General features: G+C 66.3%; 45 protein-coding genes and 1 pseudogene (1 of these 46 running past the window's edge). 15 read left to right on the top strand and 31 right to left on the bottom strand.

The features are described 5' to 3' along the window. The 5 genes from ARGLB_RS13945 to ARGLB_RS13925 all read left to right on the top strand — a co-directional run. Nucleotides 1-600, top strand: the 3' portion of a protein-coding gene (locus ARGLB_RS13945) for a hypothetical protein (RefSeq protein ID WP_245531540.1). It extends 78 nt beyond the left edge of the window; only the last 600 of its 678 coding nucleotides appear in the window; its start codon lies off the left edge, out of view; its stop codon occupies nt 598-600. Between the two features lie 170 nt (nt 601-770). After that, complete coding sequence (locus ARGLB_RS13940; protein ID WP_003803537.1) at nt 771-2,267, top strand: MFS transporter; 1,497 nt, start codon at nt 771-773, stop codon at nt 2,265-2,267. Between the two features lie 16 nt (nt 2,268-2,283). After that, nucleotides 2,284-3,861, top strand: a complete 1,578-nt coding sequence (locus ARGLB_RS13935; protein ID WP_003803535.1) for a GMC oxidoreductase — start codon at nt 2,284-2,286, stop codon at nt 3,859-3,861. A gap of 64 nt (nt 3,862-3,925) precedes the next feature. Then, nucleotides 3,926-4,888, top strand: a complete 963-nt coding sequence (locus ARGLB_RS13930) for a LysR family transcriptional regulator (protein ID WP_083839661.1) — start codon at nt 3,926-3,928, stop codon at nt 4,886-4,888. A 72-nt stretch (nt 4,889-4,960) separates the two neighbouring features. Next, complete coding sequence (locus tag ARGLB_RS13925; protein ID WP_003803531.1) at nt 4,961-5,743, top strand: SDR family NAD(P)-dependent oxidoreductase; 783 nt, start codon at nt 4,961-4,963, stop codon at nt 5,741-5,743. 91 nt (nt 5,744-5,834) lie between these two features. Here the strand turns inward: ARGLB_RS13925 and ARGLB_RS13920 are convergent, their stop codons facing one another. The 7 genes from ARGLB_RS13920 to ARGLB_RS13890 all read right to left on the bottom strand — a co-directional run bounded on the left by ARGLB_RS13920 (nt 5,835) and on the right by ARGLB_RS13890 (nt 12,938). Then, complete coding sequence (locus ARGLB_RS13920) at nt 5,835-6,611, bottom strand: SDR family NAD(P)-dependent oxidoreductase (RefSeq protein ID WP_003803529.1); 777 nt, start codon at nt 6,609-6,611, stop codon at nt 5,835-5,837. Nucleotide 6,612: 1 nt separating this feature from the next. After that, nucleotides 6,613-7,611: a fumarylacetoacetate hydrolase family protein gene (locus ARGLB_RS13915; RefSeq protein ID WP_003803526.1), complete on the bottom strand. Its 999-nt coding sequence runs from the start codon at nt 7,609-7,611 to the stop codon at nt 6,613-6,615. A 10-nt stretch (nt 7,612-7,621) separates the two neighbouring features. After that, nucleotides 7,622-8,695, bottom strand: coding sequence for an amidohydrolase family protein (locus ARGLB_RS13910; protein ID WP_003803525.1), 1,074 nt, complete (start codon nt 8,693-8,695; stop codon nt 7,622-7,624). Beyond that, nucleotides 8,692-9,816, bottom strand: coding sequence for an FAD-dependent monooxygenase (locus ARGLB_RS13905; RefSeq protein ID WP_003803522.1), 1,125 nt, complete (start codon nt 9,814-9,816; stop codon nt 8,692-8,694). Before ARGLB_RS13905 ends, ARGLB_RS13910 begins: the two co-directional genes overlap by 4 nt. A 96-nt stretch (nt 9,817-9,912) precedes the next feature. Then, the gene (locus ARGLB_RS13900; protein WP_003803519.1) at nt 9,913-10,953 is read right to left on the bottom strand and encodes a cyclase family protein; all 1,041 of its coding nucleotides are present in this window, start codon (nt 10,951-10,953) and stop codon (nt 9,913-9,915) included. Then, complete coding sequence (locus ARGLB_RS13895; RefSeq protein ID WP_003803518.1) at nt 10,950-11,912, bottom strand: fumarylacetoacetate hydrolase family protein; 963 nt, start codon at nt 11,910-11,912, stop codon at nt 10,950-10,952. The genes ARGLB_RS13900 and ARGLB_RS13895 overlap by 4 nt, the downstream gene beginning before the upstream one ends. Nucleotides 11,913-11,918: 6 nt before the next feature. Continuing rightward, a complete protein-coding gene (locus tag ARGLB_RS13890; protein ID WP_003803515.1) occupies nt 11,919-12,938 on the bottom strand; it encodes a VOC family protein in 1,020 nt (339 codons plus the stop codon). A 367-nt stretch (nt 12,939-13,305) separates the two neighbouring features. Between ARGLB_RS13890 and ARGLB_RS13885 the strand changes: the two genes are divergently transcribed. Then, nucleotides 13,306-14,583, top strand: a complete 1,278-nt coding sequence (locus ARGLB_RS13885; RefSeq protein ID WP_003803513.1) for a flavin-containing monooxygenase — start codon at nt 13,306-13,308, stop codon at nt 14,581-14,583. A gap of 209 nt (nt 14,584-14,792) precedes the next feature. On the opposite strand, the gene ARGLB_RS13880 is transcribed toward ARGLB_RS13885, so the two are convergent. Genes ARGLB_RS13880 through ARGLB_RS13865 form a run of 4 tightly spaced genes read right to left on the bottom strand, consistent with a single transcriptional unit; the run spans nt 14,793 to nt 18,500 of the window. Next, complete coding sequence (locus ARGLB_RS13880; RefSeq protein WP_003803510.1) at nt 14,793-16,211, bottom strand: aspartate ammonia-lyase; 1,419 nt, start codon at nt 16,209-16,211, stop codon at nt 14,793-14,795. A gap of 39 nt (nt 16,212-16,250) precedes the next feature. Continuing rightward, nucleotides 16,251-17,420, bottom strand: coding sequence for a M20 family metallopeptidase (locus ARGLB_RS13875; protein WP_003803508.1), 1,170 nt, complete (start codon nt 17,418-17,420; stop codon nt 16,251-16,253). Beyond that, nucleotides 17,410-18,081, bottom strand: a complete 672-nt coding sequence (locus ARGLB_RS13870) for a DUF1028 domain-containing protein (RefSeq protein ID WP_003803506.1) — start codon at nt 18,079-18,081, stop codon at nt 17,410-17,412. The genes ARGLB_RS13875 and ARGLB_RS13870 overlap by 11 nt, the downstream gene beginning before the upstream one ends. Further along, complete coding sequence (locus ARGLB_RS13865) at nt 18,078-18,500, bottom strand: RidA family protein (RefSeq protein WP_003803504.1); 423 nt, start codon at nt 18,498-18,500, stop codon at nt 18,078-18,080. The genes ARGLB_RS13870 and ARGLB_RS13865 overlap by 4 nt, the downstream gene beginning before the upstream one ends. A gap of 134 nt (nt 18,501-18,634) precedes the next feature. On the opposite strand from ARGLB_RS13865, the gene ARGLB_RS13860 reads away from it, so the two are divergent. Continuing rightward, complete coding sequence (locus ARGLB_RS13860; protein WP_003803502.1) at nt 18,635-19,549, top strand: LysR substrate-binding domain-containing protein; 915 nt, start codon at nt 18,635-18,637, stop codon at nt 19,547-19,549. 216 nt (nt 19,550-19,765) lie between these two features. Beyond that, nucleotides 19,766-21,124 (top strand): MFS transporter, encoded by a 1,359-nt coding sequence (locus ARGLB_RS13855; RefSeq protein WP_003803500.1) that lies wholly within the window; start codon nt 19,766-19,768, stop codon nt 21,122-21,124. Between the two features lie 71 nt (nt 21,125-21,195). Here ARGLB_RS13855 and ARGLB_RS13850 read toward each other — a convergent pair whose 3' ends face one another. Beyond that, nucleotides 21,196-21,804: a TetR/AcrR family transcriptional regulator gene (locus ARGLB_RS13850; protein ID WP_003803497.1), complete on the bottom strand. Its 609-nt coding sequence runs from the start codon at nt 21,802-21,804 to the stop codon at nt 21,196-21,198. A 105-nt stretch (nt 21,805-21,909) separates the two neighbouring features. Beyond that, a complete protein-coding gene (locus ARGLB_RS13845; RefSeq protein WP_003803495.1) occupies nt 21,910-23,964 on the bottom strand; it encodes a primary-amine oxidase in 2,055 nt (684 codons plus the stop codon). 119 nt (nt 23,965-24,083) lie between these two features. Here ARGLB_RS13845 and ARGLB_RS13840 point away from each other — a divergent pair, with 119 nt between their 5' ends. The 5 genes from ARGLB_RS13840 to ARGLB_RS13820 all read left to right on the top strand — a co-directional run bounded on the left by ARGLB_RS13840 (nt 24,084) and on the right by ARGLB_RS13820 (nt 30,855). Further along, complete coding sequence (locus ARGLB_RS13840; protein WP_003803494.1) at nt 24,084-24,566, top strand: hypothetical protein; 483 nt, start codon at nt 24,084-24,086, stop codon at nt 24,564-24,566. Nucleotides 24,567-24,610: 44 nt separating this feature from the next. Next, complete coding sequence (locus ARGLB_RS13835) at nt 24,611-26,107, top strand: aldehyde dehydrogenase family protein (RefSeq protein ID WP_003803492.1); 1,497 nt, start codon at nt 24,611-24,613, stop codon at nt 26,105-26,107. 110 nt (nt 26,108-26,217) lie between these two features. Continuing rightward, nucleotides 26,218-27,639 (top strand): purine-cytosine permease family protein, encoded by a 1,422-nt coding sequence (locus ARGLB_RS13830; RefSeq protein ID WP_003803491.1) that lies wholly within the window; start codon nt 26,218-26,220, stop codon nt 27,637-27,639. A 4-nt stretch (nt 27,640-27,643) separates the two neighbouring features. After that, nucleotides 27,644-29,317: an amidohydrolase gene (locus ARGLB_RS13825; RefSeq protein WP_003803487.1), complete on the top strand. Its 1,674-nt coding sequence runs from the start codon at nt 27,644-27,646 to the stop codon at nt 29,315-29,317. A 29-nt stretch (nt 29,318-29,346) separates the two neighbouring features. Beyond that, nucleotides 29,347-30,855 (top strand): APC family permease, encoded by a 1,509-nt coding sequence (locus ARGLB_RS13820; RefSeq protein ID WP_003803485.1) that lies wholly within the window; start codon nt 29,347-29,349, stop codon nt 30,853-30,855. 170 nt (nt 30,856-31,025) lie between these two features. Here the strand turns inward: ARGLB_RS13820 and ARGLB_RS13815 are convergent, their stop codons facing one another. From ARGLB_RS13815 to ARGLB_RS23630, 5 genes are all read right to left on the bottom strand, one after another. After that, nucleotides 31,026-31,985: a 2-hydroxyacid dehydrogenase gene (locus ARGLB_RS13815; RefSeq protein WP_003803483.1), complete on the bottom strand. Its 960-nt coding sequence runs from the start codon at nt 31,983-31,985 to the stop codon at nt 31,026-31,028. Continuing rightward, nucleotides 31,982-33,181, bottom strand: coding sequence for a pyridoxal phosphate-dependent aminotransferase (locus ARGLB_RS13810; RefSeq protein ID WP_003803482.1), 1,200 nt, complete (start codon nt 33,179-33,181; stop codon nt 31,982-31,984). The genes ARGLB_RS13815 and ARGLB_RS13810 overlap by 4 nt, the downstream gene beginning before the upstream one ends. Before the next feature lie 322 nt (nt 33,182-33,503). Continuing rightward, nucleotides 33,504-33,638, bottom strand: coding sequence for a hypothetical protein (locus ARGLB_RS24305; RefSeq protein ID WP_280959911.1), 135 nt, complete (start codon nt 33,636-33,638; stop codon nt 33,504-33,506). A 93-nt stretch (nt 33,639-33,731) separates the two neighbouring features. Next, a complete protein-coding gene (locus ARGLB_RS13805) occupies nt 33,732-34,007 on the bottom strand; it encodes a hypothetical protein (protein WP_003803480.1) in 276 nt (91 codons plus the stop codon). Nucleotides 34,008-34,619: 612 nt separating this feature from the next. After that, a complete protein-coding gene (locus tag ARGLB_RS23630; protein ID WP_175304995.1) occupies nt 34,620-34,763 on the bottom strand; it encodes a hypothetical protein in 144 nt (47 codons plus the stop codon). Nucleotides 34,764-34,881: 118 nt separating this feature from the next. Here ARGLB_RS23630 and ARGLB_RS22485 point away from each other — a divergent pair, with 118 nt between their 5' ends. After that, nucleotides 34,882-36,369: a GntR family transcriptional regulator gene (locus ARGLB_RS22485; RefSeq protein WP_003803478.1), complete on the top strand. Its 1,488-nt coding sequence runs from the start codon at nt 34,882-34,884 to the stop codon at nt 36,367-36,369. A gap of 54 nt (nt 36,370-36,423) precedes the next feature. Here ARGLB_RS22485 and ARGLB_RS13795 read toward each other — a convergent pair whose 3' ends face one another. The 4 genes from ARGLB_RS13795 to speB all read right to left on the bottom strand — a co-directional run bounded on the left by ARGLB_RS13795 (nt 36,424) and on the right by speB (nt 41,874). After that, nucleotides 36,424-37,719, bottom strand: a complete 1,296-nt coding sequence (locus tag ARGLB_RS13795) for a D-arabinono-1,4-lactone oxidase (RefSeq protein WP_003803476.1) — start codon at nt 37,717-37,719, stop codon at nt 36,424-36,426. Nucleotides 37,720-37,747: 28 nt separating this feature from the next. Beyond that, on the bottom strand, nt 37,748-39,271 hold the full coding sequence (locus ARGLB_RS13790) for an aldehyde dehydrogenase family protein (protein ID WP_003803473.1): 1,524 nt from the start codon (nt 39,269-39,271) through the stop codon (nt 37,748-37,750). Between the two features lie 144 nt (nt 39,272-39,415). Continuing rightward, nucleotides 39,416-40,873: a purine-cytosine permease family protein gene (locus ARGLB_RS13785; protein ID WP_003803471.1), complete on the bottom strand. Its 1,458-nt coding sequence runs from the start codon at nt 40,871-40,873 to the stop codon at nt 39,416-39,418. Continuing rightward, nucleotides 40,870-41,874: an agmatinase gene (gene speB, locus ARGLB_RS13780; RefSeq protein ID WP_043419188.1), complete on the bottom strand. Its 1,005-nt coding sequence runs from the start codon at nt 41,872-41,874 to the stop codon at nt 40,870-40,872. Before speB ends, ARGLB_RS13785 begins: the two co-directional genes overlap by 4 nt. A gap of 225 nt (nt 41,875-42,099) precedes the next feature. Between speB and ARGLB_RS13775 the strand changes: the two genes are divergently transcribed. Continuing rightward, nucleotides 42,100-43,641: a PucR family transcriptional regulator gene (locus ARGLB_RS13775; RefSeq protein WP_003803468.1), complete on the top strand. Its 1,542-nt coding sequence runs from the start codon at nt 42,100-42,102 to the stop codon at nt 43,639-43,641. A gap of 54 nt (nt 43,642-43,695) precedes the next feature. Here ARGLB_RS13775 and ARGLB_RS22850 read toward each other — a convergent pair whose 3' ends face one another. The 9 genes and pseudogenes from ARGLB_RS22850 to ARGLB_RS13730 all read right to left on the bottom strand — a co-directional run bounded on the left by ARGLB_RS22850 (nt 43,696) and on the right by ARGLB_RS13730 (nt 57,553). Beyond that, complete coding sequence (locus ARGLB_RS22850; RefSeq protein ID WP_003803466.1) at nt 43,696-44,031, bottom strand: YidH family protein; 336 nt, start codon at nt 44,029-44,031, stop codon at nt 43,696-43,698. A gap of 29 nt (nt 44,032-44,060) precedes the next feature. After that, nucleotides 44,061-44,357 (bottom strand): annotated as a pseudogene (locus tag ARGLB_RS13765) (formylglycine-generating enzyme family protein); the annotation flags it as partial. A 69-nt stretch (nt 44,358-44,426) separates the two neighbouring features. Next, a complete protein-coding gene (locus ARGLB_RS13760) occupies nt 44,427-44,750 on the bottom strand; it encodes a hypothetical protein (protein WP_003803463.1) in 324 nt (107 codons plus the stop codon). A 177-nt stretch (nt 44,751-44,927) separates the two neighbouring features. Next, entirely contained in the window at nt 44,928-45,365 is a 438-nt protein-coding gene (locus tag ARGLB_RS13755) for a CBS domain-containing protein (RefSeq protein WP_003803461.1), read from the bottom strand. Nucleotides 45,366-45,540: 175 nt separating this feature from the next. Continuing rightward, the gene (locus tag ARGLB_RS13750; RefSeq protein WP_003803459.1) at nt 45,541-46,782 is read right to left on the bottom strand and encodes an NAD(P)/FAD-dependent oxidoreductase; all 1,242 of its coding nucleotides are present in this window, start codon (nt 46,780-46,782) and stop codon (nt 45,541-45,543) included. 125 nt (nt 46,783-46,907) lie between these two features. Continuing rightward, nucleotides 46,908-48,890: a serine/threonine-protein kinase gene (locus tag ARGLB_RS13745; RefSeq protein WP_003803458.1), complete on the bottom strand. Its 1,983-nt coding sequence runs from the start codon at nt 48,888-48,890 to the stop codon at nt 46,908-46,910. 84 nt (nt 48,891-48,974) lie between these two features. Next, nucleotides 48,975-53,294 (bottom strand): type VII secretion EssC family protein, encoded by a 4,320-nt coding sequence (locus ARGLB_RS13740; RefSeq protein WP_003803456.1) that lies wholly within the window; start codon nt 53,292-53,294, stop codon nt 48,975-48,977. Between the two features lie 60 nt (nt 53,295-53,354). Then, entirely contained in the window at nt 53,355-54,698 is a 1,344-nt protein-coding gene (locus ARGLB_RS13735; protein ID WP_003803455.1) for a type 1 periplasmic-binding domain-containing protein, read from the bottom strand. Further along, entirely contained in the window at nt 54,695-57,553 is a 2,859-nt protein-coding gene (locus tag ARGLB_RS13730; RefSeq protein ID WP_003803453.1) for a Tim44 domain-containing protein, read from the bottom strand. Before ARGLB_RS13730 ends, ARGLB_RS13735 begins: the two co-directional genes overlap by 4 nt. Between the last annotated feature and the right edge of the window lie 118 nt (nt 57,554-57,671).

Genomic DNA, 57,671 nt, shown 5'->3' with positions numbered 1-57,671 from the left:
CCCACGATGCTTCCGCGGGAAGCCGTTGAGCCTGGCCGGTGGCCCCCGGGCATGCAGGTGATCGTTGAGCGCCCCCGCCTTCGTCCCGATGTCGTTAGTGACGCGGTGCGGGCAAGGCGGGGCAGTCCGGCCCGCATGGTTACTGTTGAGTGTGCCGCTCCCTCGGTGGGCCTTGACGACGCCATCCTTGACGGATGCGGATGGGCGCGTTCCCTGATCGGGGGACCGCTGTCGTTCCGGGCGGGCATTGCCACGGCCCAGGGCAGCAGGATCGCGCTACTGGATTCGGGCGGCGATGACGGCTCAATCCCTGCCACTTTGATGGCGACTCCCGTCGGGGGCTTTCATGGCGGAGGCCTGCTCCAGGTGCTGGCCCTCGGTGAGGTGCGAACCGAGGTCACCGTGGACCAGCCCGCCGGGCTGAACCGGGTGGAGACCGTCACAGAGGAAGGGACGTTACGGCACCCGGAACGCTACGAATCCTCAGCGCGCCTCGCGCTCCGCCGGGCCATGGAGGCCTGCTCGTCAGGCGAACCGGCAGCTGACCTGCACGAGCTGTTCCAGGACATGGCGCTGACCTGGGCCCTGCTCGATGCATAACCTCAACCCCTCTGCATGTCGAATCCGGACGCTCTTATGTTGTTTTTCGACTTAAGTCGGCTACAATGGGTAGCGGCGCCGGGGTTCTTTCCGGACCCGTTCTCCGTCGTGATGCTGCGCCGGAGGCACATCCCGTCGCGTCGACGGCCCGATCGTTCGGGTAGATCACTATGCCACTTTCGTCTCTGAGACTCCGTCTCCTTGTAATCTCCCTGCTCTCGGTCTCCTTCCTGGGGGCCCTGGACCATACGGTGGTGTCCACTTCCCTGGCCACCATCGCCGGTGAACTGGGCGCACTGACGCTGATGAGCTGGGTTGTCGTGGGCTACACCCTCGCCAGCACCGTGCTGCTGCCGGTGCTCGGCAAACTCGGGGACGTCCTGGGAGCGCGCCGGATCTTCCTGGGCTCGCTCGTGATGTTCCTGGCCGCATCCCTGGCCTGCGGCTTCGCCATGGACATGACGTGGCTGATCGCCGCGCGCGTCCTGCAGGGCATGAGCTCCGCGGGCCTGCAATTGATGTCCCAGACCATCATTGCCCGCGTAACCACCCAACGTGAACGGCCGCGCTACATGGCCATCATCGGCGCAGCTTTCCCCATCGCCATCCTGGTGGGCCCCGTTCTCGGCGGCGCCATCACCGATTACTGGGGCTGGCAGTGGGTCTTCTGGATCAACCTCCCGGTGGGCGCGGCGGCCCTGGGCCTCGCGCTCATCGCCGTCCCGCACCTGGAACCCGGCCCCATGCCCCGCCACTTCGACGTTGCCGGGGCGGCTGCCTTCACCGGCGCACTGGTGGCACTCGTACTCGCCGTCACGTGGGCCGCCGAACTGACCGCAGGCCCTGCCACCGGTGCCGCGCTTGCGGTCAGCATCGCCGGTTTCATTGCCTTCATCCATATCGAACGCCGCGCGCCCGAACCCATCGTTCCGCTCACCTTTTTCGCCAACCGGACCATTGCGGCGGGCACGGCGCTCTCGGCGATTATCGGCGTCGGCCTCTTCTCCATCACCGCCTACCTGCCCACGTACTTCCAGATGGCGTACCAGACCACCGCCACAGTGTCCGGGCTGGTGCCGATCGCCACCGTGTTCGGCATGCTCATCAGCAACCTGCTCACCGGATGGCTGGCCAGCCGGACCGGGCGGTACCGCATCTTCCCGATCCTGGGAACATCGATGGGCGCCGCCGGCCTTTTTGTGATGGCCGTGCTGCCGGGCGGGCTTCCGCTGTGGGCTCCCATGGTGGTGATGGCCGTGGTGGGGATGGGCACCGGAGCGTTCATGAGCCTGATTGTCGCCGTGGTCCAGGGAGCGGCCCCGCCCAGCCAGACCGGCACCATCACCGCCACCATCAACCTGGTGCGGCAGGTGGGGTCCACGGTAGCGACGGCGGTCATCGGCGGAGTGATCGGCTCCGGCGTCGCAGGCCTCCTGCCGGCTGGCCTGGACGCCTCTACCCTGACGCCGCAGCTGGTCCACGGGGCGGCGCCGGCCATCCAAGCCAGCGTCGCCCAGATCTACACCACAGTTTTCGCACCCATTTTCATCGCCCTGGCGGTTACCTACGCCGTGGGAATTGTCGCGGCCGTCCTGCTTCCGCAGGGGCACCTGTCCGAAGAACCCGTTCCCGCACCCCACGCACCTTCCGAATCATTCTCGGCCTGATTTCAGAGGAGACATCATGTCCAACCCCACCATCGCCATCGTCGGCAGCGGACCCATCGGCTCCACCTACGCCCGGCTGCTCGTGGAGCAGGTCCCGAACGCGCGGGTGCTGATGTTCGAGGCCGGACCGCAGCTCACCGGAATCGCCGGCGAGAGTGTCCGCAACATCCCGGACCCTGCCGAGAAAGCACGTGCACGGGAAATGTCCCAGGGGCCGCAGGCCGGCGCCTACCGGGAGTCGCTCGGCATCCCGGCAGCCACCGTCACCGAGGGCATGTTTACCGCCCGCCAAGGCACGCACCTCCTGGACTTCGGCGGCGCTGGCTCCGCGCACGCGCCGTCCTTCCCGGCCGCCGCTGCGGCCACCAACGTGGGCGGCCAGGGTGCGCACTGGACCTGCGCGACGCCGTCGCCCGCCTTCAGCGAAAAGGTCCCGTTCATTGCAGACGATGAATGGGACGGACTGATCGAGGAGGCCAAACAGCTGCTGCACGTCCACAGTGCCGCCTTCGCCGATTCTTCCGTGGGTGAGGCCATCCGGTCCCTCCTGGACGAAGAGTTCGGCGCGGAACTGCCGGACGGCTACGGGGTGGGGACTCTTCCGGTGGCCGGGGACCCGCAGCCTGACGGGTCCGTGCGCTGGGCAGGCGCCGACGTCGTCCTCGGCCCCCTGATCGATAAGGACAGCCCCCTCTCCAAGCAGTTCGAACTCCGCGACCTCACCCTGGTCCGCCGGGTGGAGCTGGACGGACATCGTGTCACAGGCGTCACCGTCGAGGACCTCCGCACCGGGAAGACGTCCTTTGTGGCAGCTGACATCGTTGTGGTGGCCGCCGATGCCTTCCGCTCCCCGCAGCTCCTGTGGGCGTCGGGTGTGCGGCCGAAGGCCCTGGGCCACTACCTGACCGAGCATCCGGTGGTCATCTCCACGGTGGCGCTCGACGCCGAAAAGATGCGCCGTTTCGCCACTGAGCAGGACCTCGACGCCGAACTGGCCCGGCGGGCGCAGAATCCGGCGGACCCGGTGGCGGCAGTGAACCGCATCCCTTTCTCCGAGCCGGAGCACCCCTTCTCCGTCCAGGTGATGTATTCGGAATCGACTCCGTTTCCCATGGAGCCGGGCACCCCGTACTCCGAGAACCGCTGGGGCTACGTCAACATGGGTTACGGCATGCGCAAGCACCCGCGCTACGAGGACGCCGTCACCTTTGACGACAACGAGCCGGACTACCGTGGCTTCCCGAACATGAGCATCGAATACGCGCTCACGGACCGGGAAAACGCCGAAATTGCCGAGGCCACCGAGCGGCTGCGCCGTGCCGGTAAGGCCCTTGGCGTCTTTGTTGCCGAGCCGCGGCTGATGCCCAACGGCTCCAGTCTGCACTACCAGGGCACCATGCGCATGGGCCAGACCAACGACGGCGCCTCGGTGGCTGACCCGTGGTCGCGGGTGTGGGGCTATGAGAACCTGGTGGTCGGTGGCAATGCGCTCATTCCGACGGCGACGGCCATGAACCCTACGCTGATGAGCGTTGCCATCGCGGTGCGCGGCGCCCGGAAGGTCGCCGCGGAGCTTGGTTCAGCGATCGTCTGAACCGACGGTGTTTAGGAACCGCCCAGCGGCAGGGCCGGACGCGAAGCACGGATAACCTGTGGGTATGAAGAACCTGGACCTCAACCTGCTGCCCCAGCTGCAGGTCCTGCTGGAACTGCGGAACATCTCCCGGGCGGCGGAGAGGCTCCGGCTCAGCCAGCCGGCAACCAGCGCGGCGATGGCCAGGCTTCGGCGCCATTTCGACGACGAACTCCTGGTGCGCAACGGCCGCACCTATGACCTGACGCCCTTTGCGCAGTCACTGGTCCCGCTGGTTGATGAAGCGGTGCTTCACATCCAGCGGGCCACGCGGGTGCGGTCCGGCTTCGACCCTGCCACTAGTGAGCGGGAGTTCGTTATTGCGGCTTCGGATTATGCGGCGGCGCTGATTGTGGGGCCGCTGCGCGGGATCCTGCGGGATGAGGCGCCGGGGGTTTCAGTGGATTTCGTTCCCACAGCGAAGTCCGGGATCCAGGGCCAGATGGCGGACTATTCGAAGATCGACCTGCTCGTCGGGCCCACGGGATACCAGATGCAGGGGGACAGCAAGCAGTTGTTCCGGGACAGCTTCGTGGCCGTGGCCGACACCGGAAATCCCCTTCTCCGGCAGCCCCGCCTCACCCTCGAGGACCTGACCGCGGTGCCCCACGCCGTCGGCTATTTCGGCGAGGGAATCAGCACCCCGGCGGACAAGCTGTTCGAGTCCCGGGGCCTTCAGCGCCGCGTGGCTGCCGTGGTGGCCGGGTTCCTTTCCCTGCCGCTCCTGGTTGAGGGAACCGACCTCCTGGCCCTGGTCCCGGGCATGCTGGCGGCACGGGCCCAGCGCGGCGCGGACATTGTGGTGCTGAGGTTCGCCGAAGGCGTTGAAGCGTCCCTGGTGGAGGCCATGTACTGGCACCCGTCCCAGGCGGAGGACCCGGCCAGCGTCTGGCTGCGGTCAGTGGTGCAACGCTCCTGCGCCCGGCTCCACCATCTCTTTCCCGTCGCCACCCACCCGGTGACTATCCACGCGCCGAATACCACCTAGACCCACAACGCCGTTCCCTGTCCGGCCCGTCCCTGCGAAAGTCGAAGAAACACGTCTTCGGAAGGGACCCCCATGCCTGACTCCAGCCAGCGCCTGGCCGGCAAAACCGCCGTTATCACCGGAACGGCCAGCGGCCAGGGCAGGGCGGCCGCGCTCGCCTTCGCCGAGGCAGGGGCAATGGTGGTGGGCTGCGACATGGACAACGCGGGCGCCGCCGCCACGGTTGCGGCGGTCACCGGGGCCGGGGGCCGGATGAGCAGCAGCCGGGTCGACCTCACAGACGAGGCCGCCGTGGCTGAGTGGGCTTCCGATGTCGCCGCCAGGTACGGCCAGATCCACATCCTCTACGCCAACGCTGCCGTCACCCGCTTCGCTCCGGTGGATCAGCTCACCTTTGCCGACTGGAAGTGGAATGTTGAACACGAGATGGATGTGGTGTTCCTGCCGGTCAAGTACTTCTGGCCGCAGCTGATCCAGGCGCAGGACTCCGCGATCGTGCTCGTGGGATCCACGGCGGGAGTCACCGGATCCATGACCAACGGCCGGCTGGCCCACACCGCCACCAAGGGCGCGGTGGTGGCCATGACGAAGCAGCTTGCGGCAGAAGGTGCTCCGCATGGACTGCGCGTTAACGCTGTCAGCCCTGGAATGATCCGCACCGCGGCCACCGAGGGCAACCTCCTCGCACCAGCGCACCCCATGCGGACCATCGCCGGCAGCATCCCGCTCGGCCGGATCGGTTCACCCGAAGAAGTCGCCAAGTGCGCGCTGTTCCTGGCCTCCGACGACGCCTCCTACGTCACCGGCGCCAACCTGATGGTCGACGGCGGCTGGTCGGCTGTGCTGCCGGGCTGACTCCCGCGGCAATCCCAACCAGGTAGCAGCAGATGTCGTTCTGAACCCTCAAAACGACATCTGGTGCTACCTACTTGGGGTGGTGAAGCGGTTAGCGCAGGGCGTCGGAGACGGCCTTCGCGCCGCCGTGGGCTGACTGGCCGCCGTCCACCGGGATCTCGGCGCCCGTCACGAAGGAGGACAGCGGGCTGAGGAGGAAGAGTACGACGCCGGATACCTCCTCCACGCTTCCGGTGCGCCCCAGAGGGGTCTCGCCCAGGGTTGCCTGACGGAACGCGGGCTTGGCGCTCGCCGTCATGGGTGTTTCGATGAACCCCGGGTGGACGGTGTTCACCCTTATCCCGCGCGGTCCCAGTTCCATCGCTGCCACCCGGGAGAGCCCGCGCAGGGCCCATTTGCTCGTGGTGTAGGCCACGGGATAGTGCGCCGTCAGGCCGGCGACAGAACCGACATTAACAATCGAAGCCCCGCTGCGCATTAGTGGCGCGAGCGCCTGGATCCCCAACAGGCTTCCCGCCACGTTGGTTTCGTAGACCCTTTGCAGGTCAGCCAGGGAAACCTCCAGCAAGCGGCTGCGCTGGGTAATGCCGGCATTGTTGACGAGCCCGTCCACCTGCCAGCCCTCGGATCGGATCCATGCAGCCAGCGTGGACCATCCGGATTCGTCACCCACGTCCAACTGCCGGTACACCAATGAGTGCGAGGCGGATGACGGCAAGGCCGCCAACTCTTCGGGCAGGTCCGCCGCCAGGTCCGTGGCGATAACACGCGCCCCGGCCTCCACCAGCAGGCGTGCCTCGGCAGTGCCCTGTCCCTGGCCTGCGCCGGTGATCACCACCGTCCGGCCATCGAGCCGAAGGGAAGCCACCCTAAACTCCCGACGTAACCGCAGCAGCAACCCGGCTGCGCGGGCGGGGCCGGGCCGGCACGCGGGTCACGGCCTCACGCCGCTCACCCACGGTGTTTTCGATGCTTCCGATTCCCCCTACCGTCATGCGTACCACGTCGCCGGTCTTGAGCGGCAGGGGAGTCTTTGAACCGTTGCGCCCCCAGAGCTCAGCGAGGCAGCCGCTGCCGCAGGTGCCGGAGCCCAGCACATCGCCGGGCCGCACCACGGAATCCTGCGAGGCGTAGGCCACCAGTTCCGCGAAGGGCCAGCCCATATTGGACAGCAGGTCCTGGCCTATCGTCTCTCCATTGACCTCAACAGCCATGGAGACCGGCAGGAACCCCTCGGCGTCGTGCAGGTCCTCGAACTCATCGGCAGTGACGATCCAGGGCCCCAGGGTGCTGGCGAAGTCCTTGCCCTTGCAGGGCCCCAGGCTGACTTTCATCTCGCGCCGCTGCAGGTCCCGCGCGGACCAGTCGTTGAGGACGGTGTAGCCGAAGATGTGCCGGTGCGCCTCGGCGGCAGTCAGGTTCCGGCCGTCGCTGCCGGGGACGCGTCCGACGACGGCGGCCACCTCCGTCTCAAAGTCGAGGTCCTCGCACCCCGCCGGAATACCGATCACCTTGCCGGTGCCGGTCACCGTGTGGGGGTTGGTGAAGTAGAAGGTGGGCGCCTCGTACCATTCGGGCACCACGCCGGCCACGCCGTCGATGCTCTTCCGCACGCCTTCGACGTGTTCCTCGAACGCCACAAAGTCGCGGATGGTGGCGGGCAGCAGCGGGGCCAGCAGCTGCACGTCCGCCAAGGGAACGGCAAGACCGGACCCGATGGTCTGGCGGGCAAGGCCCAGCGTTTCTTCGAGGCCGGCGTCCAGCAGCGTCTGGACGCCCTGGCCCGTGGGCAGGGCGTAGCAGCTTCCGCCGTCCACAAAGCCGGACTGCGTCCCGCCGTCGTAATTCCAACGAGCAATCTTGACCATGAAAAACGTCCTAAGCTGTGCGGCGGGCGGGGCGGATCGAAGCGGGTGTAATGCCGAGGGCAGCGGCGTTGCCGGCCAGCACCCGGGCCTCATCCTCCGCGGGAAGCCGCGCCTCGAGAACCTCGTCCACAGGGAGATCGGAGCCCATATCGAACGGGTAGTCGGAGCCCAGCAACACCTGCTCCGGGCCCGCGGCGGCCACGAGGGCCCGGAGTTCACCCGGGCTGTGGACCAGCGAATCGAAGTACAGCCTCTGCAGATATGACGACGGCGGCTGGGCGCAGCCGTGTGCGTCCGGCCGGACCCGCCAGGCGTGGTCGGAGCGGCCAAGGGTGGTGGGAAGATAGCCGCCGCCGTGCGCGGCCAGAACCTTCAGCTCCGGGTGCCGGTCCAGGACCCCGCTGAAGATCAGGTGCGACAGGGCCACCGCGTTTTCGGCCGGCTGGGAGACGGTGTTGGCGAGGTAGAAGCGGTCGAGCCTCTCATCCAGAGAGCAGCCGAAGGGGTGCAGGAACACCAGGGCGCCCAGCTCCTCGGCCCGCTCCCAGAACGGTTCCAGCCTGGGATCTGACAGTTCCACGGTGCCGCGCTCCGGGTCCTCCGGGGTGGCAGCGAACGAGCCAATCTCCACACCGAGCAGGCCGCATTCCAACACGGCGTGCTCCAGTGCTTCCACCGCCAGGGCGGGGTGCTGCAGCGGGACCAGGCCCAGGCCGTTGAGCCGCTCCGGCGCGCGGTCCACGAATGCCCGCACCGCCTGGTTGGCGGACTTCGCCACCTGCAGGGCGAGCTCTTCGCCGGCGAAGTAGTAGAAGTGCGACGGCGACGGCGAGACCAGCTGCACGTCCACGCCTTGGGCGTCCATGTCCGCCAGCCGGCGGTCCAGATCCGTCAGCTGCGGCCAGCGCTGCTTGATCATCCTGCCTGACGCGGCCATGGATTCCTGTCCGTTGCGCCGCACTTCCAGCGCCTGATGGGCGCCGAAGCCCTCGGGATCCGCCTCGGCCACGAACTGCTGCAGGGCCGGTAGCAGGATGTGGGCGTGGACGTCCACCGTACAGGCTTCGGCGGAATGGGGGCTCATGCGGGTTCCTTCAGCATGACGGCGAGCGAGTGCATCAGGCCCGGCACGTCGGCGTCGCGGACGCCGTCGAGCATCCACTGGCCCAACTGGACGGAGGCGTTGACCACTGCCTTGGCCCGGTCCAGGCGGCGGTCGGTAAATTCCTTCCAGAGGGTTTCGGTGACATCGTCGGCCTGGATCAGCAGTTCGGCCAGGACGGCGGCGTCCTCCAGGGCCATAGCAGCACCCTGGGCCACCGTCGGCGGGCAGCTGTGGGCGGCGTCGCCGATGATCACAGCGCGGCCGCGGTTCCAGGGGCCGTCCACCAGGTGGGTGGTGAACCACGTGTAGTTGATGCGGGCGCTGTGGTCCAGGTTGGCGCGGATCCCCTTCCACGGTCCGCCGTAGGCCGCAGCGAGTTCGGCCATGATCCGGGGGCCGTCCTCGTGCTTGCGCTCCTGCGCCCTCTCCACGAGGTAGGCGTAGATGGTGTCCGGGCCGGTGGGGCAATAGCCGGCGATGAAGCAGGGTCCGCCGTAGGTCAGGTCGGTGCGGACCACCTCCTCGGGCCGCTCCACGAAGGCACGCCAGATGCCCATGCCGGTGGGCTGGGGGTCGACGTCGATGCCCATGGCTTTGCGGACGGCGGAGTGCAGGCCGTCCGCGCCAATCAGGAGGTCGTAGGTGGCGGTACCGCCGCCGGTGGTGTTCACGGTGACAGAACCGCCGTCGTCCGTAATGCCGGTGACTGTCCTGCCGTAGCTGATGCGTGCACCCGCCTGTTCAGCCCGTTCGCGGAGGATGGCGGTGAGGTCCGGGCGGTACATACCCAGCGTGGCGGGAAGGTCCTCGCCGCCGGTACGGATGTCCTCGAGGACCGCGATGACGGTGCCGGCGGGGTCCGGGGCGCGCAGGCCCAGGGTGCTGAATCCGTAACCCTTCGCCTCGATCTGGTCCCAGACGCCGAGCTGGCGGAAGATCCGCAGGGCGTTGCCCTGCAGGGTGATCCCGGAGCCGAGGGCCTGCGGGGCGTCCGCCTTCTCGAGGATTTCGACGTGGATTCCGGCGTCGGCCAGGAGGATAGCGGCGGTCAGGCCCGCGGCTCCCGCCCCGACGATTCCGACGTTCTGTACTGCTGCCATCGCTGACTCCTTTGTATTGACGGCGTTACTGCTGGCGGTTTGTTGTACTGAAAGCTACCGGACTGTGCTTACCGGACTGTGCTTAGCGGACTGTGCTTACCGGACGGCGATCGGGTTGACCGGTGATCCGACCGCGCCGGTGATGGGGAGCGGGGCGGCGGTGAGCAGGAAATCGTACCTGCCGTCCGCTGCGCACGCCTCGCCCAGTCCGTCCGGGTTCCACATCTCGCCCAGGAACAGGCCGAGGTTGGGGATGGCGATCTGGTGGAGGGGCTGGAAGGCGCCGTCGAACTCGTTGGGCCGGACCTCGAAACCCCAGGTGTCCGTGGCGATCCCGGCGATTTCGCTGCGGTGCAGCCAGGGCGCGGTGCTGAAGGACAGTCCCGGGGCCGGGCCGCCGGCGTAGTCGCCCCAGCCGGTGCGGCGGACCCTGGTGTACTGTCCGGTGCGGATCACCACGATGTCGCCGCGGCCCACCCTTGAGCTGGCCCCTTGCAGTGCGATGGTCCGCTCGATGTGTTCGGGGGTGATGGCGAAACCGTCCGGTAGTTCGCCGTCGTTCCTCCCCAGTTCGGGGCCGAGCGCACGGCCGACATCGAGCAGGACGCCGCGGGTGACGATCTTGGCTGCGGCGGTTTCGATGCCGGTCACCAGGTCGCCTTCGGAGGTGACCACGTCGCCGGCGGCGCGGCCGTTCCAGGCTTTGCCCTGGTCGAAGATGTGGCCCAGGCCGTCCCATTGGGTGGAGCATTGCAGCGGCATGGCGATGACATCGTCCGCGCCGCCGAAGCCGTGCGGGAAGCCCTGGTTGCCGCGCTCGGCGTCCACCCCGGTGTCCGTCATGGTGTGGACCGGGTTGGTGCGGCGGCGCCAGCCCTTCTGCGGGCCGTTCGTGTCGAACGGCTGGGAGAGCGAGAACGCCTCACCGCTCTTCACCAGGGCAGCGGCTTCAACGCGCTTGCCCGCGTCGATGAAGTTCAGGGTCCCCAGGACGTCGTCCTGGCCCCAGCGGCCCCAGTTGTTGTGGGCCGCTGCCATGGTCCGGATGCTGCCCAGCGGATCCTCACGCCGGATCACCGGGGAATCAGCGGCTGATTCCCCGGTGCCGGTGTTTACAGCTGTGTCCTGGCTGGTCACGGGTTGCTGCCTTCAGTTGTGACTTCGTCCTTGCAGTGGATCAGCTGGGTGCCCAGGCCGGTGATGGTGCCTTCCATGACGTCCCCGTCCTGGAGCAGCCGGCCCCAGTGCTGGCCGTTGCCGGCGGGGCTGCCGGTGAGCACCAGGTCGCCCGGGCGCAGCGGCATGATCTGGGACGCTTCACTGACCAGCTTGGCCACGCCGAAGATCATGTCCTGCGTGGACTCGTCCTGCATGGCCTTGCCGTTGAGCTTCAGGGTCACCCGGACGTCCTGCGGGTCGCCGAAGAACTTGGCCGGCACCAGCAGCGGCCCGGTGGGCAGGAAGCCCGGGGCGTTCTTGGCGCGGTACCAGTCCGAACCGATCGCAGGCATGTCCTTGCGGAAAACGTATTCGCGGGTGGTGATGTCGTTGACCATGGTGTAGCCGAACACATAGTCCAGGGCTTCCTCGGGCGTGACCCGGAACGCCGTCTTTCCGATGACCGCCGCCAGCTCCAGCTCCCAGTCATGGGAATTGGAGTAGGAGGGCAGGGTGAGGTCGGCGGTGGCGGAGGCGATCGCCGTCGGGAGCCCGATGAAGAAGTACGGCGTGCCCTGGCCCGCCCGCTTGTCCATCATCGCGGCGGTCTTGGCGCGCACTTCTTCTTCGTCCTGGCCCGGTTCGCGGTGTGCGGCGGCGAGGTCGATCACGTGCTTGCGGTAGTTGGCGCCGGTTTGCAGGACCTGGACCGGCTCCACGGGGGCAAGGACCTGGACGTCGGCCAGCGCCAGGCCGGTGTCCTTGCCCGCTGAGGCGGCCAGCGCGTCCAGCTCGCCCTCGGTGGTGTCCCAGTGCTCGATCAGGGAATTGATGTCGCCGTCCAGCGGCAGGACCCGGCCGCCGGCCAGCAGGCCTGCCCGGGCCTTGGCGTCGCCGGTTTCCTGGAACCGGATGAGTGCGTATTGCGTTTCGGCCATGGCGGCTTAGCCCCTGCCCTGCTTGGCGTAGGGGTTCAGCAGGGCTTCCTTCATTTCCGGTGAAGCACCTTCCTCCGTGGCGGTGAAGCCCTCGGCCGGAGGGAACGACTCCGTCATGGAGTGCGGCATGGCGCCGTTCTTGTAGAAGTTGTTGGAACCTTCGGAAGGCTTCCAGGTGTTGGCTTCCCAGTCCGGGACGTAGTTGCGGTAGCCACCGGAGTTGAGTTCCACCCGCAGGCCCGACGGCTCGCGGAAATAGAGGAAGTTCTGCTCGCCGACGCCGTGGATGGAGGGGCCGTATTCCATGGGGGTGCCGTTTTCCATCATGACGTCAGCGGTGCGGAGCAGGTCCTCGGTGGTGTCCACCCAGAAGGCGATGTGGTTGACACGGCCGGGACGGTTGGAGGTGTCCAGGACCACGCCGAGGTCGTGGGACTTCTCGTTGGTGGTGAGAACGGAGAAGACGGTGATGGGGGCTTCGTCCAGGTCCACGAATGCCATGACGCGGAAGCCCAGGGCCTCGTTGTACCACTTGGCGAAGCCGCGGACATCCGAGGTGGCGACCGTGACGTGGTCCAGGAAACGGGGTGCGGCGGCGTGGCTGCTGCGGCGCTCCGGCCGGTCCGGATAAGTGGACTCGAAGCCGGGCTCGGCCACGAACTTCTCGACGTCGAAGAAGAGCCGCATGGGGTGGCCGTAAGGGCCGGTGAATTCATAGGCCTTGCCGTAGCCGTGGCCGCCGGGCGTCCAGGCGCCCTGCACGCCCGTTGCTTCGATGCGCTGGGCTGCGGCTTCCAGGGCTGCCTGTGAGTTGGTCCGCCAGGCCATCCGGCCCAAGGAGGCTTCGGGGCCTTCGGTGACGACCAGGCTGTAGCGGTAGTAGTCGCCCCAGCAGCGCAGGTAGACGTTGCCGTCCACCCGGTCGACGATGCGCATGCCGAACTTTTCCTCGTAGAACCGCGCCGAGGCGTCGACGTCCGGAGTGGTGATCTCGAGGTGGGCAAGATGGGAAAGAGGAGTTTCCACGTTGAAGTCCTTCTGGTTACTGGCTGCGGTCGGTTTGGTGTGCAGGTCCTGTAACTACTGTGAGCGATGCCATGTATCTGGAGAAGGGCAACTTTCCCATAGGAACTATCCACCATACGGATAGTCCGGCCGGGCCGATGCCCGCATAGCCTGGGAGTAAATGAACATCACAATTTCAGATGTGATTGCCCTGATTTATGAGCTATGCAGATGCACTTGCCGCAAGTGAAGATGGATCAACCGTCACTTATGAGGGCCGCAGCGGCCGCGATTCCAGCCGGAATTCCCAAAGACGGGATCGGCTGCGCGCGACGTTCAGGTGCGCGGAGGAGCGCTGTGGCAACTCTGCTGAAATTAGGAGATCGACATGATTAGCCAAGAGGTTGAGGTCCTCGTCGTGGGCGCGGGTCAAGCCGGGGTTGCGATGAGCGAGCATCTGAGCGAACGCGGGATATCGCATCTGGTCCTGGAACGGGACCGTATCGCCGAGCGCTGGCGCACCATGCGGTGGGACTCCCTGGTCGCGAACGGACCGGCCTGGCATGACCGCTTTCCGGGCCTGGAGTTCACCGACGTTGAGCCGGGCTCGTTTCCGTCAAAGGAGCAGGTAGCGGATTACTTCGTTGCCTATGCGGAGAAGATCGGTGCACCGATCCGCTGCGGCGTGGAGGTGACATCCGTGCGCAGGAAAGTCGGCGCACCCGGATTCCATGTTCAGACATCGGACGGGAACTTCGACGCACGCTACGTCGTGGCAGCAACGGGGCCGTTCCAGCGGCCGGTGATCCCCGCCGTCGTTCCCGACACTGCCGACCTCGTGCAGATCCATTCCAGCTCGTACCGGAACCCGGCGCAGCTTCCGGAAGGCGCCGTTCTCGTGGTCGGTGCAGGGTCTTCGGGCGTGCAGATTGCCGCCGAAATCCAGCGGTCGGGCCGGCAGGTCTTCCTCTCGGTCGGGCCGCACGACCGGCCCCCGCGGAGCTACCGCGGACGCGACTTCTGCTGGTGGCTCGGAGTGCTCGGCATGTGGGACGCTTCCACCCCCGCGGCCGGCGCGGAACACGTCACGATCGCGGTGAGCGGTGCCGACGGCGGCCACACCGTCGACTTCCGCGCCCTCGCCGGGAGCGGCATCAAGCTCGTCGGCCGGACGGAAGCGTTCCGGGACGGAACCATGCGCTTTGCCGAGGACCTCCGTACCAACATCGCGAACGGCGACGCTCACTATCTGGGCCTTCTCGACGAAGCTGACGCCTACGTCGAGCGCAACGGCCTTGATCTCCCTGAGGAGCCTGAAGCCCGCACCCTGCGGCCCGATCCGGACAGCGTCACGCACCCGATCCTCGAGCTCGAGCTCGCTGGCTCAGGTGTTGCCTCGATTGTCTGGGCCACCGGCTTCGCCGTCGACTACAGCTGGTTGCAGGTGGACGCGTTCGATGAGAAGGGCAGGCCACGTCACCAACGCGGAGTCTCTACTGAGCCTGGCGTCTACTTCCTCGGGCTGCCGTGGCAGTCACGCCGCGGCTCCAGCTTCATCTGGGGCGTATGGCACGACGCCAGGTACGTCGCTGACCAGATCGCCATCCAGCGGAGCTACCTGGCCCACAACGACCAGCACGCCCTGGTGGCGAGCGGAGCCATCTGACGCCACGGGCATTGGGCGAGCGAACACAGCGAACAGCGAAGGGGACCGTGCCACGGAGGCATGGTCCCCTTCGCTGTTGCTCTTGCAGCTGCTTCCTGCGGGGTGCCGGCGGAAAAGGATCCCATCGTAGGAGGCGGAAGCACGGAGAAAGGGCCCGGTGCGTGGAACATGATCCACGCACCGGGCCCTTAGCAAGCTGCCGCCCGGCGTCAGCCCAACCCGGCCAAGGCCCTCGCCGAAAGAGCATCCTCCACCTTCTGCTGGTCGAGCAGTCCACGCTCCATCACCAGGTCGGCAATGCCTCGACGGGAAGCAAGTGCCTCCTTGGCCAGCTCGGCCGCGGCGGCGTAGCCGATCAAGGGGGCAAGACCTGTGACGACGCTTATCGAGTCGAGCATCCGCTGCTGCAGCACCTGCGTGTTCGCTGTGATGCCGTCGACGCAGTGGGTCCGGAGCTGACGGCAAGCGACTGTGAGCCAGGCAAGCGACTCAAGAAGGGAGTCCGCGATGACTGGTTCGAACGCGTTGAGCTGAAGCTGGCCAGCCTCCGCGGCCATGGTCACCGTTGCGTCGGCACCGATGACACGGAAGGCGACCTGGTTGACCATCTCGGGGATGACCGGGTTGACCTTGCCGGGCATGATGGACGATCCTGCCTGCACGGCGGGCAGGAAGATTTCCGCGAATCCCGTCTGCGGACCGGAGGAAAGCAGTCGAAGGTCGTTGCAGATCTTGGAGAGCTTCACCGCCGCTCTCTTCAGCACACCGGAGACGAGCATGAAGACTCCGGTATCGCCGGTGGCCTCTACGAGGTTGGCCGCGGAGATCTGCTGCAGGCCCGTGACCGAATTCAGCTCACGAATGACGGCTTCCCGGTATCCCGGGGGAGCGGTGATGCCGGTACCTATGGCTGTGGCCCCCAGGTTGGATTCCCGCAGATGCGGAAGGAGCTCGAGGAGCCGGTTTCCATCCTCGCGCAGGGTTTCGGCGAATGCCCCGAACTCCTGTCCCATGGACATGGGTACTGCGTCCTGGAGCTGGGTGCGGCCTACTTTGATGATGCCGGCGAACTCCGCGGCTTTGGCATCAAAAGCCCCTATGAGCCTGCTGTGTTCGGCGCAGAACTCCGAGATTTCCCGCTGCAGTGCAATTTTGATCGCCGTCGGATACACGTCGTTGGTGGACTGGCTGCGGTTCACGTCATCAATGGGGTGCACTGCAGCGTAGTCGCCCCTGTGGTGACCCATCAGTTCCAGGGCGCGGTTCGCTATCACCTCGTTGGCGTTCATATTTGTGCTTGTCCCCGCGCCACCCTGGATGGTGTCGACGACGAACTGGTCGTCAAGGAGCCCGTCCATGACATCACGGGAGGCCCGTTGGATTGCGGCAGATTTGTCCGGTTCAAGGAGCCCGAGGCTTTCATTGGCACGGGCTGCTGCATACTTCACGGCACCGAGGCCCCACATCATGGAGCGCAGGGAACCGATGGTTCGTCCGCTGACCGGGAAGTTGTCTACGGCCCGCAGGGTGCTGATGCCCCAATAGGCGTCGGCGGGGACATCAGCGTCCCCGAGGCTGTCGTGCTCCCGCCGCGGTCCCGCGACGGGGGAGGGAAGTTGATCTGTCATGGTCCTGTTCCATAGAAGTCCACAAGTGCAAAAAACCGGCTACCGCGCGGACACGTAGTCCAGCGCAGTAAGCGCCAGAGCCGCAGCGCCGTCATGGATGGCACGGTTGGCTGCCTCTCCAACGCAGTGGGCGGCGAACTCGGGTTGGTGGTTGGCCGCAGGGAAGCAGCCGAGCCCGATATAGGGGTGGATGGCCGGAACCACTTGGGACACGTTTCCCATGTCGGTTGAGGCCCGGTTCATGGTCGCCTGCTCCGGCGGGGCATTGAAGTCCCTGCCAAGTGATTCCGCATGCGTGACATACAGCCCCAGCGCCCGCAGGTCCGTACGGAACTCCGAGTAGGGTTCCGACTCCGGCGTGACCGATAACTCGCAGCCGGACGCGAGCGCCCCGGCCTCGAAGCAGCGGTGGACCCGCTCTTCCAGATTGCCCAACTGGGCAAGCGACTCAGCACGGACGTACCAGCGGCCCTCGGTCTTTTCAGGTATGGCGTTGGGCGCTTCGCCGCCGCGGGTCTGGATGCCGTGGACGCGGGTGCCGGCGGGCAGTTGCTGGCGGAGGAGCCCCAGGGCAACCTGGGCGACGATGAACGCGTCGTTGGCATTGACGCCCCGGTCAGGATACGCGGCGGCATGAGCAGACTTACCCCGGTATTCCACGTGGGTGTGGGCCACGGCGTAGGGGCGGGCCTCGGCGGAGTCGACGGGGCTTGGATGCGCCATCATGGCCAGATCCAACCCAAGGAAGGCACCCTTCTTGAGTAACTCGATCTTCCCGCCGCCGCCTTCCTCGGCCGGCGTTCCGTAGAGTTCCACGGTGAGGTCCCGCTCGGCGGCAAACTCTGCCAACGCAACAGCGGCACCGCATGAGATGGCGGTAATGATGTTGTGGCCGCACGCGTGCCCGAGGCCGGGTAGTGCGTCGTACTCGGCCATGAGCCCGATGCGCCGTGCGCCGTTTCCGAAGACGGCCCGTATCGCGGTGGGGAAGCCCATGTACTCCTTCTCCACCTCGAATCCGTGCGACGCCAGGTAGTCAGCGGTCCACTCTGCTGCGCGGTGTTCCTGCCAGCCGAGTTCCGGGTTGGCGTGAAGTGTCTCGGAGAGCCGGGTCAGGGCCGCGTGCTGTGCGCCGACGGCATCGAGGACCCGACCGCGCTGTCCGGGCAGGTATGCCGGACTCATCGCGATAGCAGATTCAGCGTTCATCGCCCGCCACTCCATAACCAACGGAAGACGCCGGGTCCAGCCCGCGAATCACATAGTCCTGCCGCTGCGGGAGCCAGACCTGCAGGAGTTGCTCGAGCTCTGCGATCGGGTCCTCATGCCAGTCCACCCGCAGGTCGGTGTCGCGCCACCCGTGGCCGGAGACCACCGAGAGGCCGGCCGAGCGCACCGGCCCAGCCTCTCCGCCGGCTGCCTCGGCGGCACGAAGGGCGGCCATGAGCCGCACTTCCAGTTCCCCCGAGGTGGCTTCAAATGCGTCGCAGAGGGCCTGGGCAACGCCCGGATGCGCGAGCAGGTTGCCGGCGGCAACACTGTTTCGGCTGCTGCCCTCGCCGAACACGCCCAGGGTGTGTCCTCCGCTGAACACTGCGGACCCGCCTTTGGCGTCCAGGACCACCAGCTGCCGGTAGTCCACCGCAGGTGATTCACGTACGACGGCGCCAATCGCCTCTTGCGCTGAATGGCCCGCCTGCAGCCGGTCAAGTAGCGCATGGCCCAGCCGGGGATCGGTGATGTTCTGGGAGCTGACTGCGCCGACGCCGTCACGCAGGTGCGCGCAGCGTGCGGCGACGGCGGGCGAGGACGAGGAGACGGCAATGCCAAACCTGCCTTGCCCGTCTGTGGCAGCGATGCTGAAGGTCATGCCTGTCCCTCCGCCGAGAGCACTGCTGTGGCGTCAATTTCCACGAGCCATTCCGGGCGCGCCAGTGCCTGGACAACGATTCCGGTAGATACGGGGAACACGCCCTTGAGCCATCGGCCCATGGTCCGGTAGACCGTTTCCCGGTAGCGCGGATCGACGAGGTAGACGGTCACCTTGACGATGTCTTCGAGGCTGCTGCCGGCCTCCTTAAGCAGCATGTCGATGTTGGCCATGGCCCTTTCCGTCTGGGCTTCGACGTCGCCGATACCTACAGATTCCCGCGTCTCCAGATCCTGTCCGATCTGGCCCCGAAGATAGACCACGCCGTTGGCGACCACTGCCTGGCAGAGATCGTTGTCCAGGTTCTGCTCGGGGTAGGTGTCTTTCGTATTAAACGTGCGGATACGCTGGTGCTTCACGTGGCTGCTGCCTTTCAGTCCTGTTTCGGGCGGATGCTCGTATCCTTCAGCTTCCTGTGACGGTCTGGATCTGTCCAACAGTTCTTTCAGAAGGATTGCATCGGTAATTGCGATGCAGGGGGTATCCTCGTCCCATGGATGTGACACTCACCCAATTGCGCTACTTCGTGGAAGCGGCGGCGCAGCTGTCCATGACGGGCGCGGCTGCACGGCTCAACGTGGCGCAGTCCGCCGTATCCGCTGCGATCGCCCAGCTGGAGCGCCATGTCGGAACGCAGTTCTTCATCAGGCAGCGCTCCAAAGGTCTGGTGCTGACGCCCGCCGGCGAGCTCTTTGTTCGTGATGCCCAGGCGATCCTCGCGCAGGTTGAAGAAAGCATCGATCACGCCCGCGGAGAGCACCAGAGCGTTGCCGGCCGGATCCGCATTGCATGTTTCAGCACCCTTGCGCCGTTCCTGCTCCCTGGCGTCCTGACCAGGCTGCGGGAAGACCATCCGGCCCTTGAAACGGAAGTCATCGAGACCGATACCCTGGGCTGCATCAATGCCTTGCTCAGCGGTCAGGCAGATCTGGCGCTGTGCTACGACCTTGACCTGCCGGACGTCATTGCCACATCCGTGGTGGATACGGTCAGGCCCTATGTGGCGCTTCCCCCGGACCACAAACTCGCCGGGGCGGAGAGCGTTGCATTGTCGGCGCTGAGCGGCGAGTCATTCGTGTTGCTGGACCTGCCCCACACCCGCGACCTCATGCTTTCCATCGCCCGTCTGGGCGGCCAGGAGCCGGACATCCGGTTCCGCTCGGCCAGCTATGAAACCGTACGCACATTCGTGGCCCGGGGACTGGGCTATTCAATCCTTCACCAGCGGCCCCAGCATCAGATGACGTACGACGGCGGCCAGCTGGCCGCCGTCGAAATCCGCGACGAAGTGCCTGAACTGAAGACTGTGCTGGCCCACCTGAAGTCCCACCGCCCAACAGCGAGGGTCCGGGCGGTAGCCCAGGCCGTAAGACACCAAATAGTGGCGGCCAGGTCCGCACGCTCCTAAGGCGGCGGCGGACAACTGCATCTGCTCAGCAGATACAGTTCGCATCTAAAATCTATTCGACAGATTGTTCGACGCCATTCGACAATGGTTATGCCAGCATTCGGGCGTGACCCAACTCACGCATTCTGGTGGCGCAGCTCTGCAGGCCGTCAACGTCGACCGCCGTGGGCTCGCTCTCCCCATCCCAGCATCGGATCTTTTCCTCCAGGAGGAACTGTGAACACCAATAAAATCGAGGGGCAGATCAGCCGGAAGGGCTTGCGCACCAGCGTTACTGCCGGTTCCATCGGCGTCTTCGTCCACTGGTTTGAGTGGGCCATCTACGCCTATCTCGCCTCCACCATCGCGGTCGTCTTCTTCCCCCGGCAGGACAGCACGGCAGCGCTGCTTTCCGTCTTCGCGGTCTTCGCCATCAGCTTCGGCGTCCGTCCGTTGGGCGCCCTCGTCTTCGGAACACTGGGCGACAGGATCGGGCGTAAGAAGACTCTGTCCATCGTCATCCTCTCCATGAGCGCGGCGACGCTGGTGGTCGGGCTCCTGCCTACCTACGACGCGATCGGCCTGTGGGCGCCCGTCCTGCTCGTCGCGGCCCGCGTGGTGCAGGGGCTCGCCGCGGGCGGCGAGTTCGGCAGCGCGGCGGCCTTCCTCGCAGAATACTCGCCCAGAAAACACCGCGGATTCGGTGTCAGCTGGCTCGAGTTCGGCAGCCTCCTGGGCTTCCTGGCGGCGTCGCTGGTGGTCTTCGTCCTGACCAGCGTCATGGACGCCCAAACCATTGCCGACGGCGGCTGGCGGATTCCTTTCCTGATCGCAGTTCCGATGGGCATCATCGGCTTCTACATCCGTTCCAAGATTGAAGACACCCCCGAGTTCCGCTCACTCGAGCAGCTGGACAACGTCCCCCAAAGCCCGGTCAAGGAGGTCTTCACCCGGCACTGGAAGCAGCTCCTGCAGATGAGCGGCCTGGAAATCATGATGCACGTGACCTTCTACGTGGTGCTCGTTTACCTCCTGACCTACCAGGAGAAGGTCCTGGGCTTCGACGCCGGCACGGCCGCCCTGCTCTCCACCGCCGCATCCGTGGCCGGGCTCATCCTTGTACCGTTGGTGGGCGCGCTGTCTGACCGGATCGGCCGGAAGCCAGTGCTCATCGCCGCGGCCATTTCCCTGGTGGTGCTGGCATATCCGCTGTTCCTGATCATGCACTCCGGCACGTCCTGGGCGGGCATCGTCAGCACCATCGGGCTGGGCATCATTTTGGCCCTTATTCTCGGAGTCCATGCGGCAGCGGCAGCGGAACTCTTCCCCACCCGGACGCGGCAGACCGGCCTCTCGGTCGCCTACAGCGTCACCGCGGCCATCTTTGCCGGCACCGTGCCGTACGTCCTGACCTGGCTCATTGCCCAGACCGGCAACGAAATGATGCCTGCCTTCTACCTCATTCTCGTTGGCCTGGTTGGGCTGGCTGCCGTACTGAGCATGAAGGAAAGCAAAGGCAAGGACCTTCTGGGAGAAGAGGACATCCAGACGGCACCCCGCCAAACCGCGCCGGCAGACACGCGTATTCGTCACTGACATAACCAGCAAGCAAATTCGTAGCCCGCGGCTCAGAATCTGAAGCCCGGGCTACGGCCGTGTCCGGTGCCTCAAGAGCCAGGCTGGCCGGACGCGAGCCGCGCCAGCGCCCGCTCCACCAGATGACGCTGGCGCGAGCCTGTGACGGCATCCGGATCCAGCATGGCGGTCACGTGCAGGCCCATCATGATGTTCAGCAGCTCATCGGCGACCGCATCCGCATCAGCCAAAGGTTCGCATTCGCCGTCGTGCTCTGCCTGGGCGAGGAAGCCCATCACCAGGCCGCGCCAGTGCAGCAGTGCGTCCCGCCCGACGGCTCGCAGCGCGTCCTCCGTCTGCGCGCGCTGCCAGAAGGAGACCGCCACGCGAGCCTCGACCACGGTGAGGGGATCCGCCGGAATAATCTCCAGGCAGAGGCTGCGCAGCGCCGAAAGGCCCCGGCGGCCGGCAATGCCCGTGGCGATCCGTTCGTTGGTGCGCTGGCAGATCAGTTCGTACGAAGCCAGCAGCAGGGCGTCCTTATTGGGGAAATAATGGGCCAGCACGCCCGGTGCCGCGTACCCGCATTCCCGCGCAATGTCCCGCATGCTGGCGTTCTCGATGCCCTGCCCCGCGATCAACCGCCACGTGGTCTCGATGATGGAACGGCGCCGTTCCTGGTGATCGACCAAGCGGGGCATGCGGCTCCTTCGTTCGCGGTTCATGGCTGGACCGTGAGCACCCTACCACCGCGGGGACGCGCCTGCGTGCCCCCGCGGCCCGGGTCGGTCTCACTGCCCGCAGGTTCAGTGCCCGCAGTGGCCCTGCCCGCCGGTGTCAGGACCGGAATGCCCGACGGCGGTGCCTCCTGGGGCGGCATGTTCACGTTCGCTTCCGGTACCGCAGTGACCGGCAGCCGACGAGGGCACGTTCAGTGTTGGGTTCTCGTCGAAGAAGCCGTGCGGCTTCAGGGTGAAGCCGGTGGTGTCCACGGGCATGATGGGCCAGTCCTCCGGGCGGGGGAAGTGGGTCAATCCGAAGGAGTGCCACACCACCAGGTCCTGGCCGTCGATGTCGCGGTCCTGTGCCACGTAGGCGGGAAGCCCTGCGCCCCCCGGGTGTTGGTTGACGAAGTCGCCTGCCGCGTAAAGCTCCTCCTCTGCGTGCCGTGTGACCCACAGGTGGTGCCGGGCGAATGCGGCCCGGGACGCGATCGAGGAATCATCCGCCATGGCCAGGGTGGGGTTGCCTTCCGGGTAGAGCGTGTAGCCCACCGGGTGGCCCAGGTGGTTCAGCGAGTCCGGGTTGCTGATGTGCCAGACACGGCCCTTGGCGCCATCGGCGTCGCGCACGGCCTCCGATTCGCGGGCCAGCAGGGTGCGCTTCTGCGTGAAGGCATTCCCGTGGGGATTACCCGGGCCCTTCGGCAGGCGCACGAGGTCCAGTTCCTCAACACGGTTCGCGTCGCCGTCGATCATCATGTCCAGCCGGGCGCTGAAGAGGTGCTGGTGGTACGGAGCGCCAAGGCCCGGGGCGATCTCCGACGCGTAGGCGTAGTCCTTGTCCGGGAGCGCTGCCGTGAACACGATGCCCGTTGCCTTCGCTTCGAACTCGATGGTGCCATCCAGGTAGAGGTACCAGTAGAAGCCGTAGTCGTAGTTGCCCACGGTGGTGAAGAAGGAGACCACCAGGCGGCGGTTGCGGCGGACCTCGTCGGAGCCGGCCCACTCATCCGTGTGTTTCCACAGGATTCCTGCGTCTTCCTCATGGATGCAGATGCCGTTTTCGATGGTACGTGGATTGCCGAAGTCATCGGCCACCACGGGGGACATGTAGGTGATGTCGCCCAGGCAGTCGCAGCCGAGCCTGAGTGAGTTCGCGTCGCGGCCCACCAGGTATTCTCCGGAGTCGAAGTAGTTCTGCCAGCTCCTGTAGGGGGAGGGGTCGCCGTACGGGACCACCATTTCGGAGATCGACGCGCGGTGGATCACCGGGCGCCTCCGGCCCTTGTGGGAATGGTGGAGTTGGTGGAGCACCAGCCCTTCGCGGGCATCGAACCCGACGCGCAGGTCCCAGCCGGCCCAGGAAAGGTGGTTACCTTCCAGGGTGAAACTGGGGCCCTCGGGCTGCATGATCTCGATAGGCAACAGGTCCGTGCGGAGCTCGCCGCGGATCGCGGGGTCCGTGTAATTGCCGTTGACCTCCGGGACCGGGACCGGGCCGTCGTCGATCAGGTGGTTGACCCGCCGGTTCTCCACATCAACGAAGGCCACCAGACCGTCGATCGGATGCGCCCACGGGTGGTCTGCGGGGTGGTCCTGGCGGAATCCGAGGCCACGCAGAAGCCGCTTGCCTTCCTCATTCCCGTACTCGAAGACGCCCGCCGAGAGGGGAGCGACGCGCACCTGTGCCGGGGTCAGGCCGCGGGCTGTAAGGGCTGCGTTCCACTGCGGATCTTCGGCCAGGATGTCCTCGATGATCCCGAATTCCTCCAGGAGAACCGGCAGTTGGCCGTCGGCTTCCGGGTTGAGTTCACGCCTGTCGACGACGAGGCCGGTGGCCAGGGAGAGGCGGACGTCGAGGGACCGTGACTGGGCGGCGTCCCAGAGCATGGCCCGGACCAGGCGGGCGGCACCGGTGACGTCACCTTGGCGGGTGGTCTTCGGGGGCTCGATCAGACCGAGGTAGGCGAAGCGGGTGGACTCGCCCACGAGGCCGGCCTCTGCCAAAATCCGGCGGGCCTCATGGATTTCCTCGGCCGAGAGCTGCTCAAGCGGGTGCTGCGCTGCGGCGTGCACCAGCGTGGCCGGCACCGGCGGGTCCTGCACCAGCGGAGTCGAGGGGGTGGTCTGAAGGGTCATGGCACTTCCTGAAGTCGAATTTTGATGGTACAACTGTTCAACCAACGCTTTGATGTTACCCACCTCACAAGCCCGGCGTAAAGTCCTGATCCACATCGCGCCGGCAGCCAGGAGAAATCATGGACCAGCGCACCGGCCCTCGCCTTGGGCGCTTCCCGAGTGCCCCCGTTCCAGCAGGCATCGTTCCGGCGGGCCTCGTCGGCACCGTCGCTGCGGCCAGTGCCGGTGCCCACGTGGTGGCGGCCGCCAGCGGTCCGGCTGGTGCGATGGCCTGGTGGATGGCCGCCATGGGTGCCGCCTGCCTGGCCTGTGCAGCACCGATGGTGGGCGGGCGGCTCTGCGCCGGACGTGCTGCCGGGCACCTGTTGGCGATGAGTGCCGCCATGATCCTCATCCATCTGGTCCTGCTGGTGGCGCCGGGCGCCGCGGGCCATCACGGCAATGATGGCCCCGCATCATTGCCGGGCCATGAGCAGGCCATGCTCACCCTCATCGCCGTTGAACTGCTTTGCCTCATGGGCGCTTCAGCGGCCCTCCGCCTGACCCGGGGCAAGCCGCCCGGAACTGGCGGCGCCGCAGTCCCTGCCGCCGTCGAACATTAACAGCCCACGTACTGAACCGCCCTCGAAAACCCCCAGGAGCCACTATGAGCAGCACTTCCGCCACGCTTTCCCTTGACTGGCACGGCCGGGCAAACGCCCTTGCCATCGACGGCAGGGCCTTTATCGACGGCCGCCGCACAACCGCCAGCGGGCAGCATTCGCGGCCCACCACCAGTCCCATTGATGGCCGCGTCCTCGCCGAGTTGGCTGCGGGCGGTCCCGCCGACGTCGATCGTGCGGTCGCCGCCGCGCGGCGCGCGTTCCCGTCGTGGTCCCGCACGGGGGCCGAAAGGCGAAAGGGGGTGCTGCTGGCGCTGGCCGCGCTGATGGAGCGGCATGCCGACGAGCTGGCACTCCTGGAGACACTGGACAGCGGGAAGCCGATCCTGCAGACCACCACCGTGGATGTGCCCGGTGCCATTTCCACGCTGCGCTGGTACGCGGAGGCGGCCGACAAGCAGGGCGGGGAACTGCCTGCCGTCCCGCCCGGGGCTACCGCCTTGGTGACGCGCGAGCCGTTGGGCGTGGTGGCCGCCATTGTTCCGTGGAACTTCCCGCTCGAAATTGCAGTCTGGAAGCTGGCTCCGGCGCTTGCCGCCGGAAACACACTCGTGCTCAAGCCGGCCGAGCAGACGTCCCTGAGCGTGTTGCGCCTCGCCGAATTGGCCACTGAAGCCGGGCTGCCGGACGGAGTCCTGAACATCGTCACGGGCACGGGCCGGGAAGTTGGCGCGGCGCTGGCGCACCACATGGACGTCGACGCCTTGGCGTTCACCGGCTCGACCGCCGTCTCCCGGACTCTGCTGGCGGCCTCCGGTCAGAGCAATCTCAAACGGCTCAGCCTCGAAGCCGGGGGCAAGAGTTCCAACCTCGTCTTTGCGGACACGGCCGACCTCGCCACGGCCGCAGCAAAGGCAGCCTTCGGCGCCTTCTACAACCAGGGGCAAGTCTGTTCTGCCAACTCGCGGATCCTCGTCCAGCGCGGTGTCCACGACGAGTTCGCTGCGTTGCTGGCCGACGCTGCGGCCGCCTTTCGGCCGGAGGATCCTCTCGCAGGCCTGGCAGGAAACGGTGCGCTGACCAGCAGCGCACATACTGACAGCGTTGAGCGCTGGATCGTGCGCGGCCGCGCCGAAGGTGAGGTGCTTTTCGGAGGTGAACGGCGCGAGATCCGGGGCTCTGACGCCTACCTCGAGCCTACGCTGCTGGGTGGCCTTGGGGCCGGTCACGATGTCCACCGCGAGGAGATCTTCGGACCCGTGGCTGTGTTGCACGCCTTCGACACCGAGGACGAGGCGGTGCGGCTGGCGAATGCCACAGACTATGGGTTGGCGGCGTCCTTGTGGACCTCGGACCTGTCCCGGGCCCACCGGGTGGCGGGGGAGTTGCTCGCCGGAACGGTCTCCGTGAACACTGCGGACGCGCTGGGCAACACCACGCCTTTCGGGGGCTTCAAGCAGTCCGGATTCGGCCGCGATCTGTCCCTGCACGCCTTCGACAACTACACGGCGCCAAAAACCACATGGATCCAGTTCGGCTGACCAAGTGCATCTGAAAAAACGCTGATGTTCATCGTCATTCTTTAGTTTACGTGATGCAATTCACGAGCCTACGCTGCAAGCATCCCTCCACAGCCATAAGGACACCCTCCATGAAATCGATGCTCCGTTCCGGGCTTTTCGAAATCGAACAAGAGTCCATCGCTCCCATCCCAGCCGAAGCGCGGCACGGCCGCTCCCGGGAGCTCTTCACCATCTGGTTCGGCATGAACATGACCCCGCTGACGGTTGTCACCGGCGCGACGGCCACCACGCTCCTTGGCCTTCCCATGGTCAGCTCCATCATCGCAATCCTGCTGGGGCACGCACTCGGCGGCATCGGCATGGCATTGCACGCCGCGCAGGGGCCGCAACTCGGTGTTCCGCAGATGTTGCAGGCCCGCGGCCAGTTCGGTTCACGCGGCGCCAGCCTGATCGTGCTCGTGGCGATCCTGATGTTCGTGGGGTACTTCTCCTCGAACCTGATCGTCTCTGCGGATTCGATCACCGCTCTGCTGCCCGAAGCCGGCGGAACCGCCATGATCATCGGTTGCGCCGTTCTCAGCTTCGTCATCGCGGCCTTCGGCTACAACCTGGTCCGGAAGGTGACGGCATTCGGCGCCTATATCGTGGGCGCCCTGGTGCTCGTGTCCTTTGCTGCCCTGTTGGCAGGGGGCGACTTTTGGGCCCGGATGAACCATGGTGAATTCACCTGGACGGGCTTCCTGGCCATGCTGGCCATCGGCATCGTATGGCAACTGACGTACGCGCCGTATGTTTCGGATTACTCGCGCTACATGCCGGCCAGGTCTGGCACGCGGGGGGCTTTCTGGGGCACCTACCTCGGCTGTGTGGTTTCCAGTGCCCTGTTAATGATTCTCGGGGCCGGCGTCGGCATAGCAGTAGGTGGCGTGGATACGATGACCGGGCTCAACGGCATCCTCGGTCCAGTGCTTGGTGCCGCAGTCCTGGTGGGTTTCGCCTTGGTGGCCGCCGCCGGAAACTCCGTGAACGCCTACTGCAGCGCCCTGTGCGCCTTGACCCTCGTTGAGACCTTTGCCAGCGGCTGGCGTCCCGGGGCCAAAGCCCGCCTGGTGACCTCGCTGGTGCTGCACGTTCTCGGCGTGACCCTGGCCTTGGCTGCGGCCACGAGCTTTGCGTCGTCCTATTTCAGTTTCCTCAGCGTGCTGCTGTACGTGCTGATCCCGTGGTCCGCCGTCAACCTGGTGGACTACTATGTCATCCGCCACGGCTCCTACGCGGTGGACGAGTTCTACGCCGCCGATGGCGGCCGGTACGGGCGCTGGAATGCCGGCTCCCTGATTGTCTTTGGCATCGGGGTTCTTGCCCAGATCCCGTTCATGGCCACTCCCTTGTACACGGGTGCCGCGGCAGAGGCCATGGGCGGCATCGACGTTGCCTGGCTCGTGGGACTCGGTGTCAGTTCTCTTGCCTACATGGTGATCGCCCGCACCGCGCCGGCTTTGGTGCGCCTGAATTCCGGGTCCGCTGAACCTCAAGTCCTTGGAAAGTAGCAACATGACCCACGCAGATTGGATCTTCTCCAACGGTCCGGTCCACACCATGGACCCTGACCATCCCCGCACTGACGCCGTTGCTGTTGCTGACGGCAAAATCGTTGCCCTTGGTGCCGACGCCGCATCGTGGCGCGGGCCCGCTACCGAGTTCATTGACCTGGCCGGGAAAGCCCTGCTCCCCGGCTTCCAGGACGCGCACGTGCACCCCCTTGCGGGCGGCCTGCAGCTGCTCGGCTGCGACCTCTCCGGCGTCCATTCCTTGGAAGCGTACCGCACGCTGATAGCGGACTACGCCCGTGCCAACCCAACCGCAGAGTGGGTACAGGGGGCGGGCTGGTACGGAGACGTGTTCGACGGCGGCTTCCCGCACCGGGCGCTGCTGGACGAGCTCGTACCAGACCGGCCCGTGTTCCTGATCAGCCATGACGGACACGGTGCCTGGGTGAATTCGCGTGCGCTCGAGCTTGCCGGAATCACTGACACCACGTCCAATCCGGACGGGGGCATCATCGCCCGTGACGGGGCGGGCACCGCGACGGGCATGCTCATCGAGCACGCCGCCGACCTCGTCTCCGCACTGATTCCGGAACCGGACAAACACCACATCCGCCGTGCGCTCCTCTCCGCCCAGGCCTATCTGCACTCGCTGGGAGTCACCGCCTGGCAGGATGCGGCCGTCGGGCAGGCCTTAGGCATGCCCGACTCATTCGAGCATTACCTGGCCTTGGAATTGGATGGCCTGCTGACCGCCACCGTGACCGGGGCGCTGTGGTGGCGCCGGGACCTCGGGCTTGAGCAGCTGGAGCTGTTCAGGGAACGCAGAGCGCGGGCGGGCGGACGCTTCCGGGCCACGGCCGTGAAGATCATGGTGGACGGCGTCTGCGAAAACCTCACCGCAGCCATGACCAGGCCCTACAAAGGCCATCCCCACGAAGTCGGGATGAGCCTGATCGAACCGGAGGAGCTGGCCCGGATCACCCGGGCAGCGGACGCGGAGGGCTTCGACCTGCACTTGCACGCCGTGGGCGACCAAGCGGTCCGCGACTGCATCAATGCGCTGGACCTGCCCCGTCGGAAGGGCTGGGACCCACGCCACCAGATAGCGCACCTGGACCTCGTGGACCCCGCCGACGTCGCCCGCTTCGCGGCGAGCGGCGCCATCGCCAACATCCAACCGCTTTGGGCGCGGCAGGACCCGGTGCTGGTGGAAACCAAACTGCCCTACCTGGATGAAGCACACCAGCGGGTGCATTTTGCCTTCGAGACGTTGCGCCGCGCCGGCGTCGAACTGGCCATAGGCAGCGACTGGCCGGTGTCCAGTCCGGACCCGCTGTGGGGCATCCACACTGCAGTGAACCGCACCGCCCCTCCCGCTGACCCGCATGCCCGCGACGCCCGTTCGCAAAACGAACCGCTGCTTCCTGCAGAGGCCATCACCCTCGCGACGGCGCTGGCCGCCCACACCACCGGAGCCGCGCGCGCCAACCGTCTCGACGCCGGGCGGGGCGCCATACGAGTCGGCCTGGCCGCCGACTTGGTGGTGCTCGACGCCGATCCGCATGCCGTTGAGGCCACAGCCCTCGGCGGAATCGGCGTCGAACTCACACTCGCCGAAGGCCGCGCCGTGTACAGCCGCGTCCACGACGGCGCCCTTCCCACCCTTCTTGCGCAGTAGCAAACTTAAGCAGTAGCAAAGGACCGATCATGGATCAGCCAATAGCCTCAACGCGCCTTGCCCACGAGCAAAGCCAGCATCTGCAGAAATCCCTGGGCCGCTTCGACATCCTGTTGCTGGTGGTCGCGGCCGTCATCTCGGTGGAGGTCCTGGGCCAGGTCTCCGGGTTTGGCGGGGAAACCTTCACCTGGACCCTCATCCTGGCCGTCACGTTCATGGTCCCTTATGGCCTGATATTTGCCGAAACCGGCGGCGCGTTCACCGAGGAAGGTGGCGTGTACGTGTGGACCAAGATGGCCTTCGGCCGCGTCGTGGCGGCCATCACGTCGCTTTTCACCTGGGTCACGCAGCCTGTTTGGGTGGGCGGCGCCATGGCGTTCGTGGCAGTGGAAACGTGGTCCGAATATGTGGGCCATGTGGAGGCCGGCAGCCTAAGCGACTACCTCTTCAAGCTGGTATTCATCTGGATCACGGTGACCTCAGCCATCGTCAGTTTGAAACACGGTAAATGGCTGCCGTCACTCGGAGCCATCCTCAAGGTCGCGTTTCTGACCTTCTTCCTTATCGTCACCATGGTCTACGGGCTGCAGCACGGTTTCAACGGACTCGAACTCGGCTTCTTCTCACCCACCTTGGCCGGCTTCCTTGGCGTCACCCCGCTGCTGCTTTTCTCCTTCCTTGGCTTCGAATCCGGCAACAGCGCCGCGGGGGAGATGAAGAACCCGGCCAAGGATGTTCCCATCTCGGTTGCCCGCTCCTCCATGATCGCCGCCGCGAGTTACCTCCTGCCGATCCTGGCCATCCTGCTGGTGGTGCCGCTCGACCAGATCACGGGCATCGGCGGGCTGTTCGGTGCAGTGGCTACCGTCTACACGGTGTTCGGCCCGGCCGCTGAGGTCATGCTGGCCATTTCAGCGGTGGTCTTCTGCTTCGTCCTTGTGTCGCAGGGCGCAGCATGGATGATTATCAGCGATCGCATGCAAGCCATGGCAGCCGCCGACGGCTCCTTCTTCGGAGGCTTCTTCGGCCGCTTCCATCCCAAGCTGGGCACGCCGATCCGCGTCAACACGCTCTCCGGGGCGGTTGCCACGCTGTTCATGCTCGCGGCAATGCAGCTCAGCGGGACCAGCAGCGCACTGTTCGGCGTGGTCCTGGCCATCGCCATCTCAACGTTCCTGCTCAGCTACCTTCTTGCTGTCCCTGCCGCTGTCCGGCTGCGGAGCAAGTACCCCCTCGCCGACCGGCCGTTCAGGGTTCCGGTCTCGGACACCGGTTTCCGTATCTTGGGTGCCATTTGCTTCGTCTGGATCCTGATCGGCTCGTGGGTGGCGATCTTCCCCGGAACACTCGAGGTCCTCTTCGGCCTGGAGTACGACTTCGAGGCAACCTGGGGCGTCTCGCAGTTCACCTTCGAGGCCTTCGCGCTCGGCACACTCGGATGCATCCTTGCCTTGGGCCTTGTTGGTTATGCCCGCGGCAAGAAGGTCCGCGACGCTGTGGCACCCGTGAGCGCGACCGCTGAGCTGATCAACGACTAACCCATGGGAGCGAACGACGGCGGCGGGTCACCGCGGGTTCTCATGGAACTCGTGAGTGGCCCGCCGGCCGTTGGCCAGCGAGACAGCAGAACGAGTACGAGCCCCATCCTTCGGGACGGGGCTCGTACTCGTTCTGCTTTGGCCGTGTCGTTATTCTCGGCGTCCGCCCACTAGCCGATCGGAGTGGGCGGCTGCCCGCCGCGGAGCACGGCGAGCGTGTTGTCGGCGGCGAGCACGGCCATGGCGGTGCGCGTCTCGACGGTGGCCGAGCCGAGGTGCGGCACGAGTGTCACATTTTCCAGGTCCAGCAACTCGGGATGGACCTGGGGCTCGTGCTCGAAGACGTCCAGCCCGGCGCCGGCGATGACGCCTTCGCGCAGCGCAGCGGCGAGGGCCGCTTCGTCGACGATCGGTCCGCGTGCGGTGTTGACGAGGTATGTCGAGCTCTTCATCGCCGCGAGCTGCTCGGCGCCAATCAGGTGGTGCGTGTTGGGGCCGTAGGGGCAGTGCAGCGAAACGACGTCGGAAACAGTCAGCAACTCGTCGAGGTCGACCCGCCGGGCGCCCAGTTCCGCGGCGATCGCGGGGTCGATCTCGCTGCGGGACTGGTAGACGATGTCCATGCCGAAGGCCTTGGCCCGCCGGGCCGTCGCCTGGCCGATGCCGCCCATGCCGACGACGCCGAGGGTCTTGCCCTGCAGGCTGCTGCCGAGCAGGAAGAACATGCCCCACTTCCACGGCTGGCCGGCGCGGATGAGCCGTTCGCCCTCACCGAGCCGGCGGGTTGCCATGAGGATGAGCCCGAAGGCGATATCGGCGGTCGCCTCGGTGAGTACGCCGGGTGTGTTGGTGGCGACGATACCCCGTCCGGTGCAGGCCGGCACGTCGATGTTGTCATAGCCGACGGCGACGTTGGAGACGACCTTGAGCTGCGGGCCCGCGGCGTCGAGCAGCTCGCCGTCGATGCGTTCGGTGAGCAGGCTCACGATGGCGTCGGCCCCCGCCACGCGGCGCAGGAGCTCTTCGCGGCTAATCGACTCCGGACCGGTCCAGGCATCGACCTCGTGCTCGGCACGGAGCTTTTCGAGCGCGGCGTCGGGCACCTTGCCCGTAACTACTACCCGGCTCATGCCGTCTCGATCCATTCGCGCAGGCGTCCGAGGCCGTCCCGGATGTCCGGCACCTCGATGCCCGAGTAGGCGAGCCGGATGTACTGCCGCTCCTCACCGGGCAGGCGTCGGCCGAAGTGCTCGCGTGTGCAGAAGGAGACGCCGGTCTTGTACAGGGCGTCAGAGGCGAAGTCGCCGACTGCCGTGTAGCCCATGCGCTCCATGACCTCGGTGACGTCGGGGAACAGGTAGAACGTCGACTGCGGCACGGCGACGTGCATGCCGGGGATGGAGTTCACGAGTTCGCAGGCGGTGTCCCGGCGCGTCTGCAGGATGTCAAGCATGTGCTGCACGGAATCCTGCGGGCCGCGGAGGGCTTCGACGCCGGCCCACTGCACGTAGTGGGTGGTGCAGGACTCGTCGTTGGTGTTGAGCGTGCTGAGCACCTGGGCGATCTCGCGCGGGGCGACGGCGCAGCCGAGGCGGGAGCCGGTCATGGCGAACTTCTTGCTGAACGTGTAGAGGATGACGGTACGCTCTGCCATGCCGGGGATCGATGTGATCGAGCTTGAGACGCCCTCGTAGCGGGTCTCGAAGTAGGCCTCGTCGGAGAGGACCCAGAGGTCGTGTTCTATGGCGAGCTGTGCGATGGCCTCGCGCTCGGCTGCAGTCGACTCGGCTGAGATGGGGTTCTGCAGGTCGTTGTAGATAATTGCGACCGTGTTGGGTGTGATCGAGGCGCGGATCTGCTCAAGGTCGATGGCGAAGCCCGTGCTCGTGGGTACGTAGCGGTACGGGACAGCCGTGCCGCCGAGGTACTCGATCTGCGATTCATAGATCGGGAAGCCCGGGTTGGGGTAGAGCACTTCCTGGCCGGGGTTCATGACCGCCTGCAGGAACTTCGTGATGACGGGCTTCCCGCCGGTCATCACGACCACGTTCTCGGGGGAGAACTCGATACCGCGGCGCGAGCCGATGTCGTCGGCGAGGGCTTCACGCAGCTGCGGGATGCCGGGGCCGGGGCAGTAGCCCGTGTAGCCGTCCGCGATCGCGCGGTTCATCGCTTCCACGATGTTCGGCGCGGTCGGGATGTTGATATCGCCGAGGTGGAAGGGGTACACCAAGTTCCCCTTCGCCTTCCAGGCGGCCGCGGCTTGGGCAACGCTGAAGGCGGTTTCGGTGCCTAGGCGTTCGAGCCGGTGCGCAAGTTGCTGCATGCTATTTCACTCCTCATCGAGTTGACGATCGATCCTCCGAAGAAACCAGATCTCACGAGAGCTAATATATATCAAAGAACAAAACTAATATATCAGACCAAAAGGTGATCCGCATCGCAGTGGATGATCGACTCACCCTGATACTTCCATCAGCAGGAGGCCGCTGCCGCGGCCATTACCGGCTGCGCCTCTGGGCCCGGAGGGGCAGCTAGCTCAACTGGGCTGGCCCCGTCTACCAGCCAATCAGCCTCTGCCAGCCAATCGGCGTCGGCGGTGCAGTACGCCGACGGGCAGTATGAGGCCAGAGGTTCGCGGAGGTTGGCTAGCTTTCCGCTGCACGTTTTGCGGCCAGGGCGGTGTATTTCAAGGCGCTGCCGCGGGCGAGTTCTATGGGGTATTTCTGCGCATTGAGCTCGATTTTGGTCCGGAGTGCCGCTTCGAGGTCGACGTCCAGCACATCGGCGAGCCGTAGGCGTGTGGAATTGCTCCCAGAGCGGTTGATAGCCCATGCACGGACCAGGGGCGTTGTCGGGATCCTGCTGCGGGTGCGTCAGAACGCCGCTACGAGGCTGGCAAACCGAGCCAAAAAGAGCTGTTCGCTGTCGCGCGGGCTAAAAAGGGCGGGCTCACGACCGCCTTTGGCCTCGGCATCGGTCATTCGCTGCCCGTCCAGCGTCTCGTACGGCTCCCGATCCAAGTACACGAGACGGTGGAGACCGGTCATGTTGAATCCCTCGATGCATGACGAGCAGATGGGCATGTCGCGGATGTGGGCGTGCCCCGGATTCGTCCAGCAGACCTCGCAGTAGATTGTGTCTTTAAGCATTTCGGTTCCTGAGTGTCGGTTGATGCCGGATCTCACCGTTTCATCATGTGCACGGCATAGGAGCCCAGGGTGACCTCCGGCCCGGGCCAAGGACCGCGGTTCCGCAGGCATTCATGGCCTGCTTCCCTGACGTTCGGGCTTGGGGCCGGCGGCAGAAGCTGGGCAAGGAATGCGTCGACGCATCCGGGCACCGGCACGACGTCACTTACGGATCTGCACTTGGACCTTGATATACCGGGCGACTGATGGTTTGCGGCCAATCAGTGCGGCCGCCGTCGGGTTGAACTCCTGTCCCCAATTTTGCCAGTTCTCCGCCCTGGACTCGGCATGGGGGACGTGTGAGATTTGCCATTAGACGGGCGCCGACACTGGCCTGGAGCGGACGAATTCAGGAATTCCACTGGCCGCCCGCTGGGCTTTTCGGGTCAGGGGCTGGGCCGGTCAACGGAGGTCATTCAGGGTGCGAAGGCCCCAGCCACAGGCAGATCAGCCGGTCTCTAGTGTCCTGATTTTGCGGAACGGGCGGGAGGCGTCCTCATGATTTTTGCCGAGGTGCTGATAATGGCCGCTACCTGGCATCGGGTCAGCAGGTTGAGCTGTCTTCCGGTTGGGCTACTGGCTGCGGGAGGTCCGGGGCGTGCAGACGAAGAACCGGGGCTGCTCCACCTGGGCGAATGGCACGACGAGCCAGCGACCGCCGTAGAACTCGACGTACGAGTCCGGCGTGCATCGTGCGAAGGCTTCTTCCCGTGTCATTGGCTTTCCTTTCTCCAGCGGCCCTAGAACTCCTTGGTGATACAGTTAACTATAGACGTTCATGGATAAAGGTCAATAGACATTCAAGGTTAAATGTCACGTCTTCAGGAGGCGCGCAATGACCACATGGAAAGAGCAACTGGCCTTCGCGCCGTTGGAGGCAGCCGACCGGGGGGAGGAGGTCGGACGCCGGCTGCGCCATGCCATCGAACTGGGTGTACTCGAAGACGGTTCCCAGCTGCCCAGCGAAAGTTACCTTGCCTCCGCGATGGGCGTTTCCACTCTGACGCTGCGGGCCGCGCTGGCCGAACTGCGCGGGATGGGTTTGGTGGAGACCCGGCGCGGCAAAGGCGGCGGGAGCTTCGTGAAGGCCAACACCGGGGACATCGCCCGCATGCAGCGCCAGTCCCTTGGGTCCTATTCTCTGGAAGACCTGCGGGATCTGAGGGAATACCGCGCTTTCCTGGCCGGCTGCGCCGCAGCCGCGTCGGCTAACCAGTCCCATCGGCTTTCGATGGGACGCCTCGACCACGCATCGGTCGAGATCCGGGACTGCGTGCAGGCGGCGGACGCGATCCGGGCGGACAGCAAGTTCCACATCGAGCTCGCGGCCAGCTCGGGGTCGGTCAGGCTGACCCGACAAGAGGTGGCGCTGCAGGCCGAGGTGGGCCCGCTGATCTGGGTGGACCCGGCGGGCCATAAGGACGCCGCCGCAGAAGACCACGCAAGGATCGTGGAGGCGATCAGGGCAGGTGACGCAGAGCTGGCCCGAGCGCTGGCGGAGGAACACGTCAGGCGGGACATGAACCTGGTCATCGACGAGCGAATGGAGCTGGATGGCACAGCGACTGATTCGCCGCACGGGTCCGCTTCCGGCGATGACGCCCTGGCCGCCATCGAATCACTCGCCGCCATGTTTTACGGAACCGCTGCGGCATCCATGCGCGAGGTCGAGCAAGCGGTGCGCGCCAGCATCGGGTCCGGAGTCAGCCGGGACCGGGCCGACTCGGACATCTATGGTGCGGCCCGAAGGGCCGTGGTCATCGGCGTTCCATTCCTGTATGGAACCGGCTTCGTCGCCGACCAGTCCTACTTCGGCGAGAGCTGGATCACCTGGTGCTACACGCCCGCGGGGCCCGAGTCGCCACAGCGGCTCTACATCGACATGGACCTTTACGATTTCGCCACCGCACCATGGCGCCCTGAGGATCCCGGCGACGACAACCCGATCCACACCAGTCACGCGTACGTGGATGCGAGCGGAACGAACGAGAACATCATCACCTTCAGCAAGCGCGTCATCATTGCCGGTGATTATGTCGGAGCCCTCGGTGCCGACGTGCGCGTCAGCCAGCTCCAGACCGCGTTCGACCCCCTGCTGCGGCCTTTGCCGCCGAACACCTGCATCGTGGACCAGCATGGCACGGTCATCGCCACCAACACAGGCCGCTTCGTTGGCGGAACCATCCCGGCAGCCGGCCACGTCGTACGACGACCCCTCCCGGGCGTGCCATGGTGGCTCTGCACCGGAACCCCCGACGAAGACCAGACCCCCCAGCCCCTCGACGGCCAACGCCCGGGCGAGCAACCCGGAGCGCTTCGTTAGCTGATACCAATCTGCACGTCGCGCTGCCGCAGGGCGCCCAGCGACTTCGCGCGTTCAGCCCACCAGGGCGCGGGTGTGGTCGTTGAGGAATATTCCGCGGGGATCGAACTCGCGGCGCACCTGGATGAACGTGTCGAGCTCGGGGTAGAGGCGTTCCAGACGGCTCCTGGTCATGAAATGGATCTTTCCCCAGTGGGCACGCGGCTCGAATTCCTGGAGTACAGCGTCGGCGTCCCGGAAGAACTGCCAGTAGTCGGTCCCTGGCTCGGTGGTCAAGGTGATGACAGTGGTGTCGCGTCCCTGGAACTGGGACATGTAGCCTTCGTCAGCCTTCACCCAGCGGACCTCCACAGGGTACTTCTGATCGGAGTGCCTGGTGCGGATCAGCTCCTGGACAGCTTCGACCGCTGCCAGCCCGTCCTCGCTGCGAACGAAGTACTCGAGTTCATGGAACTGCGTATTGAATCCGTCCGGATAGATACGGTAGGAGCGATCCAAGCGGGCTCCTTCCACACCGGAGATTTCCTGTTCGTCCCGGATGTGCGCGACGTTGTACCGCTTGGTGTAGCTGCGGTTTCTCATGTTCTGGTCCGGTGAGCCCGGAAGGTCCAGGAGCTCGCAGGAACCATCTTCCGGGCACCAGAGGAAGGAGTAATGCCTGTTGGTGTCGATATCCGCATCCCACGTCGAGGCCGTCTCCTCCCACGTGGGGTAGGTGATTTGTTCCTGCAGGTAGTAGCGGTCCTCAACCGCCAGTTCCACCTCCAGGAAAATCCCGAGTGTTCCTAAAGCCACCTGTGCGGCCCGGAGCTCGCGGAGCTGGCCCTCACCGATTTCGACGATTTCCCCATGGCCGTTGATCAGCTTTACCCACCGAAGGTTCGACGAGAAGCTGCCCAGGTTCTTCCCGGAACCGTGGGTGCTGGTTGAGAGCGCTCCGGCAATCTGCTGCTTGTCGATGTCGCCCTGGTTGCCGAGGGCCAGGCCCTGCTCCCATAGCGGATCACCGAACGCGTTGATGGTGGTGCCGGCCAGGGCCCTGGCTCGACGCCGGTCACGGTCGGTTCCGGTGATTGCGGACAGAGCGGACATGTCCATCAGGACGCCGCCCGTCTGGACCAGCGGCGAGGACGAATGTCCTGAGCCGACCGCCCGCACGGGCAGGCCTTCGCGGATGGCGAAACGGACGGCGTCGAGCGCTTCCTGTTCAGTCCGTGGCCGGACAGTGAAGGCCGGCGTGGCGCTCTGGTTCCCGCCCCAGTTGGTCCACGTGACGTCCGTTCCGAAGGGGACGGGCGGAGTGGCGGCGTGTGCCGGCGATGTGTTGCGGGGAAGGTTCATGGTGGTCATTGCTAAGCTCCGTTGCTTGTCTGAACGCTCATGCGCCGTGGTTGATCATGACGTGCTTGGTGCGGGAGTAGTCGTCCAGGGCGTAGAGCGAGAGGTCGCGGCCGTAGCCGGAGCCCTTGAATCCGCCCCACGGCACCTCGCAAGCCAGCACCAGGTGTGCATTGACCCATACAGTGCCAAAGTCGAGTTGCTTCGGAACGCTCAGCGAGAGGCTTGAATCCCGGGTCCATACCGAGGCGGACAAGCCGTAGGGGCTCTCGTTGGCCCGGGTAATGGCCTCTTCTGTGGACGCGAACGTTTCCACGGTGACGACGGGACCAAAGATCTCGTGCGTCGCTATGTGTGCTCCGGCCGGCACGTCGCTGATCACTGTTGGCTCGATGAAATAGCCGGGGCCTTCAAGGGCTGAACCGCCAATCGCCATGTGCAGGCCGGCTGCAGCGGCCTCGGCGAGTGATTCCTTGACCCGTTCGTAGTGCGGGCGGGAAATCATGGGGCCGATTTCGACGTCGGCCCCAGCCTCCGGCGCCCCGACCACCAAGGTGCCGACTTCGCGCACCAGGTGTTCGGTGAACTCGGCAGCCACGGATTCGTGCACGAGCACCCGGCACGCGGCGCCACAGTCCTGGCCGGCGTTCCAGTAGCCGGTGTTTCGCACCCCGGCAGCGGCTGCGCGGAGGTCGGCGTCGGGAAACACAACGACCGGGGCCTTCCCGCCGAGTTCCAGGTGCACGCGCTTGACCGATTTCGCGGCCGTCGCCGCCACTGCCTGCCCGCTGACGACGCTTCCGGTCAAGGCGACAAGGGCAACATCGGGGTGTTCGGAGAGCCGCTGGCCAACGGTCCGGCCTTGACCCGTAACGACGTTGAGAATTCCATCCGGAATGCGTCCGGCCACGAGTTCCGCGAGCTTCAGCGTCGAGAGTGGCGTCTGCTCGGACGGCTTGAGGACGATGCTGTTTCCGGCGGCCAGGATGGGGGCGATCTTCCAGGCGGCCATCAGAAGCGGGTAATTCCACGGCGTGATGACGCCGACGACGCCCACCGGCTCCCTCAGGATGACCGAGGTGTGGCCCGTCGCGTAGTCGCCACCAGCCATGGAGGTCAGTGCGCGGGAGGCGCCGGCCATGAAACGGAAGGTATCGATAGTGCTGGCGACGTCGTCTTCCGCGACGGTCCGGGGCTTGCCGGTATTGGCGGATTCGATGGTTTCGAAGGCGTCGCGGTTGGCTTCGATGATGTTCGCGATCAGGTTCAGGACCTCGGACCGCTCCTTCGGTGTGGTGGCACCCCACGCCTTCTGGGCCGTCACGGCGGCCTCAACAGCAACGTCGACGTCGGCCGCCGTGCCGGCCTGCACGGAGGCGATGACCTGCTCGGTGGTGGGGTCGATGACGTCGATGACGTCGCTGGAGGAACCTGGAACGAACGATCCGCCGATGAAGTGGCCTGCAGGGGGCAAGAGGCTCGAGGGGCTGCGGTCCGCGGGGGAGCTTTTGCCTTCGCTGGGGCGTCGGACGGTGAACTGCTGCTGGGTGTCGATGAGTGTCATTGGGTCACCTTTTTGTTTTCTTCGCCGATCACGGCGCCGGAGTTGATGGGAGTGCTGGAGTTGATGGGAGTGCGGGAGTTGATGGGAGCGGGTGTGCCGGCTGTTGGCCGGCGGGCGGGCCGCCTGGCTTACCGTCTGGGTGCCTCAGACCATGTCGGCTGTGAGCGTGGAGGCTTGAAGGGGAACGGCCTCCGCCTTATTCCGGAAAATGCGTGCCGCGACGTAGTAGAGCGGAGCCACCGCCACCAGGCCGACAATCCACGACAGGTCCACGCCGCCCATGGCTGCCGCAACGGGTCCGGTGTACACCGCTGTGGACGAAAACGGAAGCTGGACCAGGGCGCCCGCAACGTAGGAACCGATGGCTACCCAGTTGAACCGGCCGTACACTCCGCCGTCGCGCTTGAAGAAGTCTTCAACCCTGTAATCGCCGTGCCGGAGAAGGTAGTAGTCCACCAGGTTGATGGCCGTCCAGGGAACCAGCACGTACATCAGGAAGGAAAGGAAGTTCGTATAGAAGAGGATGAAATTGTCGCGTGCGAACAGCGCGATCAGGAGTGCGATGGTGAAGAGGATGATTGCCGCAACGCTCCGGGTCTTGGCGCGCGGCAGCCAGCTTGGCTTGAACGTCTGCCCAATGGTGAGGCTGCACAGGACGCCGCAGTAAAGGTTCATGGCGTTCGACGCCGCGACGCCGAGGCAGAAGATTCCGACGACGGCCAGGGTCCACGGCTGGAGCAAGGCCCCCATGCTGCCGACGATCTCGATGTTGCCTGCATCGGCGCCCAGCGTGGTGGCGAGGGTTCCGACCAAGGCACCCAGGATCATCGGGAAGAGAGTTCCCAGGACGCAGCCTGAGTAGGATGCCCAGAACGCCGGGGCCGAGCCGGTGCCTTGCGGCATGTAGCGGGAGTAGTCCGAGACGTAGGGAGCGTAGGCAAGTTGCCACAGGGCGGACACGGACATGGTGGCCATGAAGCCAACCCAGTTGAAGTTTCCCTGGTCCAGGAAGGTGGCGGGCAGCCCGTGGACGAACATGATCCAGGCGAAGGCCAGAAGCGATGCCAAACCGGCCACGATGCTCAGGAAACGTGCATAGGCGTGAATGAGCCGGTAGCCGAAGATCGTGGCAATGACGCTCACGACGCCGATGATGATGATGCCCGCGTCGACACTGATGCCCGGGCTGACCGCTGCCATGGCTTCGCCGCCGAAGACGAGGTTCGCAGCGAAGAATCCGACGTACATGATCACGACGATGACAACGATCAGCAGCGCCCCGAAGGAGCCGAATTGGCCGCGGGTCTGGATCATCTGTGCCACGCCCAATTGCGGTCCCTGGGCGGAGTGGAGCGCCATGAAGATGCCACCGATCACGTTTCCAAGGATGATTCCGACGATGGCGGGCACAAAGCTGAGCCCGAACACCGTGGTGGCGAGTCCGCCGGTCACGATGGTCATGATCATGATGTTGGAACCGAACCAGATGGTGAAGAGGTCCCGCGCCTTTCCGTGGCGCTCGTTCAGTGGGATGGGCTGGATGGTCTTGTCCTCGAGGCGGGGCACCTCGGTGGGGACGGCGGGATGGCTGCGGGTGTTCATGGCGCGGTCCAGGAGGCTGCTTGCAGTTCGCGGACGGTGTCCGTCTCGGCCTTGCCGCGGTTCACCATCAGCGCCAGGAGGTCGAAAACAAGCGTGGCCGCGGCCACCGTGGTGATGTCCGCGTGGTCATAGGCCGGAGCGACCTCGACGACGTCGGCGCCCACAATGTTGATGCCGTTCAGCCCGCGAAGCAACGCCAGAAGCTCGCGGGAGTGGAGCCCGCCCATTTCGGGTGTGCCGGTGCCCGGCGCGTAAGCCGGGTCCAGGACGTCGATGTCGATGGAGACGTAGACCGGGGTGTCGCCCAGCCGCTCCTTGACCTGTTCGATGGCGGCCGGAACGCCGATGACGTCCAGGTCCGAGCAGCGGATGATCTGGAAACCGAATTCATGGTCGCGGAGGAAGTCGTTGCGGTCGTAGACCGGACCCCGGATTCCGACGTGCATGGACTTGTCTTCCACCAGGAGGCCTTCTTCGAACGCGCGCCGGAAGATGGTTCCGTGGGTGACAGGCTGGTCGAAGTAGGTGTCCCACGTGTCCAGGTGGGCGTCAAAGTGCAGCAACGCCACCGGGCCGTGGACCTTGTTCAGGGCCCTCAGCATCGGGAGAGCGATGGTGTGGTCGCCGCCGATCGAGATGAGCTTCTTGTCCTCGCTGATCAGGGGCAGTGCCTGCTCTTCGATCTCGCGGACAGCCCTCGTGATGTCATATGGCGTGCAGGCGATGTCGCCGGCGTCCACAACCTGCACTTCGTACACGGGCTCCACGTCAAGTTCGGGGTGGTAGCCGGGGCGCAGCAGCCGGGAGGCTTCGCGGACAGCGGCAGGACCGAAACGGGCGCCGGGACGGAACGATGTTCCGCCGTCGAACGGCACGCCCACGATCGCAATGTCGTAATCCGGGACGCGGTCAATCTGAGGCAGCCTGGCGAACGTGCCGAGGCCCGCGTACCTCGGGATTTTTGTTGCGTCGACCGGGCCGATGGGCTTATGCGTTGTCATTGCCGGGAATCCTTCGGTTGCTGTGCTGCCGAGCGGCGACGCCGGCTGCGTATAGATGGGGGTGAGGGGGTGCTCATCGTTGAGCGGGAAGTAAGTACTCCAATTCTTGGTGACCCGGATCACGCCGTATAGCGGTAGATTGAATACAAATGGCCGAGGCTCTTAGACGAATGTCTAAGCGGTGCCGCAGGGCGGCCGATACCTCATCAGACGGGAGGATCTTCCATGACGATCACCGTGGCCGAGCTTGTGGCGGAACCCCAGCTGGGACTCACTCTGCTGGCCGGTTCGGGGGGCAGCGGCAACCGGATCACCTGGGCTCACACCTCTGACCTGCCCAGGCTGTGGGAATGGGTCACCGGCGGCGAGTTGATGATGACCAACGGCATGTCCATCCCGGCCGATGGCGCCGGCCAGGTCGCACTGGCCGAAGCACTGAAGGACGCAGGCGCGAGTGCTCTGGCCATTGGCGAAAAGATGCACGCCCCGGCGCTGACCCCGGAGTTCCTGGCAGCTTGTGAGCGTTTGCCGCTGCCCCTGATCAATATTCCGTACCCCCTCCCGTTCATCTCCATCGCCCGCTCGGTGGCTGAGTCTTCGCTGCTCGAAGAGTCGCGTCGCCTGCGTCAGACCGCCCGGATCTATGACCTGCTCCGCACAACGGGACTGTCCAGGGAGCACCTGAGCGGCCTTCTGGCAAGCCTCGCTGCTGAGCTCGATGCAGATCTGTTCGTCGTGGACCGGCGTTGCCTGCATCCCTGGCATCCGGATGGCCGCCGGCTCCCGGAATACCTGGAGAAAGAACTGGTCCCCCTGACAGGGCGGATACCGGTGACCGGTAAGAAATTCCAGTGGCATCGGCTTCGGGACAGGCACCTCCTGATGATGGACATCCCCACCCACGCGAACGCGATCCTGGTGGTGCTGCCCAGGGGCGAGCCGCACCCTGACGCCGTCGTGCTGCTTCACGCGGCAACAGTGCTGGGGCTGGAACTTTCCCGAACGGTCCTGTCTCTGGAAGGTCAGCACCGGCTGGCGGGCGAATTCCTGCTGCAGGCGCTCGACGGTCATCTTGGAGCGGTGGAGATGGAGAACCGCCTCACGGCCTTCGATGTCCCGGCACAACATTTCGTGGTGGCGTCAATAGGGGCCGACGACGGCGAACGGCTGGCGGACGTCCACGTCGAACTGTGGCGCCACGGCTTTCCTGCGGCCTGCCTACGTCGTTTCAACACACTCCACGTTGCTGTTTCCGCCGCCGTGACCGACGACGTTCTCCTCCACTGTGCGGGGCCCGACGTCCGGATCGGCATCAGCCCTCCCACGTCCGCTGCGGGTATCCAACGCGCACTGCAGGAATCCCTCTGGGCGCTCGGCTCGGCCGAAGGCAATGGCCTGGACCTGGCCCGTTATGCCGATGGTCCGTCATGGCTGGGGCTCACCAGCTTCGAGGAAGGGGCAGCCCTGGTCCAGCGGTTGCTCGGCCCGATTTTCGCCTACGAACAAAGCCAACAGGGCGACCTCATCGTGACGCTAAGGACATACCTGGACACCCAGAGGTCGTGGCAAAAGACTGCTGCCGCGCTCTTCACCCACCGGCAAACCATCATCTACCGCATCCGGAAAATCGGCGAACTGACGGGTCTGGACATGACCGAGACCTCGACGCTGGCCCAGCTCTGGTTTGCGCTCCAGATCCACAAAGCCATGCCCCCGCCAGGAAGGTTCACCTATTCCGGGCCTGCGAATGGCCAGTTGGCAGACTAGAGGATTGACGGTCTGCTGGCCCGCACGCTGTGGATGTGGAGCGCGATGTCGCCTTTATTTGAGTGGCAGGAGGAAGACGGAGTAAATGCCCAGAGCGGCGAGGATGACGACGCTGCCGGCAAGGGCTGCTGAGCTGGCGATGTCCGGGGTCATGACGCCGTTTCTGATGCCGTGCGCGGCGCGGGAGTAGCGGCGTTCCGGGCCGAAGAGGTCCGCCATGAAGGCCTCGACGGCGACGCCGCCGGCGAGCAGGGCCAGGGACGTGCGGATCCAGGCCAGGAAGGTGCGCTCGTTGGCCAGGGTGAACCGCGGGTCCGGTTCGTTTCCGCCGCCGAGGATCCGGGCGGAGAGGCCCTCCCGTCTGCCGTTGCGGATTCCTGCATCAGCCATGCCTGCTGCTTTCTGTGTGGGCCGGGTTTCTAGGTGAGGGCGACGGTGCGAAAGCCCAGGTTGCCGGAGGAGGATTCGGGGGTGTTGAAGGTGCGTGCGGCGACGCGGTAGCGGTTGCAGTAGGAGTCGTGGCAGAGATAGGAGCCGCCGCGCATGACCCGGCCCTGCCCGATCGTAGGTCCCTGCGGACTGTCGGTGGGGGAGGTCCGGTAGTACTTGGGCAGGAACCAGTCAGCACACCATTCCCATACGTTGCCGGCCATCTCGTGCAGCCCGTACCCGTTGGGCGGGAAGCTTCGGACGGATGCGGTGCCAAGGTGGCCGTCGGTCGGCAGCCGCCGACCGGCCCAGGGGCACCCGCCCGAAGGAGGGCGCCTCCACTCCGCCGTCTGCGGTTACTGATGGGCCAGTGCCATGCGCTGGCGGTCAGTGGCCGTGAGGTGCTGGGTGGGATCGTCGTCGTAAAGGTGGATGCGGACGGTGTGGATCGTGCCGGTGAATGCATTGTCCACCGGGAGGTAGTCATCGGTGACCGGGGTTCCACGGTCGACGCCGACGTTGAGCGTCTCGTCGACGGAGAAGTAGTAGGCGGTGGTCTGCTCGACCCTGCCTTTGCCGATGATCCTGCCATCAGCGGCGAGCCGGATTTCCGCGCCCTTGCCGATGCCGCCGCCGTCGTACTGAAATTCCAGGGTCAGTTCCTGGGTTCCCGGAACCAACGGTTCATTCGACCGGACGCTGTAGAGGTCCCGCCCATAACAGTTCCGTCCAGGTCCCTAAGCGCACAGGGAAGCGGCGGTTTCGTCCAGGCTGAACGCACAGAAGGGCTCCGGCATGAGTTAGCGCCACGGAAGTATTCCGTGGCGCTTGTTTGCTCATGAACGGCTTTGGCTTTATTAGCTGCTCGGCTGCATCCGGCTGCGTTCCGAAATGTGCTCCACCAGTTCGCCCACACGCTCTTCCGAGTAGTTGCGCGCGATGTCACCTTGGCTGATGATGCCAACCAACTTGTGGTCAGCGATGACCGGCAGCCGCCGGACCTGGTACCTCTCCATCATTTCGATGGCGGCATCAACGTTGGCATCTGCGTCAATCCAGTGGGGCCTGCCCGTGGCGAGGTCGCGGGCCACCATCTCGCGTGGATCTCGGCCGGCGGCCACGCACTTGAGCACGATGTCCCGGTCAGTGATCATGCCGGTCAACTTGCCGTCGTCGCCGCAGATGGGCAACGATCCGCAGTCCAGGTCCAGCATCATTCGTGCAGCATCTGCGAGGGACTGGTTCTCCTTAACACACTGTGCATCCGTCGTCATGAATTCACGTACAGCACTCATTGGTCCTCCTTCATCGATTGGGGCATCGACGCAGGGTCACCGGGCACATGCGCCGATGTTGCCAGCCTACGCCGGGGCCAGTGCTGATGTCGACGGCGGTTCCGGACCTTCAGGGACGGGGAATGCGGAGGTGATTTTCGACGTCGGCCCTGGCGACGTTTGGCCGTGAAGACCCCTAGTCGGGTCTTCCGACGACGACGTGTGACGGGCTGTGGATGACGTAACCAGTGAGCCAGGAGGAGAGGGCGCGGACCTTCTGTTGGGTGCCCGGGAGCAAGGCGAGGTGAACCCCGAGCCAGGAGAGGAACGCCAGTGGTCCCTGGAGTTGGATGCGCTTACGGCCCAGTTCGGCGACTGCCGCGCCACGGCCGACCATGGCCATGTAACCCTTGTCCCAATAGAAGAAGGGCTGCCGTGTGCCGCCGGTAAGGTCCGCATGGATGTTGCGGGCGGCCCATTTCCCTGACTGCTCGGCAACGGACCCGAGCTGGGGAAGTTTGGCCCCGGTGGCGTCGGTGATGTTGGCGGCGTCGCCCAGGACATAGACGCCTTCGGCGCCGGGCACGGTCAGGTCCGGCAGCACGTCGATACGTCCGCCTTTCCCCTGCGGCAGGCCGGAGTCAGCAATGATTTTTCCAGCTTTCAGGCCGCCGGCCCACACGACGATCTGCGCTGGAATGATGGTCCCGTCCGCCAGCGTCACGCCGTCGGCCCGGACTTCGGTGACGCCCTGGCCCATGTGCAGCTGAACTCCAAGTTTTATCAGCCGGTCACGGGTGTATGCCTGCGACTTGGCGGAGAACGGCATGAGCACGTTCGGCAACATATCCACAAGATGGACTCGGCAGCGGGCCGCCAGTCCGGACGAAAAGTACTTGGGCACCAGGTACTTGATGTTCTCCGCGAGGGCGCCGGCTGTCTCGACTCCGGTGGGGCCGCCGCCCACCACGACCACGTCGGCGCGGCCGGCCTTAGCCCGGTCCGCGCGGTCCAGGGCTGTTGTGAGGGCCGTGCTCAGGCGGGTGGCGTCAGCCACTGAGTACAGCGGGTAGGCATGTTCCTCCGCGCCGGGGGTATTGAAGAAGTTTGGTACGGCGCCCGCGGCAACGACCAGGATCTTCGACTGGTACTGGGAACCGTCGATAGTGGTGACGGTTCGGGTGGCGGAATCGATCGCCGTCACCTCCGCTGTGAGGACCCGGACGCTTTTGGTGCTGCGGAACACAGACCGCAGCGGCCGGGCCACGGCGGACACACCGATCTGCGAAGCAGCCACCTGGTAGAGGAGTGGCTGGAACTGGTGGTAGTTGTTGGCGTCGATCAGGAGTACCCGGACGCCCTTGCGCCCGAGCTGCTCAGCTGCTGTCATGCCTGCAAACCCGCCGCCGACCACGATCACCTGATATGTATCGTCCATTCGTGCAACATACCCTGCCAGGTAACGGTGCAACAGGGCTGGGAACCTGAAAATCCTGGCCAGCTGGGCTGGCCGGGGGATGCCCTGTATGAGTTGGGACGCCCGAAGCAGCGAGCTGGTGGTCCTCAGTCCTGCGAGTTCTCGCGCGATGTGATGCCGAAGGCCGGGGACTGCAGCTCGGTGAAGTTACCGACGCTGGCGCGCACGGTGCACTGGGGTGTGATCTGCAGGGCCGTTACGGTGAGCCCCGAGCTATCCACGGCCAGCGCCCCGCCGCAGCCGTCGGCGAATCGCAGCCCCTTCTCGCCGCCGGTCACCGCTTCGAGCATCTGCGAAGGTTTGCCCGAGGCAGGACTTACGTAGAGCGGGTTCAGCTCGTCGGCGCCGCCGGCCCACACCGGCACCAGGGTGATCTTCAGCGGGCTCGGCGTCACGACGCGCGCCGGAGTGCGGACCTCCACGCCCTTTAGCCGCTGGACGGGATAGGCAGTACCCTTCACGGCCGGGTCCTGTGTCGCTGCGGTCGCCGCCTCGGACCCGGCACGCAGCCACGCGTCGAGCGCCTGCTGGTCAGCGGGCGTCACCGGTACCGTGGCGGTCGCCTGGACCGACCCTCCCGCCGGGACCTTGAGCCCGGCGAGCTTCCAGCCACACTCGACGTCAAGGCCGGTGACCGAGGCCTGGTTCCGGCTCGCTGTGGCCCCCTCCCATGTCACTGCCGGGCACGCGTCACCATCGGCCAGCCCCGGGATTACCTCGAGGAATTCACCGGACAACGGCGCCTTCTGCGCCGTGTAGGCCACCGTCAGGCGGATCTGGCCCGTGGACGGCTCGTAGGTAGCGCCCCGTGAGATCGTCAGGCCGGTCGGGAGAGCCGTGTCCTGCAGCTGCGTGGACAGTTTCTCGCTGGCCGCACCCGGCGCTGCCTGCTGGCCCGTGGGGGCGAGGACAACGAACCCGATGACCATCGCCACGAGGAGAAGGGCCGCGGCGGAGGCGAGGAGCAGTGCTTTACGAGTGCGCCAGAACGGCGTGGCGTCCCTCTCCTCGAGCCGGGCCTCTGCCCGGGGCCGCACTTCACGGCGCAGCATCGGACGGGCGATGGTTGCGCTGCCCGCCTCCCCGAGATCCGGGGCCTCCCAGGCGTCGTCGGCCGGCGGCGCGGACGCGAAGACCGTGAGCTCCTCGTCCGTGAAGGCGCCCCGGACCACGGTGGCCGGGCGTTCGACGGGGTCGAAGTCCGCCGGGGTGTCGGCGCGCGCTATCGGGGCGCTGGCGGCAAGCCCTGGCACGAGGCGCCGGAGCCTCGAGGCCGCGACGCGCGCCGTCGGGCGCTGGGCGGGGTCCTTGGACAGCAGTCCGTCGAGAACGTCCCAAACCGCGTCATCCACGGGAATCCGCGGCGGGCGTGAGGAAACATGGCGGTACGCGACGCTAAAGTCCGTACCCGGCCCGGCGAACGGAGTGCGCCCGGCGAGGAGCTCGTAAAGCAGGACGCCCGTGGAGTACACATCGCCCGGAGGGCCGGAGCGGCCCTGGCTGATAAGTTCGGGAGGCATATACTGCGGGGTGCCGATGAGGCCGGTCGTCTGGCGGATCCTCTCACCCACAACGTCGGAGATTCCGAAGTCAGAGACCCGCACGTCTCCCGGGCCGCAGTCGGGCCAGGGGCGCGCGAGGAGCACATTGTCCGGCTTGATGTCGCGATGCGTCACGCCGCGTGCGTGGGCGACGGCCAGTGCGTCGAACACTTCCGCGGCGACGCTGAGCGCGTCCTTGGGAGGCAGCGGCCCGGCCCCCTTCAGCGCGTCCCGCAGCGAGCCGCCCGCGACGTAGTCCATGACGATGGCCAGGCGCGGGCCCTCCACCACCATGTCGCGCACCGTGACGATGTGGGAGTCCTGCAGCCCAAGCAGCACGGACCGCTCACGGACGAACCGCTCCACGAGTGAGGGATCGTCGGCGTGCTCCGGGCGCAGGACCTTGGCGGCAAGCGTCCGTCCGTCGGTCGAGATGACCGTCCAGACCTCGCCGACGGCACCGGAGCCCACCCGTTCCCCGAATCGGTAGGTCGCTCCCAGCGCCTCACCTGTCTGTGCGAACTGCATACCGTACTCTCCAACGCTGTCGATCTGGTTCTTCAAGGCCGCCCCGCGTCGGCCTTCATTGCTTGGGGGCGTCCGCCGTCGGGCTCAGTCCCCGGTGCTCATCGACTGAATGAGCGCCAGTTGCCCGCCCACGCCGATATATCCTCGTCCAGCTGTCAGTGCCACGGGTGACTTGCGCGGGAGTGTGGTGCCCAGCAGTTCGCCGTCGTAATTTATGTCCGGTTGCAGCAGCACGCCCAGACGGGATTTGCGGACGGTCTTGGTCCAGTGGGTGTACAGCCCGCGGAGGTCGGCGGCCCGCCCCGCCGCGATGACGCACAGCCCCGGCTGCCCGGATGCCACCACCCCGGCGATGGATTGATCGCCGTCCTCAAAGCGCTCGGCGTCGTCGATCAGCAAGAACACCGGGCCACGCTCAAGCCGCAGGGACGCCACCAGGGCCGGTACCTCGTCAGTACCGACGGCCACGCGATCCAGATCGGCGAGGGCCAGGGGCGAGCGGCGATCGCAGATGCCCCACACCTGTGCCGGTCCGCGGGAGGTGGCCGTGCCGCGCAGGGCTGCGGCCAGGGCCAGCAGCAGCGTGGACTTGCCCGAACGGGCGGGACCGGCAATAAGCGCGTGCTCACCCTCGTAAATCTCCAGGAACGCAGGGGAGAGGTCAGCCTCCTGCACGCCCACCGGGATGAGCCACGGTTCGGCCTCCAGCCGGGGTTCCACGCCCAGCTCCGGCAGCGTGACGTTGGAGGGCAGGCGCCTGATCGCGGGGGCCTTCGCGGATGCATGCACCCAGTGCCGCCGCACACGATCCACCGCAGCCTCTACGCCGATCCCGGGTGTGGCCACATGCATCTGCAGCGACGTGCGGGGATCCACGCAGCGGCCGGGAAGAGCAGCAGGGATGTCCTTGCCGCGGATGCCGAGCGAGGAATAGTCGTAGGTGTCCGCCAGCCGGAAGAGCCACTTCTGCAGCGTCACCTCATTCATGGCCGAGGGCACCGCCTTGGCACGTGTGGTGGACACCGCGAACGACAACCCCAGCGCGGGGCCGTCCGCGTATGCCCGGTATAGCAAGGCCAACAGCTGCTGCCCTTCGAAATCCTGGAACTCGTCACGGAGCGAGGCCAGGCCGTCCAGCAGCACCACGGTGCGGCGGCGCCCGCCCGGATTCGCACGGCGGCTCTCCAACTCGGTGTTCAGGTGCCGCAGGAAGCGCGCCTGCTGCTCCTTGGCACCGGCGCCGGTGCCCACGTAAGCCACGGTGTGCGGCAGGCCTTCGAGCGGCTCGAGCTCACGGGAGCCCATGTCGAGGATCATCAGGTCCAGCTCCGCCGGATCGGTGTCCTTCGCCAAAGTCAGGGCGATTGAGGCCAGTGTGGTGCTTGTGCCGGAGCCGGCCACGCCCATGAGCATCAGGTTTCCCACCGACATGTCCCAGCCCGCCGCGGACTGACGCTGCAGGTCCGGCTCGTCCACGATGGTCACCATGACAGATGAGCCCCGGACGGCGCCCACCGTCGGCAGGAGCAGGGGAGCCGGACCGGCGGACGAATCGGATGGTGCGGCGTGGCGGCCGCCGTCGGGTGCAGGGAGAAAGCCCTCCAGCTCCACACGCTCGCCCAAGGCTTCCGGCCACACCTGCCGCGGCGGGGCGTACCCTGCCCCGGCGTTGGCTTCCAGGACAGCGTCGATGAGGAGGTCCAGATCGTTCTCGTCGGAGTCCGCAGACTGTGACGGCGCCGCCGGGGGCACGGGGACGCCGAACTGGCGTAGTTCGCGCACGTCCACGGCGGGGCCTCCTATGCGCTGTGCCCGTCCGGTCACGAGGGCCGTCTGTACGGGAGTGATGTCGTCCTGGCCCAGTTTCACAAAGGCGCGGCCCATCTGGGCCCGGCCGATCGCCGAGGCGGCCGGCACGCCGATGACGTTGCTCGAGTCGTCGCGGCTCTGCACGCGCAGGGCCACGCGGAGGTTCGTGTTCGCGAGGATGTCGTCGCTGACGACGCCGGCGGGGCGCTGCGTCGCCAGGATCATGTGCACACCCAGGGTGCGGCCCACTGCCCCCACGCTGACGAGCGCCTTGAGCACGTCAGGGAACTCCTTGGCCAGCATGGCGAACTCGTCGATCACGAGCAGCAGCCGAGGCATGGGCTCGGCCGGGTTCGTGGCCAGATAGGCGTTCAGGTTGTCGATGCCCTCGCCGGCCGCAGCAAAGACCCTTTGGCGGCGCTCCATCTCTGCTTCCAGGGCGCGGATGGCCCGGTCGGCGAGCTGTTCGTCCAGATTGGAGATGGTGCCGATGGTGTGCGGAAGGCGTTCGCATGCCTTGAAGGCGGCCCCTCCCTTGAAATCGACGAGGATGAAGTTCAGGCGGGTGGGATCGTTGCGCGCCGCCAGGCCGGCCACGAGCGAGCGGAGGAATTCGGACTTGCCGGATCCGGTCGTGCCGCCGACCAGGCCGTGGGGGCCGTCCTTGACCAGGTCCAGGGTCAGGGGTCCGTTCTCCCCGGTGCCTATCGGCGTCGAGATTCCCGTGGGAGCCTGCCACAGGCGGCGGATCGTGGTCGGGTCAGGGCGCTCATAGCCAAGGAGCCCGGGCAGCCGCACGAGCGAGGGCAGCGAGGCTCCGGGGACGCTCAGTTCAGGGTCGTCGAAATGCGCCACGCGCATGGCGCAGCGCAGGGCTTCCTCCTGATCGAGGCCTGCCAGGATGACGTCCTCCACGCGGGTCAGGTCCTCCGGCTGGTCAACTGTGGCCGCGGCGTCTGCCCCGACCCTGATGATCGTGGTGCAGGAAGCCGGCAGCTGCTCCTCAGAGGTAGCGATGACGATGCCTGCCACGCGGGGCGGGCGCTGCTGTGGGGTCACATGGACCCCAGGGACGGCACGGCCCATGCCGAGCAGCGCGCGCGCCGGGGCGTCCCGGCCCTCCGTGAGCACCTCGGAGTCCAGGACCACCAGCAGCGCCGGGGTGGGCAGGTCCTGGACGGAGTCCTTGAGCGTGCGCAGCATGGCGACGCTCGTCTCGCGGTGCGCGGACATCCACCGCTCGCCTGTGCTGCTGCCGGCCTGGCGCGTGTGCGGCAGCCACGAGGCCCATTCCCACTCATCGGCCCGTCCGGCGTCGCAGAAGACTCCGACTGTCAGGTCCGCCGGGCCCACGTGTACCGCGGCCTGGGCCAGGAGGGATCGGGCCAGCGCCAGGGTCCCCTCCCGCGGCCCGACCATGCCTACGACGCCGGCGTCGGTCAGGTCCACGAGCACGGGCGCTGCCTGCAGACGCGCGGCCTCCAGGGAGTCCTTCACCTTGCTGTCCAGACGCGAACTGGCGGTGCCGTCCACCTCCGGCCTCCACGGGACGTCTCCCGTGCCGGCGTGCAGGGCCAGGAAGTCGTCGGAGTCTGCGCGGCGCTGCCACAGGGACGTGGCGGGGAGGGCCGGGCGCCGCACCACGGTCGCGGGATCGGGGATCATCCGATGCCGCCGGGCGGTCTCGGCGGCCGCCGCCGCACGGATCTGCTGCTCGAACTCTTCGAGCGCCCCGGCGAAGCGTTCGTCCTCTTCCTTGAGGCCCCGGGCATGGCGGCGCTTTTGTTCAAACCACATGCCGACGGCCATTACCGGGCTGAGCATTGCGAACATGGCGAAGCGCAAATCCCGCAGGATCACCACCATCGCCGCCGCCATCACGAGGGGCGCCAGCACCGTGATGATGCTGAATTTTCCGGCGGGCGGCACTTCCTTCCTGCCCGGCGGGACCAGCGGGTCGCCCGCCGGGGCCCTCCCGGGGCGGGGCGGGCGGTTGAACGGTGCGGTCGCCGCCGGTGTGAGGTTATGCAGGCTGCCGGGGGCCGGGGCGGGCGCCTCCTCCAGGGACCGGCGCAGGAGGAGCACCGTGCCGCCCGCCGTGACCGTTGCGGTTTCGGTAACCAGGACGCCGTCTTCCCCTACCGGTCCGCCGTTGACCAGCGTGCCGTTCGTGGACCCGGCATCCACCACCCGCAGCCCGTCCTCCTCCCGGCGCAGCCGGCAGTGGTCCCATGACGCGCTCTCGGTGGGCAGGCTCAGATCGGCATGGGGGGACCGGCCGATCAGCATCTCGCGCCCGTGCGGAACGTCAATTACACCGCCGGTGCGCTGGCCGCCGGCGAGGGTCACCGTCCAGCCGCGAACGCGTTGAGGCGCCGGCCAGGGTGCCCGGGAAATGCGGCTGCCCTCGAGTAGTACCAGTTCCGAGACGGGGGTGGACCCCCGCACCTCGGCTTCGTTCACGAACACAGCTTCATCGGGCGCAAGGCGTGGCCCGCCGGCCGCCTCCACCAGGTCCGTCAGGTTCGTTGCCGGCGCAGCATTGGCCACCTCGCACTCAAAGCGACGCTCGTCCAGGTCGATCAGCACACGCACCGGGGCGCTCCTTCGTGGGGGAAATGGCCGCCCCCTCGGGGACGGGCCTGGGTGGGGTGGTCAGGAGCTCGCGGGAGCCGGTACCCAAACGAGCCGCGGAGCGTTTTCGTCCGCCGGGCGCAGGCCAAGATCCTGGGAGGAAGCGAAGAGCGGGATGGCCTCCGCGGTCAACGCCCCGGTGCGGGAGAAGTCCAGCGACGGACCGGCCAAGCCCTCGCCAGGGCCAACTGACATGGTGCGCAACGCCGCGCTGACTTTCGAGGGATCGTTGCTCCCCGCCAAGGCGGCAGCCCTGACGAGGGCGACGACGGCGTCATGGCTGGGTGCGTCCGCCGCCCACGCGTCAGCCGAGAACGGGGCATCGCCCGTCAGGTTTTTGACCTCCGCGTCGCCCGCTGCAAGGCGTACGGCGGAGAGGAACGCGGACATTCCGCGGCCTTGGGCGTCCTGCTGGAGTGCCGCGGCGTCTCCGCCTGCCGCCGCAACGCTGACCAGCTGGCCGGAGGCGGTACCGTCGAGCCCTGCCAGTGCGGAGGCGAAGGCCGGGGATGTGGCCCCGTCCGAAGAGACCAGGGGAACGGATACGTCGCGCGACTGCAGGGCCTGGACCAGCCGGGCCAGACGCTGGGGGGTGCCGGCCGAGACCACCACGGCATCCGCGGGCTCTGCGACCTTTGTGGGCTCGGTGCCTTCGGGCGCGTCCTCGGCGGGCGGGCGGAGCTGGTCACCGGTTCGGATGGCGGCCTCCTGGGCCAGGCCCATCACGTCCTCGAAGTCCCCCAGGTTGAGGGCCTGCGGGATCTGGACCGACGCAGGGACCTGTCCCCCGTCACTAACGAGGAGCACCCGGTTCTTCCCGTTCAGCGCGGTCCGGAGGGCAGCTTCGACGGACGCAGCCGAAGGGCGTGTGGTCCATGTGGACTGGGCGGGGTCCGACGGGTCGGCGTAGGGAAGGATTGCCGGGAGGCTGAGCTCCTCGGCGGTCTTCGCGGCTGCCCGGGCCTGCGGACCCGTGCTGGCCACGACGACGCCGGACACTCCCTGCTCGGACAGCGCACGGACGGCGGCGCGCGCGCCTTCCTCCGTGCCGCGGTCGTTCTGGGCCCGCAGGGCGACGGCGGTGCCTCCCTGGACGAAGCGCCGTGCGGCGACAATAGTGCCCTGCGCCGCGCGGCTGTACTCGGAGCCGGGCTCGCCGGACTGGCCCAGCGTCAGCACGACGCCGATGGAGAAGTCCTTTGGCAGGCCCTCGGCCTTCAGCGCAACTGGAACCGTCGCGGCGACCGGGTCGGGCTGCGGAGCCACCTTGGGGCGGCCCAGCGTCACGGTCAGGGCGATGCCGGCCGCGAGGACGACCGCGACACCCGCGGCTATCAGGGTAACGAGCCTGGTGCGTGTGCTCATGCGCCGCTGCCGATCTTCAGTGTGTACAGGGTCTGCGACGTGGCGCCGGCCGGCACCTCGAGGTGGAACGGTGGCAGTTCGTCGACCGCGGTGAGTGAGGCCTTGAACTGCGCCTGGCGCAGCAGCAGCCCCGCCACGTCCCGGGAGCGGATGTTGGCGTAGCCCTCAGCGTTTTGCGCGGCCAGCGCCAGCTGATAGTCAGCGGTGTCGGCCTTTGCCGCGCTGGTGGCCATGGACCCGAGCAGGCCGGAACCGTTGACCGTGCGGTCGCCCAGGTCGAGCATCACTTTGTTGAGGCTTGAGGACAGGAGGGCGCTGGCGCCCTCGACGTCACGGGTCGAGCCGGATGTGCTGGAGGCGATGTTCGCCAGCGAGGACTGCGTGCTCTTGGCCAGCGATGCAGCCAGCGCATCGCGCTGCTCGAGCAGCTCGTCCCGCTGCTGGTTCACCGTGCCCTCGGCGTCCTTCACCACCTCGTCCGAGGTGGATTTCAACCCGGAGATGGAGCGGTTGAAGGCCGTGATCACGGCGTCGGAGCCTGCGTCGCCGATCTCGGCGACCTGGCGCACCTGCTCGTCCACGGTCTTGTAGACCGCTTCGGCTGTCTCGGCCGAAACTTCGCTGAGGGACTGCTTGATCTTGTCGCCCAGTCCGTCCTGCTGCGCCTTCAGCTTCGCCAGCGACGAGCCGACCCGGCCGGAGGAGTCGAGCGCCTCGCCGAGGGTTTTGGCCAGGGCCTCAAGTCCGCTCTTGGTGCTGTTGACGTCGCCCGTTGCGGCTCCGTCGAGGGACTTCACAGCTTTGCTGATCGCGTCGAGCCTGGCATCGATGTCGTCGATCGTCGTCCCGAGGGCGGTGAACGCCTGGCCGATCGCCTCGTCCGGGGCGGTGGTGTCGGTGGCCGCCAGGACCGAGTCCCAGGCGGCCGCCTGGGACTCCAGCCGGGTGTCCAGCGGGTCCTTGAACCCCAGCGGTGGGTTCAGCGCCTGCGCCGGGTTTCCGGTTTCATCGGTGGGCTCGCACGGAGCGGACGTCAAGTAGGAGCGCAGCCGCTCAGCTTGCCCGATGGAGAGTCGGCCTTCGCGAGGGTCGACACCGTCGGCCATCCTGCACAGCTCGTCGGCGAGCCGCTGGGTTTGCTGCGTCATTGAGCCGTTCAGCAGCGAGCCGTCACCCACCTCGCCCCGGGCCCCCTGTGCAGTTTTCCTGATGTGGATCAGCTTTTGCCGCAGGCCATCGATTCCGCTGCGGACCGCTGCGGCCGCGTCCCGTGTTGCGGCAACGGAGGTCCGTGCGGATTTGATCGCTTCGTCCACGTGTGCGAGGGCAGTCTTGTAGTCCTCGGTGGTCTCGGCGCCGGCAAGGGCCGCAGCCAAATCGGCGCGCACCTTCTCCAGCGTGCCGGCGGAGGCCTCAAGGTCCTTGATAGCGCTTTCGACCATTTCCGGCTGCAGGCCCGCCACGAGCTCGTCGCCCTTCTTGACCAGGCCGAGCAGTGCTCCGGTGACCGTCACAGCGGAGCCGTAAAGGGAGCACGTCATCGACCCCTGCTCGGCGCACTCCTCCGCAGTGGGTTCCTCGGGTCCCATGGTGGCCTTAATGGCGCCTGCCACGGCGTCCCGGCAGCCGGCGCTCACCTTCGCGTAGGCGTCCAGTTGCGCGGCCATGGTCTGGACGCTGGAGAAGACCGTGGCTGCTTTCGCGGACTTTGGCACCTCGGCTGCGCAGCCCTCGCCATCGATGGGGACGGCCGGGGGAGTGGCCGACGTATCGCCCAGCATGGCGTCCACGGCGGAGACGGTGAGCTCCAGCTGGGACACGGTGGTGGACTGCGTAGCCTTTGTGGCGGCTTCCAGGTCGGTGCCCAGGGCCTTCAGCTGTTCCTTCAGGTCCGACATGGTCGATGCCAGGGTCTGGGAGTTGTCCCGCAGTTCGCTGGCGGTTTTGACTCCCAGGGTCTGGGAGGTTGTCTGCAGGTTCCGCCGGACATCGGTGATCGTGGACCCGGCCTTGGTCAGTACGGTGTTGACGTCCGACACCAGCGAGATGGTGCGGCGTTGGAGCTCCATTTCGGATCCTGTGCCAGAGGAGAACGCGCTGGCCAGGACGCCATCCGCGCTGAGGTCGGTGTTGAGGCCTGGCTGGACCGCCACGTCGAATTCGGGAACCTGGAAGTCCTTGACGTCGGCCGCCAGGCGCAGCGTGGTACTGGCACCGGAACGCGGGGGAGCCAGCACGGTGGCCCACTGGATCACCGTGGCACCGTCCCCGGTGCTGCTGAGGACGCCGTTGGTTCCCGTGCCGCCGTCAGCGGAACCCGGGGTGACGTCGTCGGCCCGTACGCCGTCGAGTTGTGTGGATGCCGCAATCGTCAACGGGGCGCCCACCAAGGCGGTGTCTGAGCGGGCCTGCCCGGCTGCGTCATATTCAATGACCCGGGGCCTGACCGTGAGGTTTTCCAGCGTGAGGTTAATCTCGACTGGCCCGGTGTGGCCCTGCAGTTCCGTGAGGTCGGAACCGGACTTCTCGCCGGCGCGGTACTGCAGGCTTACCCGTACCGGCAGTTCACCCACCACCTGGGCGGTGTCGTACTTTGTGTCCTGTGCGGAGGAGTCGCCGGCCGCTGACACCGAGATCGTGGTGCCGTCTATTGACTGGATCCCGGCGGCCGGGGACAGGCCGACGCGCACGCTCTGCAGCAGCTTGACGGGGTTGGAGACCGGCTCCGGCTCGGGAGGCGGGGTGCACGACGCCGTCGCGACCATCCCCAGGCTGACAAGGACGGCGCCCAGCGCACGGCCCGTCGCGACCTGTCTTCCCGGGGTGTGCTGGTAGGTTTTACTGCATTTGGGCATGCTCGTCCCTCTTCTGTCCACTGTGCCTTCAGCATGATACGTGGTTTGCGCTCACGATTGGACTAATTAAGATGGATGGCGGTCGCCTGCACGGCCCGGCTGTCACGCCCAGCCATGA

Origin of the sequence: Arthrobacter globiformis NBRC 12137 (genome assembly GCF_000238915.1) — a bacterium.
Taxonomy (GTDB): Bacteria; Actinomycetota; Actinomycetes; order Actinomycetales; family Micrococcaceae; genus Arthrobacter; species Arthrobacter globiformis.
The sequence above is the reverse complement of the archived record's forward strand: the minus strand, read 5'-3'. Positions and strand labels throughout refer to the sequence as shown.

Bases quoted from the DNA above. Each gene is read 5' to 3' on its own strand.
- ARGLB_RS13860 (WP_003803502.1), top strand. From the start codon at position 18,635: ATGGATGTGACACTCACCCAATTGCGCTACTTCGTGGAAGCGGCGGCG.
- ARGLB_RS22485 (WP_003803478.1), top strand. From the start codon at position 34,882: ATGACCACATGGAAAGAGCAACTGGCCTTCGCGCCGTTGGAGGCAGCC.
- ARGLB_RS13910 (WP_003803525.1), bottom strand. From the start codon at position 8,695: ATGAGCCCCCATTCCGCCGAAGCCTGTACGGTGGACGTCCACGCCCAC.
- ARGLB_RS13880 (WP_003803510.1), bottom strand. From the start codon at position 16,211: ATGACAGATCAACTTCCCTCCCCCGTCGCGGGACCGCGGCGGGAGCAC.
- ARGLB_RS13775 (WP_003803468.1), top strand. From the start codon at position 42,100: ATGACGATCACCGTGGCCGAGCTTGTGGCGGAACCCCAGCTGGGACTC.
- ARGLB_RS13790 (WP_003803473.1), bottom strand. From the start codon at position 39,271: ATGACACTCATCGACACCCAGCAGCAGTTCACCGTCCGACGCCCCAGC.
- ARGLB_RS13830 (WP_003803491.1), top strand. From the start codon at position 26,218: ATGAAATCGATGCTCCGTTCCGGGCTTTTCGAAATCGAACAAGAGTCC.
- ARGLB_RS13930 (WP_083839661.1), top strand. From the start codon at position 3,926: ATGAAGAACCTGGACCTCAACCTGCTGCCCCAGCTGCAGGTCCTGCTG.
- ARGLB_RS13815 (WP_003803483.1), bottom strand. From the start codon at position 31,985: ATGAGCCGGGTAGTAGTTACGGGCAAGGTGCCCGACGCCGCGCTCGAA.
- ARGLB_RS13925 (WP_003803531.1), top strand. From the start codon at position 4,961: ATGCCTGACTCCAGCCAGCGCCTGGCCGGCAAAACCGCCGTTATCACC.
- ARGLB_RS13895 (WP_003803518.1), bottom strand. From the start codon at position 11,912: ATGGCCGAAACGCAATACGCACTCATCCGGTTCCAGGAAACCGGCGAC.
- ARGLB_RS13795 (WP_003803476.1), bottom strand. From the start codon at position 37,719: ATGACCACCATGAACCTTCCCCGCAACACATCGCCGGCACACGCCGCC.
- ARGLB_RS13870 (WP_003803506.1), bottom strand. From the start codon at position 18,081: ATGACCTTCAGCATCGCTGCCACAGACGGGCAAGGCAGGTTTGGCATT.
- ARGLB_RS13735 (WP_003803455.1), bottom strand. From the start codon at position 54,698: ATGAGCACACGCACCAGGCTCGTTACCCTGATAGCCGCGGGTGTCGCG.
- ARGLB_RS13825 (WP_003803487.1), top strand. From the start codon at position 27,644: ATGACCCACGCAGATTGGATCTTCTCCAACGGTCCGGTCCACACCATG.
- ARGLB_RS13915 (WP_003803526.1), bottom strand. From the start codon at position 7,611: ATGGTCAAGATTGCTCGTTGGAATTACGACGGCGGGACGCAGTCCGGC.
- ARGLB_RS13935 (WP_003803535.1), top strand. From the start codon at position 2,284: ATGTCCAACCCCACCATCGCCATCGTCGGCAGCGGACCCATCGGCTCC.
- ARGLB_RS23630 (WP_175304995.1), bottom strand. From the start codon at position 34,763: ATGACACGGGAAGAAGCCTTCGCACGATGCACGCCGGACTCGTACGTC.
- speB (WP_043419188.1), bottom strand. From the start codon at position 41,874: ATGACAACGCATAAGCCCATCGGCCCGGTCGACGCAACAAAAATCCCG.
- ARGLB_RS13835 (WP_003803492.1), top strand. From the start codon at position 24,611: ATGAGCAGCACTTCCGCCACGCTTTCCCTTGACTGGCACGGCCGGGCA.
- ARGLB_RS13820 (WP_003803485.1), top strand. From the start codon at position 29,347: ATGGATCAGCCAATAGCCTCAACGCGCCTTGCCCACGAGCAAAGCCAG.
- ARGLB_RS13840 (WP_003803494.1), top strand. From the start codon at position 24,084: ATGGACCAGCGCACCGGCCCTCGCCTTGGGCGCTTCCCGAGTGCCCCC.
- ARGLB_RS13805 (WP_003803480.1), bottom strand. From the start codon at position 34,007: ATGCTTAAAGACACAATCTACTGCGAGGTCTGCTGGACGAATCCGGGG.
- ARGLB_RS13810 (WP_003803482.1), bottom strand. From the start codon at position 33,181: ATGCAGCAACTTGCGCACCGGCTCGAACGCCTAGGCACCGAAACCGCC.
- ARGLB_RS13755 (WP_003803461.1), bottom strand. From the start codon at position 45,365: ATGAGTGCTGTACGTGAATTCATGACGACGGATGCACAGTGTGTTAAG.
- ARGLB_RS13875 (WP_003803508.1), bottom strand. From the start codon at position 17,420: ATGAACGCTGAATCTGCTATCGCGATGAGTCCGGCATACCTGCCCGGA.
- ARGLB_RS13750 (WP_003803459.1), bottom strand. From the start codon at position 46,782: ATGGACGATACATATCAGGTGATCGTGGTCGGCGGCGGGTTTGCAGGC.
- ARGLB_RS13885 (WP_003803513.1), top strand. From the start codon at position 13,306: ATGATTAGCCAAGAGGTTGAGGTCCTCGTCGTGGGCGCGGGTCAAGCC.
- ARGLB_RS13850 (WP_003803497.1), bottom strand. From the start codon at position 21,804: ATGCCCCGCTTGGTCGATCACCAGGAACGGCGCCGTTCCATCATCGAG.
- ARGLB_RS13730 (WP_003803453.1), bottom strand. From the start codon at position 57,553: ATGCCCAAATGCAGTAAAACCTACCAGCACACCCCGGGAAGACAGGTC.
- ARGLB_RS13785 (WP_003803471.1), bottom strand. From the start codon at position 40,873: ATGAACACCCGCAGCCATCCCGCCGTCCCCACCGAGGTGCCCCGCCTC.
- ARGLB_RS13745 (WP_003803458.1), bottom strand. From the start codon at position 48,890: ATGCAGTTCGCACAGACAGGTGAGGCGCTGGGAGCGACCTACCGATTC.
- ARGLB_RS13845 (WP_003803495.1), bottom strand. From the start codon at position 23,964: ATGACCCTTCAGACCACCCCCTCGACTCCGCTGGTGCAGGACCCGCCG.
- ARGLB_RS13905 (WP_003803522.1), bottom strand. From the start codon at position 9,816: ATGGCAGCAGTACAGAACGTCGGAATCGTCGGGGCGGGAGCCGCGGGC.
- ARGLB_RS22850 (WP_003803466.1), bottom strand. From the start codon at position 44,031: ATGGCTGATGCAGGAATCCGCAACGGCAGACGGGAGGGCCTCTCCGCC.
- ARGLB_RS13940 (WP_003803537.1), top strand. From the start codon at position 771: ATGCCACTTTCGTCTCTGAGACTCCGTCTCCTTGTAATCTCCCTGCTC.